The sequence below is a fragment of the Wolbachia endosymbiont (group A) of Udea olivalis genome, from assembly GCF_964028365.1.
In the GTDB taxonomy this organism is placed as follows: Bacteria; Pseudomonadota; Alphaproteobacteria; order Rickettsiales; family Anaplasmataceae; genus Wolbachia; species Wolbachia pipientis.
In genome coordinates this window covers 1-57,671 of sequence record NZ_OZ034773.1, presented here as the reverse complement: position 1 = coordinate 57,671, position 57,671 = coordinate 1, and the positions used below count along the sequence as shown (strand labels likewise).

The window sequence follows — 57,671 nt, the reverse complement described above, 5'->3', positions numbered from 1 at the left end:
TTTATTTCTTTTCCTGCCCTGCTTGTTGCTTTAGGAACTGCGGAAAAAGTGCAGGTGAAAGATGTCAAATGTATTGGTAATGAGAGGGTAAGCAACCAGACAATAGGGTTCTATATAAAACTAAAATCTGGTGATTATATAAACGACGATGATATAGACTCAATTATAAAAGATCTATATAAAACAAAGTTATTTGCTAGTGTTAATGCTTACATAGATGATAAAAAAAATTTGGTAATAAAAATTCAAGAAAATCCACTAATTAACAAGATAATATTAAAGGGTAATAAGTTATTTAATAGCAAAGAGTTACTAAATAATGTGATTCAGTCAAAATCGCTAACTATTTTCACTGAAACAAAATTGCAAAACGATTTAATGAATTTAATCACTACTTATAGAAATAACGGTAAGGTTGGCGTTAAAATTGAATATGAGTTGGAGAAGCTCGATAGTAATAGGGTCAATCTAATTTTCAAAATAAAAGAAGGCAAAACCTCTAAAATTAAGGATATAAGATTTATAGGCAATAAAAACTTTTCTGAAAATGAGCTAGAGCAAGTTATTAAAAGACATAGTAATGACATATTTAGTAAGTTATTTAGAGCCATTTTTAAAGGCGAAAATCATTATTCACCGCAATATCTATTGATTAACACAGAATTGCTCGATCGTTTTTATTCGTCTAAGGGATATATTCAAAATAATATTCAACCAATTGTTGAGGTTGATAATAACAATCAAACAGAGTTAACTTTTTTGATTGACGAAGGACAGCAGTATTTGTTTGGAAATAATGAGGTTAATATTGAAACTGAAATTCAGGATTTGAGCCTAAAAGAAGAAATATTGGATTTTATAACAGAGGAAAACGATAAGATATTTAATAGAGTTAAAATTAATAATACAGTAGAAAAAATAAACAAATATTTAAATGAAAAAGGATATATATTTGCAAAAGTTAATCCAGAGTATGCACAACGTGACAACGTTGTAGATGTAACCTACAGAGTGCTGCCGGGTAAAAAGATTTATATAAATCAAATTACAATTGATGGTAACGATCGCACTTTAGATAAAGTGATCAGAAGTAAGCTAAGTGTAGCAGAAGGTGATGCGTACAATATATCTGAGATTCAAAAGTCACGTAAAAAACTAATGAGTAGTGATTTTTTTGAAACAGTGAAAGTAAATAGTTACGCAGTTAATGACAATACAGTAAATCTTGACTTAAATGTTAAAGAAAAAAACACTACTTCGTTGTATTTGGGAGGCGGTGTGTCTCTTCCTGGTGGAGCATTGATTAAAATTGACCTCAAAGACCGTAATTTATTTGGTACTGGAAAAGAGCTCTCTTTTGCTCTTGAAAAAAGTCAATACGTATTTTCTACTGATTTAGAGTTTGTTGAAAATAATTTTAATGATTCTGATACGTCACTAGGTGTAGACGTATTTTACGAAAAACAAGATAAGCCAAACACTACTTTTGATAGTTGCGATATGGGATTTTTTACAAAGTTATCATATAAAGTCACAGAGAACTTAACTAATTCCCTTCGCTATTCTTATAAGTATAATCATATACACATGGATAATAAGGGTGGACAAGACACCGATATCTCTGAAATAATACTGGACCGAAAAGGTGAACATCAGATTTCATCAGTGGGATACACGTTGGCACATAATAAACTGGATAACCTCTATACTCCAAAAGAAGGGTATTTACTGCGCTTAAGTCAGGATATTTCAGGATTGGGAGGAAACGTGAATTTCCTAAAATCTGAATTCTTATCTTTTTATACGCACCCTATATTAAGCAAAATTGACGATGATATAACTCTACGCTTTAAGATGGCGGCAGGTCATATTTTTTCTTATACTGATGAAAATCTAAACATTGGCCAGCACTTTTTTAAAGGGGGTAATGAGATTAGAGGGTTTGACCTTTCCGGTATTGGACCAAGAGCAGAAGACAAAAATAAAAGCTCATTAGGAGGCAAAACTTATTTTAATCTAACACAGCAAGTGGATTTTCCTCTACCAAAACTATATGACTATGCTGGTATCAAAGGCTCACTATTTGTTGACTATGCGACACTTTTTGGCTTAGATGATAAAAATAAGAAGTATGAAGGGAAATACTATGATAGCAAGCTTGTGAGAGTGTCACCAGGTTTTGGCTTTTCAATGCTTTCTCCTTTTGGTAGACTTAGATTGGATTTCGGGTTTCCTTTAGTAAAGGAATCTTATGATATAATACCATCACCAAATGTTAAATTTTCTATTGAAGCGGGGATTTGAATGAAATATATACAGTTATTTATATCAGTTATTGCCTTAATTATTTCCTTATTTGTGGGGTATAAGTTTGTAGGATATCAACCTCAGAACACAAAGGCTGCCATTATTGATAGTGATAAAGTTATCAATGAATCTCTTGCTCTGCAAAACATACAACAACAAATAAAGGAGCAGAATTCTAGATTACAACAAGAATTTGAAAGTGAGTTAGAAAAACTTAAGCCATCAAAAGAAGAATTTGAACTTTTGTCAGAAGAAGCAAAAAAAGAAAAGACAGAACAGTTTAATAAGCACACTGTAAATACTAGAGATAATTACGCTAAAAAAATGTTACATTTAGAAGAAAGCTATAGAGACGCAGTAGAGAGTGTTTTTAACAAGATAAAAGAAGTCGCTAAAAAAACGGCAGAAAAAAACAACATAGATTTGGTACTATTTATTTCAAAAAAGAACCAAGTTTTATACTCCATGGATGAAGTTGATTTATCAGATGTGGTATTAAACAATATAAACAAGAAAATACCTGAATTTGCTTTGAAAGGCATTGAGTAGGCTTATGCAATTTAATATCAGTGATATTATAAAAATATTACCACATTCTTATCCGTTTCTCTTAGTAGATAGAGTTATAGAGTGTGATCCTGGTAAAAGTATAAAAGCAATCAAAAATGTGACTTTCAATGAGCCATTTTTTATTGGCCACTTCCCTGGTCATCCGATAATGCCAGGAGTCTTGATAATTGAATCTCTAGCTCAGGCATCTGCTATATGTGTTCTAGGTAAAGAAACAATAGAAAATAAAGTTGTTTACTTGAGATCCATTGAAAATGCAAAATTCAGAAAGCCAGTTACTCCAGGGGACACATTGATTCTTCAAGCTAACATTCAAAGTGTGTGTTTAGGTGTACACAAATTTAGGTGTATTGCATCTGTTAGCGAAGAAAAAGTTGCAGAAGCAACAATCTCAGCAGTATTGCAAAATAAATAAAATCTTCATCTGTAAGAAACAGCATGTACACTGTATAGTATAGCAATGAAGCTGAATTTCAAAATCTCATTTTCGAATCTATATACTCGCAATGGATTAATAAAATTAGATGAGACATTTTTGAATTATATCAAATCATGTGATGAGAGCTTGTTTTGTTCATTAATTGAAGCAAGAGAAAAAGCAGCTTCTTCTTCGATGTCATCCCAGTGTCACCTCCCATCATCCCAGTGTCACCCCCCGTCATCCCAGTGCTTGACACTGGGATCTAGAAAACAAGAAGGACGGTCAGCTACTTGGATGACAGATAGTCAGTTAATAGTAGACCTCTCATATTTACTTGATGAATTTATTGCAAAACTTTTCAATGTTGAAAAAGAAATAGAGGAGCTAAAGAAAAAGCACAACGACTTTGCTGTAATATATAAATGCAAAAGGTTATTTGTCCAACGCTATGCATTGAAGAAATACACTAATGTGGCGAATATAGATATTACTAACAAACTAAGTCATTTTCTCACTTTGCCAACAACAGAAAAAAATTTTGCTGAGCAGGTGATGCATTGGTTTGAAGATAAAGAAAATCACAAAGAAGAAATAGAACTTGCAGCACAATATGCAGTGTGGAGAGTAAAAAATAAACAGAGTATATTATTCAGTATTCATAAAAAAATCGACCACGAAAACCTCATACCATTTTCTAAAAAAGAAGTGGACAAAGTTGAAGTGCTGTATTCAAATGAAGTAAAAAGACGATACGGTTTTGATCTAACAAGCAAAAAGGTGAGTTTGAATAAAGCACTAGATAATGCTCACTACTGCATATTTTGTCATAAGCAAAGTAAGGACAGCTGCTCAAAGGGGCTAATTAATAACGACAATACTTTTAAACAATCTCCACTAAAAGTTGAACTGCACGGCTGCCCACTAGAGCAGAAAATATCAGAAATGAATCTGGTGAAAAGCGAAGGGTACAGCATAGCAAGTCTTGCAATTGTGATGATAGATAACCCATTATGCGCAGCCACTGGGCACAGAATATGCAATGACTGCATGAATTCGTGCATATATCAAAAACAAGAACCCGTAAATGTGCCAGCAATTGAAACAAGGATTCTGGATGATGTGCTCAGTTTACCGTACGGATTTGAAATATATTCTCTGCTCAGCCGTTGGAATCCTTTAAATTTTCAGCGTTCATTGCCAAGAGGAAACACTGGAAAAAACGTTCTAGTTGTAGGCCTTGGTCCTGCTGGTTTTAATTTAGCTCATCATTTGTTGAATGATGGGCATAACGTTATTGCCATTGATGGACTAAAAATTGAGCCTTTGATCGATAATTTCCAGCTAATTAAAGATTTCAAACACGAAAAATTGAGTGAACGCATGGCAGGAGGGTTTGGTGGGGTGGCAGAATATGGTATTACTTCTCGGTGGGATAAGAATTACTTAAAGATTATTAGATTACTGCTGGAAAGACGTGAGAATTTCGTACTTTATGGAGGCATTCGTTTTGGTGGCACGATTAATGCTGATGACGCGTTCAACTTGGGTTTTGATCACATCGCCCTAGCACTTGGCTCTGGTAAGCCACGAATGATCAAAATAAAAAACATACTAGCTCGTGGAGTACGCATGGCATCTGATTTTCTGATGTCGTTACAACTGACTGGCGCTCTTAAATTCGATTCTATAGCAAATCTGCAAGTTCGTATGCCGATAGTTGTCATAGGTGCGGGGCTTACTGCGATTGACACTGCCACTGAAGCTTTAGCGTATTATCCAATTCAAGTAGAAAAATTTCTTCTTCGTTATGAGATATTAGTTGATAAGTATGGAAAGGACTGTGTTGAAAAAGATTGGACAGAAGAAGAGCGCGAAATTGCGAATGAGTTTATATCGCACGCACAATTGATCCGAGAAAAGCAAAAGTTAGCAAAAAAAGAGAATAGAGAAATAAAAATATTAGAGTTAATGCAGAGCCTCGGGGGAGTGAAAGTTATATATAGAAAAGAGCTAAAAGATTCACCAAGTTATCGATTAAATAGCGAAGAGGTGCAAAACGCATTATCAGAAGGGATTTACTTTATTGAAAACTTAGAGCCAGTTGAAGTTGTGACGGATAAATATAACCATGCTGAATTAATAAAACTGATAGACACAAAATCCGGCGAAATCAAACGTATAAAAGCACGTTCTATTTTTATAGCAGCAGGTACTGAGCCAAATACAGTTATTGCAACAGAAGATAAAAAGCATTTTAAATTAAGTAATGGGTATTTTACTCAATTGAATTCATTGGGAAAAGAAATAGATCCAATATTTTCTCCAAAAATGCAAAATAAAGATAGAATATTAGTGTATAAGCAAGGCAATAAAACAACCAGCTTTTTTGGTGATCTTCATCCTTCGTATAGCGGCAGCGTTGTGAAAGCTATGGCAAGTGCTAAGAACGGCTACCCTATTATTTCCCAGCTTTTGAATAGAGTTAATAGCTTCGTTTCTGTCATTCCAGTGTGTGATGTTGTGGGCCAGAAAAAAAATGCGTGGCCAAGTGTTGAAGACCTGGCTAATAAAGAATTATTTAATAGAATCAAAGAGCAATTCACTGCAAAGGTTATAAAAGTTCAATATTTAACAGACAAAGTTGTGGAAATAGTGATCAAAGCACCACTTGCGGCAAAGAATTTTAAGCCTGGGCAATTCTTTAGATTGCAAAATTTTGAAACCAATGGCAGAAAAGCCAATAATACAAACCTTGCTATGGAAGGTATAGCCGTAACCGGCACTGAAGTAGACAAAAAAAAAGGAATTATTTCCACTATTGTGCTGGAAATCGGCGGCTCCACTAATTTATGCAGACACTTAAGAGAAGGCGAGCAAATAATTCTTATGGGCCCAACTGGCAGACCTACTGAGGTTTACTAAGTCTCAATATTAAAGTGATGTCAAATTTTATTTCAAAAAGTAAATAATTTACTAACGCTCGTGCACAAATTAAAAATAAATTATGCACGAGTGTAGCGTTATGAATTAGGAGTGCTATATTAAAGCTTACCTCACTATTAAAGCTATCGGTCAGATTAGATTAAAAACCTAATCTGACCGGTTTCTCTATAACCCTCTAAACTCTGATATAATTATATGATAATTAGTTTAATTAGTGGTTAATATGCAAATTGATTTTATTCATATATTGAGATAGCATAAACCATATTGGTTTTAATTATTGTGCAACTTTATAAATCGTCACTGTTACTTCTACTGACTGTATTAATAGTTATAGTCCTAAAATTACCTGAAAATTTGAGCATTGCAGTAAATTGGTCTCTCCCAATTCTAGATTTTGATTTATCTTTTCGTACCATACTAATATCTTTTTTATCAGTTGCATTTTTAGCTGTTCTACCAGCACAAAATTTGACTTTTTCAGAGATGCTATCTTTTGCTGCTTACACTATTAGTTCACTTTATGCAGTTTTATCTGAACATATGATATTGGTTATAATATTCTGTGAATTAATGACCATCAGTGCATTTTTTATTATCGCAGCTAGCTGTAGAGATAGTGGACCTGCAATAAGGTACGCTTGTGTACACTTTTTCGTTGGAGTTATATTAATAGCAGGATTGGCACTTCAAAGCACTAACCTGATAATTTTGGGTTTATTGATAAACTGCGCTTGTTTTCCTTTTTCATTTTGGGTTGTTGATGCATATCCTGCTGCATCGCTACATGGCACCACATATCTCTCTTTATTTACCACTAAAGTCTCTTTTTTAGTGATGCTTTTACACACTTATAACCTATGGCAAGATTGTACTGAAATATTAGCGCTTGTAGGCACCATCACTGCAATTTACAGCATTATATTTGCTTCTCTCGAGCAAAATATTCGTAGATTTTTATGCTATAACGTTGTAGGACAAATGGGCTTGCTGATTATTGCAGGAGGTTTACTCAGCCCTTCGGAAAAGGCAATACCAATTTTGATACTGCATATAATCTTCTCTCTTGTTTATCAATCATTATTGTTTGTAGTCAGCAATTCGATTATTTCACGAACAAAAACAATTAGTTTTAATGGAGTAGGCAAACTGATGTCAGTGGAAGGCATGTGTGCTATAATCGCAATACTTACAATGGCTGCATTTCCTGGAACCGCTGGATTTATTAGCAAATCATACATTACAGCCGAGATTGAAGCAAGTGGTGCTAATTTAGAAGTGTATAAAAACTTATACAAGATTCTAAATTTACTGCTTTATTTAAGCGTGGGGCTCAAGTTTCTTTACTACATATTTATTGCAAAAAGTAAGTCAAAACCTTTAGCAGAGAGGGGAGGCAAAATGACTATGATTATTTTAGCATTTATATGCGTAATTGCTGGCAACCCTTACTTACCTATTTACAATAAACCTTCGATTTTCGATTTTGTGTACAACACAAAAAATATTTTGTCGCAATTTAATTTGTTATTATGTACCACTTTATTGTTCATTCTTTTACGCAAGTTATTTTACCCGAGAATAAATTTTAAAATGGATGTTGATTGGATTTTTAGAGCTTTCATACCCTATATTATCTTGCTGTTCAATCAATTGGTCTTTAAAGTGAGAGAAATGTCTGCCAACGTACTGCAAAACTTGACTAATTCACTTACTAGTTTATACTTTGATAATATTACTAAACTTAAGGAAGTGCTGGGTTATAACTCAGTGAGTTTTGTTTCAGCTTCTTCTCTCTTTTTAATGAGTATTCTACTAATGCTATTATGTTTAAGTCGTTAACCGAAAGTTTAAATTCTGTATTTAGTAAACTAAGAGGAAAGTCGATCATTTCTGAAGATGATTTTAATCTTGCCATGCGTGAAATACGCATAGCCTTAATTGAAGCTGACGTTTCACTTGAAGTTGCAAAAAAATTCATCAATGACATTAAAGATAAAGTGATTGGGGAAAAAGTCATAAAAAGTGTTTCTCCAGCACAAATGATAATTAAAATTGTGCAGGATAATTTAGTTGCAGTTCTCGGATCAGAGAAAAGTGACTTAAATCTAGCAGTTAAACCCCCTGCTGTGATTATGATGGTGGGCTTACAAGGTGCAGGTAAAACAACCACCTCAGGAAAGCTTGCTTTAAAGCTAAAAAAGCAAAAGAAAAAAGTGATGCTTGCCTCTTTAGACATTTATAGGCCGGCTGCCCAAAAACAACTTGAAGTGCTAGGTAAACAAATAGATGTGCAAACTTTACCTGTAGTAATAGACGAGAAGCCCATTACAATTACAAAAAGGGCACTAGCAACAGCAAAGAACGATAATTGTGATGTATTAATACTAGATACCGCAGGCAGGCTTCATATTGACAATAATATGATGAATGAGTTGAAAGCCGTAAAGGAAATAGCTTCACCTGCAGAAGTTATTTTAGTAGCCGACGCAATGATAGGCCAGGATGCGGTCAACATTGCCAAATCATTCAATGAGGTAATAGGTGTAACCGGCATTATTCTTACCCGTGTTGATGGTGATGCACGTGGTGGTGCTGCTCTTTCTATGAAAATGATCGCCGATTGTCCAATTAAATTTATTGCTTGTGGTGAAAAATTAAGTGACCTCGATGATTTTTATCCAGATAGAATTGCAAAAAGAATACTTAGCATGGGTGATGTTGTCTCATTGGTTGAAAAAGCTGCTGAGATTGTTGGTCAGGAAGAAATTGATAAGTTACAAAAGAAAGTGAAAAAAGGTAAATTCGACCTAAACGACCTACTGGGAATGTTAAAAACTCTGAGTAAAATGGATGGCATTAGCAACATAATGAAATTCATTCCTAGTTCATTTACAAAAAAGCTAAGTAGCAGTGTGCCAGATGACAATAAAGTGAAAAAATATATAGCCATCATAAACTCAATGACTGAAAAAGAAAGGCAAAATCCAGATATTTTAAATGGCAAAAGAAGACTTAGAATTTCTAAGGGGTCCGGAACAACTGTAACTGACATTAATCTTCTAATTAAGCAGTATAATCAAATGAGCTCTATGGTAAATAAGTTCAGTAAAGTTGACCATAGTAAACTCAAAGAATCTGATTTGATGGATATGCTAAGCAGAAAGTAAGTCAGCAGGTAGTGGAATGAGACAAATCATCAGTAAACCTTTAGCTATATCAAAAGCGGCTTAGGTCTCGCAAAAAAATTTACAGCTTCTTGCTAGCCAAGAAATTTATTATTAATTTTAAGAAATACTATAGCTGACCCAAGCAACACGTCATACCGCGATTCATTTCATAACTGTACGAACATTGTAGTGTGGGCCACCAGTGGGGTGTCATCCGAGTAGCTTGACTACTTGGATCCAGAAAAAAGAATGGTGTCATGAAAGTAGCCTCCTTCTCCTGTCATCCCAGCGCCCAGAGGTGTCATCCTTTTTTTTGGATTCCAGACTGGAATGACAGCAGTCCTACGTCATGCCACCGCGAACCGTCATACCGCGATTCATTCGCGGTATCTCTAGATCCCGCTAACAAGTAGCGGGATGACGAGGTCAGGGTGTCATGAAAGTAGCTGACACTGGTTTCCATCCAAGACAGCAGTAGCCCCTTCGGTGTCATTCCAGTGCCCAGACACTGGGATCCAGGAAAGTTTGCTTGTGGGCAAGCAAACTAGCACAGAAAGTGGTTACAACATTTTCGATGAGATTGCAGAAAGGCTGGATTCCAGTGCCAAGCACTGGAATGACAGCAGTCCTACGTCATACCGCGATTCATTCGCGGTATCTCTAGATCCCGCTAACAAGCAGCGGGATGACGAGCTTATCGTCACGCCGCCACGAACCGTCATACCGCCGCGGCGCTAACAAGAGATCCCGCTAACAAGCAGCGGGATGACGGTTGTCGTTTAGCTACAAACATTAAGAAATTTACCAAATGAAAAAAAAGGCAAAAGAAGCCCCGTAGTGCGAGTTTTGACTCTCTATTACTGTAAGTGGCGCTGTAATAATGTGCTAACGCTTAAAATAAGCGCGATTTGGCTGAATGTAGAAAAATTTTAAAAGACATGCAGCCGCTATAATTTTATGTAATCCGCCAAAAAATACCCTGAGTTTTTACTGAATTTTGTCATTGAGCCTGCAGGTCAAAAACAAGTTTTGAGTCATAAATACCCTTAACACTATAATAAGGGGGCTGGCGGAGTTTGTCAAGCAAGTTTTTTCGTTTCTATTGTAATGACAGTTATGGCCTGTGCAAGAAATCTATTGATTTACAGCAGGTTCTTTGTTACAGTTCGTAGTTATGCAAAGAAACTTAAAGCCTCATGAGTTTATTTACAGCCAGTGGTTTACATAATTTGGAGCTGTATAGCTGAGTATTGTATATGATAATATTAATAACAAACGATGATGGTTTTGGAAGTGAAGGAATAAAATTACTCAAAGAGATTGCACGGAATTTTGCGTCAGAAATATGGATAGTGGCACCAGATACTGATAGAAGCGGGGCTGCAAGATCTCTTGATTATCCAGTGAAACAATCTATTGGAATAAACCAACATAGTGAAAGGGAATTTAGTGTGTCTGGTACTCCTGCAGATTGTGTCATTATTGCGCTAAATAAAGTTATGAATAAAAAACCAGACTTAATATTGTCCGGAGTAAATATTGGATCAAATGTTGGGGACGATATTTGTTATTCAGGAACAATTGGTGCTGTAATGGAAGGTGCTGCAAGGTCTATACCTTCTATTGCACTGAGCCAAGTTTATCATGATAAAATAGACTGGCACAATACAAAGGTTTTTGCACCAAAGGTTATTGCCAAGCTAGTTAAGGTTGGTTGGCCTAAAAACATAGTGATGAGTGTAAATTTTCCTGCTACGGAAAAAGTAAAAGGAGTAGAATTTGCTGAACAAGGTGAATATAACATTGATGGGGATTTAATTTTTACTGAAAATTCGAATGGCTCTTTTAGCTTAAATTGGTCTCGAGAGCACTCAGGCAGTGGTAGTATAAATAAAATAAAAGAAGGATTTATTACTATCACACCAGTAAAATTAGATTTTACAGATTATGATACATTGAATGCTATGAAAAATTCTTGTGCAGACGAATTTTCTTCTATAGCTGACTGAGAAAAACATTTGCATTGCTCCTAATTAGATGTTTTCTATTGTGTTATCGCGAGCAATTATTTTTTCTTCACCTGTATCCATATTTTTTACTTTAACAGTATTGTTGTTTAACTCATCATTCCCAAAGATCAATACAATTTTAGCATTTGCTTGACTTGCTTTCTTCATGCGATTTTTAACTGTTCCACTGTGTTCGTAACTTACATATAAACTATTTCTGCGCAATTCATTTGCAAGTGTTAAAGCATGTTTTTCAGCCTCTCTACCGATTGGAATTAGGTAAATAGGTCGCTCTTCTTTCGGAGAATAATTGATTAACTCCATTATGCGCTCAATACCCCCTGCAAATCCTATTGCTGGAGTGTGTTTTCCACCTACTGAAGATACTAAATTATCGTATCTTCCACCGGCAAAAACTGCCCCTTGTGCACCTAAATCCTCTGTAACAAACTCAAACACTGTGTGGCAATAATAATCCAAACCTCGAACTAGTTTATTGTTTACGGTATAAGGTATATCAAGAATTGTTAATCCATTTAGTATTTGTTCAAAGAAATCTGAGGACTCTTTCGTATAATAATTGCTGATTTTAGGCGCATCAGAGATTATTAATCTATCTTTCTCATCCTTAGAATCTAGTATTCTGAGTGGATTTTTGATCAACCTATTTTTGCTATCTTCTGATAGATCATTTTGATACTTTGTAAAGTATAAGATCAAAGCTTCTCTATACTTAGTTATTGTCTCACCATCACCTAAAGAGTTGATTTCCAGCTTTACATTTTTATTGATGCCAAATTCAGTTAGTAAGTGCTGAGCGAGTGATATCAATTCAACATCGGCTTTTGGATCTTCTATGCCAAAAACCTCAAAATTTATCTGATGAAATTGCCTTTGTCTTCCCTTTTGCGGTCTTTCATAGCGAAATGCAGGCCCTGTTGAAAATAATTTTATCGGCGTTTGCAGTTTTTTTTCAATTAATAGCCTGACAATCGCTGCAGTGAACTCAGGACGTAAAGTTATGCTCTTTCCCCCTTTATCATTGAAGCTATACATCTCTTTAGTGATGATATCTGAGCTATCACCTAAAGTTTTTGTAAAAACCTCCGTGTACTCAAATATTGGAGTTTGGGCGGGCAAAAAGCCGTATAGACTTGAGATTCTATTTGCTGTTTGCTGAATGTATTTAAACTTATACCACTCATCAAATAGAAGGTCTTTCGTTCCTCTAACTGTTTGATTAGTCATAGTGTGGTCTCTATACCTGCAACCTCTGGTATGTGGTAGCTCAGCATATTCTGCACTCCTTGCTTTAAAGTAATTGCAGCACTTGGGCATCCAGAGCAAGCTCCTTGTAATTCAACATAAACTATTCCATCTTTATAGCCACGAAATTTGATATCGCCACCATCTTGAGCAACTGCAGGTTTGATATAACTTTCCATCAATTCTTTTATTCTATTTACAATTTCTATATCACTTTCATCAAAAAATTCCTCATTTGGTATGTTATTATCATTCACTCCTTCTTTATTTAGCGCTTTTCCACCTGAAGTAAAGTGATCCATGATTGTAGTTAAAATTTCTACTTTTAATGTATCCCAATTAATTTCACCCAATTTTGTTACTGAAATAAAATCATGACCAAAAAACACTCTTACCACATGTTCTATTTGAAAAAGATTTGCTGCTAGTTTAGAATTTTTTATCTCATTTGCATTTGAAAAATCAGCCGTTTCTCCTTCGTTTAGAATTGCAAATCCAGGGAGAAATTTCAGTGTGTTTGGATTAGGTGTTTCTTCAATCTGAATGAACATGTTATTTACCATGACGATTATAATTGTTACTATTTAATCATAAAATGATAAAAAAATATACATGTCATTCATCTTTTTCCTTTTTTTGATATTCATAGTAGTTACATTTGTCTTGCCTAGCGTTGTTATATTTTTTCTTTTCCTGACAAAAAAAAATAATATGAGTTTCATGATGAACTCTATATTGAGTAAGTTTTTGAACGAATTTAGTAGCAGTAGAAGTTATACTGAAAATTACACTGGTGATAACATGTCCAAGGATGAAGCATTAAAGATACTGGGGCTGAATCCTGAGGCAAGTCAAAATGAAATCAATAAAGCATATCAAAATTTAATGAAATTAGTTCACCCAGATAAGGGAGGCTCGGAATATTTTGCGCAAAAGCTAAATGCGGCACGTGATAAATTGTTAAAAAAGTGATCTTAAAAAAAGTTTTCGTTTAACGAATTTCTTCCTTTGCTTTTTCTAAATACTCCAATATTGCTTCATGTAGTGCAGTCCATGTTATCTGTTCTTCCAGGGAAGGTATAAATTCTTGTCTCCAAGCATTCTTAAACTCCTGAAACCACTGTTTTTCAAAACCCTGAAATTCTAAAGAAATATCTACTTTAAAGCTATCAATTAAACTGGAAACTTCTGCAGCTTTAGAGCTATCTAGTGATTTTAAAGATAACACTCCACTCTTTAAAATCTCTAACTCTTCCAATACATTAAGCTTAAATGGTTTATAGAGTGAAGACCATATGCGATATCTTAAATAAGAATCATAGTATAACTTAATTTTGTACATTAAAGTGGTAGATGCATCAGGAGAAATGTTATTCTCATATTGTGCAAGAGAAGATAATAAATTCTCATAATCTACTTTGCTTAAACATGGTTGTAGAGTCGATTTAATTTTTTCACTAAAGGTTAGATAACTAGAAGAAATGCCATGACTATATTCACTAAAGAATTCAGGAAATATATCTGCTTGTTCTAGTTTAAGAGGTAGATCTTTTCTAATTTCTCTTGGTAAATTATGTATTGAAAACTGATAAATAACCCATACAAAATTCTCATCAAACTCATCTGAGTAATCAGCATTATTATCAGGAAAAATTACATTACCTTTCTTATCATTCCAAGGTTCTATCTTATAGAAAAATCTGTTCAGCCTTTGTTTTAATTTCAAAATACCTTCATTTCTATCACCTGCTTTATACAATGTTTTGCCCATTTTGTGTTTAGCATCTTTAGGGTTTATTCTGTCACTTATGTGCAATCCAATTTCATTTTTCTCTAATAACTCCCAATCAAACAATTTGTGTGGATCTGGTTTACGCATTGTATAGCCAAGCTCTGGATCATACACTATAGTTCCTATTTCAGAATGACTAAATATCATATCCCTTTTAATTTTAAAACGCTCCATAAGGTATAAAATCAGCTCTTTAACAGATCTCATTTGCTCTTCCGGAAAAGGCTCAAGTCCTGTGTTTACAATTTCAATACCTACAGAATAGTTGTTAAGCTTCCGTAACTCTTCAAGCTTACTATCTACCTTAACTCTTGCATAACTAATACCAGCATGCCATGCTTCTTTCTCTAATGGAACCATTAAGGTGATGCTGCCATCCCTATCGACAATAAAATGAACTGACAATCCTCTAGCATTCAGCGTATCTTTTGTACCTTTTAGTGTTGATGTTTCAGTATGGTGAACTATAACCATTAACACTTTTTTACCTGCCCTATCACCATAATTTAAAGCTGAAGCTGGATCTAAAAATAACAAATCCTGATCTTTCAATAATGGTAATTTTTCTTGTAAATCTTGAAAATCATTCTCGATATTGCTTGAACTGGATACTTGCCCAGATATGAGAAATGCTGAGACAGTAATCAGTAAAACTAATAAATATTTGTTGACTTTAGATAGTTGGATTTTCATACCATCTTCATAAACACTTTGTAGATAATTTTTCATTATATAGTTAGAATAGGGTTGTTGAATAAATTTACAAGACAAAATCATACTAGTCTGGTAGTAGTAACATGTTCAGAGATGGAGCATTTAAAGTGCTAGGAATAGATTCTGGAGCGAACCAAAATGAAATCAATAAAGCAATCAAAATTTAATGAAATTAGTTCACCCAGATAAAGGAGGCTCGGAATATTTTGCACAAAAATTAAACGCAGCACGTGACAGGTTGCTGAAGAGGTAATTAATATTGCTTTAAAGTTTTTATTTGTGCGTAAAGGATAAGTTGCTACAATAAAAAAATAAGATAAAAGTAGCAATGGACATGTGTTCAGAAAGGTTTAAGTTATGCAGGAAGATAACAAAAAAGAAACAATAAAAGAAGAAAAAGGCATATTAGGATGGATAGAATATAGATTGCCTATATTTTCTTTTCTAAGACACACTGCTTCTTACCAAGTGCCAAAAAACTTAAATTATGCTTGGAACTTTGGCTCTTTGGCTGGTATAGCGCTGATTTTACAAATAATAACAGGTATATTTCTTGCTATGCACTACACTCCGCATGTTGATTATGCGTTTAATAGTGTAGAGCGCATAATGCGGGATGTGAATTACGGGTGGTTAATACGCTACACTCACGCTGTTGGAGCATCGCTCTTCTTTATGGTAGTCTATGTTCATATAATGCGTGGATTATATTACGGATCTTATAAAAGACCGAGAGAGATGGTGTGGTTTATTGGAATATTTATATTTTTTGCAATGATGGCAACTGCCTTTATGGGATATGTATTGCCTTGGGGACAAATGAGTTTCTGGGGTGCAACAGTTATAACCAACTTATTTTCTGCTATACCTTTAATTGGCAATAAAATAGTTATATGGTTATGGGGTGGTTTTTCAGTGGATAACCCAACACTTAACCGTTTTTTCGCTCTGCATTATCTTCTGCCTTTTGTTATTATTGCTTTAGCTATGCTTCATGTGATAGCTCTGCATAGGTTTGGCTCTGGTAACCCAAGTGGAGTGGAGGTAAAATCAGATAAGGATACCATCCCTCTCTATCCTTATTATATAGTCAAGGATTGCATAACTTTTGGTCTGTTTTTTGTAGTTTTGTTCGCATTTGTTTTCTATGCTCCCAATTATCTTGGGCATCCAGACAATTATATAGAAGCTGATTCTATGGTCACTCCGGTACATATAGTGCCAGAGTGGTATTTTTTACCTTTTTATGCAATGCTACGTTCAATTCCAGATAAACTTACTGGTGTGCTTACCATGTTTGCGTCTATTTTAGTGTGGTTTTTGTTACCTTGGCTTGATAAATCAAAAGTTAAAAGTGGTGCTTATCGCCCGGTGTTTAAGAAATTTTTTTGGGTTTTTGCAATAAATTTTGTACTTCTTGCCTGGCTTGGAGGACAAGAGGTAAAAGAGCCTTACATCACTATGAGTAGGCTATCTACTCTTTATTACTTTGCATACTTTGTGATAGTTTTACCACTGCTTAGTAAGTATGAAAAGCCAAAAGAACCACCAAAAACCTTAAGTGATTCTGTGCCGGAGATGAGGTGATGTCAATTCAAAGCAGATCTCTTACAAAATTCTCTGTCATCCCAGAGCTCTCTTCTGTCATCCCAGAGCCCTCTTTTGTCATCCCAGTACTTGACACTGGGATCCAGAAAAAAAATAAATGGATTCCAGCATCATGTACACAATTGTATGAACGTTGTATACAACACACAGTGTCATTCCACTATCTTCCGTTGTCATCCCAGTGCTTGACACTGGGATCCAGGTATAAAAATACTTACAAATCATGCAATGGACAACAGATTCTAGGAGTGCATGATAACCATAATGTCAGTGATGAAATAAGCTGGATTCCAGTGTCAGCTACTTGCATGACATCAATTCGAAATTTACTAAAACAGTGGTTATGCATGGGATCTAATGTATTTGCAATCTTCTGCATGTTATTTCTATCTAGTCTTATATCTGCAGAAGAATTTAAATCATCACCAAATAAGAAAATAGACTGGAAATTTGATGGAATTGTCGGATCTTTCGATAGAGAGTCAATTCAGCGTGGCTATAAAGTGTATAAAGAAGTCTGTGCTGCTTGTCATTCAATGAATAGGGTAGCATTTCGTAATTTGCAAGATGTCGGTTTTTCTGAAGAAGATGTAAAACAAATAGCAGCTTCTTATCAAGTTAAAGATGGTCCGAATGATTTGGGTGAAATGTTTGACAGACCTGGAGTACCTTCGGATTATTTTATTGCGCCTTTTGATACAAAAGAAGCAGCTGCAGCAAGCAACAATGGTGCAGTCCCACCAGACTTATCATTAATTATTAAAGCAAGGCATGATGGTGCAAATTATGTCTATTCATTGTTAACAGGCTATCAAAACGGCGAACACGATGAAAATGATTTATATTTTAATTCGTATTTTCCAACAGGCAGATTAGCTATGGCGCCACCACTTTCTGAAGGAATGGTGGAATATGATGGTGCAAGGCAAGCCACAGTTGAAAATATGGCGTATGATGTGATAAATTTTTTACAATGGGCAGCAGAGCCAGAATTAGAGCGCCGGCATAAACTTGGATTAAAAGTAGTGGCGTATTTTATAATTTTAACAGTGTTTTTTGTATTAACTAACAACAAAGTTTGGAGCAAGCTCTATAAAAAGAAGTGATAGTCAATTTTGCCTCAAGCACAATGGTTGTCATCCAAGTAGCTAACACTGGTTCCTTTATGACGGTGTCATCCGAGTAGCTGACACTGGGATGGCTTTGTCGCATCGTACCTTATACGGTAATAATTTACGATAAATTCATGTAGCCATTTCGAATTTAGCCATACCAATGTCAGTAAATTTATTAAGCAAATAGCACTTAATGAGCAGTTCTTTTTCACGATTTATAGCTCTTTTCATAGAAGTCCGGATGTGATAAGGATAGATAATGATAAGGAGGTTGAATGCCAGCAGCATATAGTTATGATTTAAGAAAAAAAGCAATGGAGGCGCTAGACGAAGGAGAAAGCAGAGAAGCAGTGGCAGCAAGATTTAAGATTGGACGAACTACTTTATGGGAGTGGCAGCACTGTAGGCTTGACCATAAATTATGTTAAGATAGAAAATGACTATTTTAGATAGAGCTTGATGTAATGCAGTGCGATACAAAATAACGGTAGAATATAATGGTAGTAGTTTCTCTGGTTGGCAAAAACAGCAACACTCTGCTAACTCAATCCAGGAGAAGATAGAAAATGCTATATTTAATTTTAGTGGTGAGAAAATTGCCTTGTACTGTGGTGGAAGGACCGATGCTGGGGTTCATGCTTTAGGACAAGTTGCTCATTTTGATATGGAAAAGGAATGTGAGCTTTATAGAATAAGAAACGCAATAAATTATCATTTAAAATCAATTCCTATAGTTGTGCTTAATGCAGAAGTTGTAGATGATGCGTTTCACGCACGGTTTTCAGCAAAAAAAAGATATTACGAATACAGAATAGTTAATCGCTATGCTCCTGCCGCTCTGGAGACGGGTTATGTATGGCAAGTGTTTAACCCACTTGATGTAAATATTATGCGTGAAGCTGCTAAACATCTACTTGGAAAACATGACCTTTCAAGTTTTCGTTCAAAAGATTGTCACGCCGCAAATCCGATAAGAACAATTGATGATATCGATATAGTACAAAACGGGAATCATATACACATCAAAATATCTGCTATTTCCTTTTTACATAACCAAGTGAGGATTATTGCGGGTACTTTAGTTGAATTTGGAAAAAATAGAACCAATCCGCAAGAAATGCTACATATATTAAGCCAATGCAAAAGAAGTGCTGCTGGGGTTACCGCGCCGCCTTTTGGCTTGTATTTGGTAAAGATAGATTACTAATTTAATAAAAAGTAACGTTCTTAGTGAAATAAGTGTCATACCGCCGCAGTATCTCCAGATCTCGCTAACAAGCAGCGAGATGACGAGTTTAAGTTCTCATTGGCATCACTACATATAATACATTTGAATCATCTTCATCAGTGATAATTGTAGCACTATTACCATCGGCTAAGCTAAACTTACATTTATTTTTTATGCAAGATAGAACATCAAGCAAATAACGCGAGTTGAACCCTATTTCTATAGGGGCTTCATTGTAGTCCACTTCTATGGATTCAGTTGCATCACTGCACTCTTGGGAGTTTGAATGCAGAGTTAGCAGCTTTTCTTGTAGTGAGAATTTAATGGATTTTACTTTATCAGATACAACAACGGAAACTCGATCTATAACATCTGAAAGTTTTTTACTTTCAATAATCATATGCTTATCTTGAGATGCTGGAATAACTGCTTTATAATTTGGAAAAGTTCCATCTATTAATTTTGATATTAGAATATATTCACCGCATGTAAACTTGATTTTTCTGTCTGAGAGTTTTACTTTAATTTCATTACAATCGTCCAATATTTTTAACAACTCCATAACAGTTTTACGTGGAATGATCACACCGAATTCGCCATTGATATTTCCAGGCTTTGGCCTCTTTATACACGATAAACGATGGCCATCAGTTGCAACACAGTACAGAAACTGCTCATCTGTATGTAGATATATTCCATTTAAATTATACCTTGTATCATCTAGTGATACAGCAAATTTTGTTTTGGTTAATAAGTCTATCAGGTCCGTATTGAGTAGAGTAAAATCATATTTATAATTGTCTTCTTCAAGAGCAGGAAAACTGCTTGAAACTACATTCGGTAAAGAAAAGTTTGCATTTCCGCAAGACATCAATAATTTTCCTTGGTTGTTTACTTCAAAATTGACATCCAAATCAGCGGGTAACTTCTTCACTATGTCATGTAAAGTATGCGCTGAAATTTTTACTTCTCCTTCTGTTAATACGGTTGCAGCAAGTGAGGCAAACATTGAAATGTCAAGATCAGTTGCCATTAATTTTATGCTGCCATGTTGTGCTTTGATATTTATACATGCCAAAACATCTATTGCATTACGCCTTTCGACCACTCCACTTACTCTGGATAATGTATTTAAAAGACTTGTGCGGCTCACGCTAAAACGCATCTGCTCGCACACAGAATTTTGCTTTTTGATTTCTGTGTCTACACCTGCAACCTCTGACATTACTAACTCTCAAAAATATATTTTAAATGATATCCGCATTCCATATAAAGTAAAGTGCTATTCATTGAAAGAGTAGTCTATTTTATACTATAGCTGGGTATTCTGTTACAATAATTTACTTTGTATGGCATGAATCATGCATTTTTTGATACGCTTTTTGAAACCCAAGTAGGGAATAAGTATCATCAATGGTCACTGTTTTTGTTTTCCCATTCACTACCATTGATAATCCCTGCTTCATTTTTAGAATGAGATCTTGATCTATTTTTGTATGCTCTGCCCACGCAAAACTTCCCTGTATTATAGGCAGTGTATATTTAATTTTTTTGTCGATATTGAGAGCTACAGGCTCCTTATCATACTGAAAACCAGAGGTAACGCTTACCTCATCTGCTTTTTTATCAACATAACTAACCATTACATATGGCTTTCGGTTGGTTGTATAATGTTCGCTTTTTTTTTTAGGATAGGATACAATATAACATACCTTCTCTCCATCTTCCAATGCAGTATACACGAGCCAATCTTTATATTTTTCCTTCAATTGCACATCACTAACTGATGCAAAAGCGCCTATTGAAAAAAATATTAGAAATATAAAAAAACTACGCATGCAAACCAAATTTCAAACTTTCTGATTGTATATATTGTTTTACCTTAGCCATCGCCTGCTCAGCCAACTGCCTTATTCTTTCTCTTGAAACACAATATTTTTTACTAAGTTCATCCAGAGTTTGAGTGTTTTCAGACAAATATCTACTGATAAAAATGTCTCTCGCCCTTTCGTTGAGACTTGCTAGTGCATTGTTTAAAATTGTTTCTTTTAATTCTTTCTCTTCATGATTTTGGTAAGTTACTTCTTGACTGACCAAGTTACATGGGATCATATCTTGTAGCTCCCTTTTAGAGTCATCACCTATTTTTATGCAATCGTTTAGCGACTGATCCTTACAAGCCAAACGGTAATTCATCTGTATAATGTCTCCTTCGGATACAGAAAGCTCATTAGATATTGCTTTTATTTCTTCATTATTTAAAGTTTCTCTGTTTGTATACTGTAAAATTCTTTTTTTTATTTTACGTAAACTAAAAAATAATCTTCTTTGTGCTTGCGTTGTGCCTATTTTCACAAATGACCAAGATTTCAATATAAAGTCTTTTATTGAAGCTTCAATCCACCACACTGCATAAGTTGAAAAACGAAACCCTAAATCAGGATTAAACTTTTTTACTGCATGCATTAAACCCATATTCCCTTCCATGACCAGGTCCATCAACAATAGTCCATAATTTTTGAATTTCATTGCAATTTTCACTACCAAATTCAAATGGCTGGTAATCAATTTATGAGCAGAAGAAATATCCTTGTATTGGTTCCAATTTTTTGCTAGTTGTACTTCTTCCTCTTGAGACAGCATGGGAAATTTTCGCACCCTAGCAATATATTGCATGAGATTGGTTCTGCTATCGACACATAAGCTTGCCATTGGGGTCAACATAACAACTTAAATTAAAACTTCATGCATATAATATATTGATTTTCCAGCAAAAATTCAAGCTTTGATTTGAAAAAAGTACAAATTTTCCATCTAATTTCTTGGAGACAGTAGGCCGCAGTGTTAGCTAATTGGATAACATTATGTAACTTTAGATGATATTCTACCAGTACAATGGTAAACGTTATAGCTTAAACACATAGCAAATAGTGTTATTCCAGTGCCTTGACACTGGAATCCACATTTCTTTTTTCTAGATCCCAGTGTCATGCTACTTGGATGACAAGAAAAAACCCACTGGGATAACAAGACTGAGATAGACTAGAAATTAAACGCTACTCCAGCTTCTGCACCAACAGTGCTGTAAAGAACTTTGAGTTCCCCCTTGTCTTTGCTTGCTGCAGCAGTATCTTTATCAAAATGAGCACCAAAAGAACCGAAATAACGAGCTCCAGCGTAGAGTTTGATTTCTGGAGTTATGTCATAGCTGACACCAGCTCTTGCTTGACCAGCAAAAGCAAATTTACCATTTTGACTACTCACAGCGGTTGCCAAAGGTGTGCTAATATACGCTGCACCAACACCAACACCAACATATGGAGTGATAGGCATATCTTCAATTGCTATATCGTAATAAACGTTAACTAATCCTGAAAATGCTGTTAAACTGTCTGCAATTGCTGGAGTAGGAGCTACATCAAGTGTATCCTTGCTTAGCTGCGAATAAAGCCCTTCAACATCAACTCTGATGTCGTCCATTTTGTAACCAAATGCACCACCACCAGCCATAAAAGAAGCTTTATAAAGGTCAGTAGTTGTATCAGTATCCGCAGTCTTCTTTTTAGCACCTGTAGCACCATCAACTTTTGTGAAAAGAGGTAAAATTTCACCGTTGTATTGCAAACGAACGTAGTAGCTAGTTTCTTCATCACTTATTGGACCAACAGGATCTGAAAAAGCAGAGTTTGATAAACTTAGCAACGTTGCTAAAGCGGCTGCTGAAAAAAACTTTTTATAATGCATAATTGTCCTCGTAAAAAAAATTAAAATTCCACTTTAGCAGTCTAAGTAACAACTAAAGTTAAGTCAAGTGCTAACTTAATAACACAAAATATTCTACATTTTAACTAATTTTTAGGAGAAGACAAAGATTTTATTAATGAATAAATACGACTTTTGATTTTTTGGTATAGCTAACACAGGTAAGATTTACTATCGAAAGGCCTCGTCATCTCGCTGCTTGTTAGCGGATGAGAAATCCACAACTGTACGAACATTGCAATTTGGGCCTACCAGGAGGGCAATGCCTCTTATCCAAGTACCCTCTTCTTGTCATCCAAGTAGCATGACACTGGGATGGCTTTGTTGCATCACACTTTATGAGATGGTGATTTATGGTAAATTCATGTAACTATCTCAAATTTAGCCATACCAATATCAGTGAATTTATTAAGCAAATAGCATTTGATTAGCAGTTCTTTTTCTCGATTTATCTCAGATTTATTCCTCAAACTAAATCCGAATATTTGCTTTAATCTTGAGAAAAACCCTTCAATATAAGATCTTTTCCCATAATTTACTTCTTTTTTCCATTCTTTCATGCCATCTTCACCGTATAATTTTATTAACCTAATAGCAGCATTCCTGTCAGACATATAATCTATTTCTGGATGTTCTGCCGCATTGTTTATTGGTGGAATTTTTGTCTTTATATCATATTCGTTACACAACTTATAAAACTTGTGCCTATCACATGCTCTATCTGCATATAGTGCTTTTATGGCATGCTGAAAATCAACTTCTTTTAGCAAATCACAAGCTCCATAGTGATCAGAGTAGACACCGTTACTGTATTTTACAGCTATGGCTTTTTTGTTGTTTATATTCAACATTACGTGCAATTTTCTCGTTTGCTCATAGCCACGATATTTTCTGTCAGTGCTATTTTCCTTGCTGTGACCAGGAGTGTTGTTGTATATACTAATTCCTGTACTGTCTATAGCAATTTCGATATCTTCCATATTATTTTCTGCAATCATTTATCTTAATATTAAGTTTCTTAAACCTTCTTGATGCTTGTGAATAGCTGATAACTGCCAAATCTCTTCCTATTTGTTGCAAATACCCTTTTATAAACCCGACTGTTTGTCTTAAACCAATTCTAAAGAAACTGACGATTATATGCACCAAAATCACAACTTTATCACTATAAATATAGTTGCCGCCCTGCATTTTTGGACAATTCTCGTACCAATTTTCTATGGCGTCATTGATATAACAAAAAATGCTTCCTCTTTCTTGGAGAAATTTGTTATATTCATGGCAGTTACTGACTCTCATTTTTTGTGGCATATTTTTTCTTCAACAGTTAAATGGCTATTTATAATGAATTTTGTCAGTAACTGCCAGTTCTTTTCACTTGAGCGATGCAACAAAGCCCACTGGGATCAGGAATTTTATTAAGTTGGTAAGCATAAAAGTAGCCGTTTTATGTTAAAACACAACGTTCTTGATGAGATTACGGCAAGGCTGGATTCCAGACTGGAATGACATCGTTTACTATGTGCCATATTGCAATGTTCGTACAGTTGTGGAATGAATTGCGGTATGACATAGGGCTGTGCTAGCTATAGGCGCATTATATAAAGAAGTCTAGTATTAGAAAAAAATACTTACACTAAAAGAAACTTCAGTAGTAAATTCAAAAAGGAAGTTTAAATCCAGGTGGTAAACCCATCATACCTGCGAGATCAGAAGTTGCATTTGCCATATCTTCTTCTGCTTTTTTAACGGCATCATTAAACGCTGCTGTTACTAAATCCTCTACTATATCTTTTTCCTCATTTCTCATAAGTTCTAAGTCTATGTTCACCTTTTTAGCTTTATAGCTACCTATTTTTATGACTTCCACTAATACAGAAACTTTGCCACCACCAGAAATACCTTGAAACTCTTTTCCAATATATTTTTCTTGAGCTTCTGCAAGCTTTTTTTGCATCTCTTGCGCTTGTTTCATTATTTGACTAAAATCCACAACTTACTCCTTATTTTCTATATTAACTACTTTTGCACCTTTAAACATGTCAAGTATATCCTTGACTGCAGGTGCATAATTTAAATTACTCACTTCCCTGTTTATATAACCCGTATCAACTGTAATAACCCACTCCTGCTGAGTTGCCTGGTTTAAGTAATTTTTTAAATCATTGCAAAAATTACTGTCCAACTTAGATACAGCTTTTAATTTTAAATACCCAGGTTTACAATCTATTAATTGTAGATTATTACACAGTTGTTTGTAAAGATAAATTTGGTTACTCCGCCTTAATAGTTGCAAAATCTTATCAAAATCGTAATTTTGTTGTTTATTTTCCACATGGATCCCAGTGTCACGCACTGGGATGACAGAGTGGGGTTGTTGTTTACTTTCCACATATTTTTTTGGATCTGAGTAGTCAGCTACTTGGATGACAGAGGGGGAAGGTGCAACAGGTCTGCCCTGTCTATTTCCTTGCTCTACATTTTGTGAAAGAACTTTTTTGATCACCTGTTCTGGAGAAGGTAGATCAGAGAGATAGCAAAGACTAATTAGCATCATTTCAGCAGCAACATCGTTGCATGTTGAAGTTTTTATATCTTGAATACCTTTAAGCAACACCTTCCACAATCTTGAAAAAAATATTAAAGATCTCTTTATACTTAAATCTTTTATCCTATTCTTTTCATACTCTGTAACTGCACTATCAATCTCTTTCGTAATTAAAAAACGGCATACTAACTGAATTGTTTGCAATAGACCTTCAAAAATACTAAGTGGGTTTGCTGTTTTTATCGCCTTGTCAAACACTGATAGAGCTTTCTGTAAATCACCTTCTAATATTGCCCCTAATAGATCAAATATAATATCTTTATCCACTAGGCCAAGTATGTCTGTCACATTTTTAGTGGATATTGCACCATCTTTGCTATATAGCACTGCTTGATTCATCAAAAACAAGGCGTTACGCATTGAATTTCCAGAGTGTCGTGCAATTAATTCTAATGCTCCCTTTTCAATAGAATAACTCTCTTTTTGTGCAACATCATTTAAACGTTCCACTATTTTAGCTACAGGAATGTTGTGTAAATCAAATCTTTGACAACGTGCAATAATAGTTATCGGTATCTTTTTTATTTCCGTAGTTGCTAAAATGAATTTTACACTAGATGGTGGCTCTTCTAGGGTTTTAAGTAATGCGTTAAATGCACTGCTGGATAACATATGTACTTCATCTATAATGTAGACTTTGAATTTAGAGCTTATAGGTGAATAGCAAATATCTCCCAGGATTACTTTAATATCGTCAATGCTAGTGTGACTTGCTGCATCGATTTCAATCACATCTGGATGGCTTGAATTTTTTATTGCTAGACAATTTTCACATGATCCGCAAGGTTCAAAAATTGGCCCCAGGGAACAATTCAAACATAAAGCTATTATCCTTGCAGTGGTGGTTTTACCAACTCCACTACTACCAGAGAGCAGTATAGATTGTGGGATTTTGTTTAAAATAAAAGCATTTTCTAATACACGCACTAATATATCTTGACCTACTAGATCTTTAAAGCTACTAGGACGATGTTTTAATGCTATATTCACAGCTTCGGATAAAACAAATAATGAAGTAGGTATGCAACCCAAAAAGGTTCTGATATGGCTGCTTCATTTCTGATCTGACCAAATTACAGAGTTTTTGCCTGCATACCTTATAAAATATTATACTTTTTTTTTTATTTAGCAAGGTATATCCTATATTAGTCTTATAATTTATATGTTAGACCTCTTGCAACATTACTTTGGAGTAAACAACTGTTACCTAAAATACTCTTCTCTTGTCATCCCAACTTGGATCCAGAGAAAAAAGATGTGGATTTCAGTGTCACACACTGGAATAACAACCTATAGGTACTGGGATAACAAAAGAGGAATATTATGATTTTATATCATTTTCCTCTTTGTCCATTTTCACGAAAAGTTAGAGCCCTTCTCAAAGAAAAAAAGTTGGGCTGTGATCTAGTGTATGAAAATCCGTGGGAAAAACGGAATGAATTTATGGAGATCAATCCAACCGGGCAAGTACCAGTATTAATAGATAATAACTTTGTAATAGCGGATAGTAATGCCATTTGTGAATATATAGAAGAAACTTACAATAGCGACGTCAAATTATTTGGTTCATCCACTATTATTAAGTCTAAAATACGCGCTCTAATCAATTGGTTCGATAACAAATTTTACAATGAAGTTACTAAGTATATTATGAATGAAAAAGTAATTACTAACCGCAGCCCTGATTCTAGGTTTATCTATGCAGCTCAGCATAATCTGCTTTGCCATATAGAATATGTTGAACACTTAATTAACAAGAACATTTGGCTTGCAACCGATAAGTTCACTTTGGCTGATATTACTTTAGCATCGCATATTTCTGTAATAGACTATGTAAGTAGTTTTCCATGGGAAAAAAGTAAAATTTTAAAAGAATGGTACTCCATTGTTAAATCAAAGCCTTGTTTTCGTGAGATATTATTAGAGAGGATTTCTGGTTTAATCCCTCCTAAACATTATGCTGACCTTGATTTTTAACTTATGTTAGCTTTAAAGCTACAGTCATTCCTTCATCAGTTGGAATCAATATAGAGAAATATTTTTTTTCATCTGATAATCTATTATTAAACTCCCTCATAGCATGCCATGATTTTTCTGATACTTCTTTTGGAGGCGATTCTAAAAATACTGTGTTAAACAATAGAGTGTTATCTGCAACGATTAGCCCATCTTGTTTAATGTATGACTCTGCCCAATCTAAATATTTAGGATAACCACCTTTATCAGCATCGATAAATATCATGTCAAATGGTGCTTTTGCTGATAATTCATTAAGTTTTTCCAATGCATTGCCTTCTATTAGAGTAATTTTATCACTCAGATTAAAAGCACTAAAATTTTTTTTTGCTATTCTTGAGTATTGAGGGTTATTTTCTATTGTATATATGTGACCATCTTCCAGTAGAGCTTTTGCCATGCAAATCGACGAATAACCGTATAACGTGCCAATCTCAACAATACTTTTGATTTTATGGATTTTTATAAATAAACTTAATAGCTTTCCTTCTTCATGGCCGATCTGAATATGTTGCTTTTTTTCAAGAATACAATATTCTTCTATTGTTTTAAATTCTTTTGCAAATAGATTTCTTATGTATGACAATTTTATACTAAAATTATTACGCATAGATTATAAATTAGGGAAGCTTAATTCATACACAATTTATAAATATAATAATATAGTTTGAAATAATAAAAACATTTATTTTAAGTTATTATTTCATAGTATAAAATTTTAAGTGACAAGAATTATTATATATTGTACTATAGTTAACTAGTATAATAAGCAGTCGATTATTGTGCTGGAATTAAAGAGATTGTTTATGCGCATTTCTCTTTATTAAAATATAATTTTTATAATCAATTAGAGGGGGTTATATGTCTTATACTATTGCTAGCGAAGTTGAAACGTTAAACAAAAAATCTAACAAGAATGAAGGGGTTATGTTACTAAATAATCCAGCTTATCGTGAAAAGTATAAAGAACGTTTTGATGAAGCTCAGAGAAAAGTTATGGATATGGTTCAGTTTTATGATGGAACAATAGTATTAATAGAGAATAAAATTGCTATGTATTACTACGCTTGGCACAGTAAAAAAAGAGAATTTGAGCGTAAAAAACAACAAACAGTCGTAAAAAACAATGACTCAGCATAGAGTCTTTTATATGGTAAGCTACAGTGGTATTACTTCACTATAGCTTTTCCATATAATTTATCTATTACATCAGTGAGGTATTTCAGCTCTTTATACCCTTCATGTTTAACTTTATTATGCTCTATATATGACTTACCATCGTTAAGCTTGATGAAAAATATTGGGGTAGCTGTGATACCAAGTTTATTAATTGCCAGTGATTTATCATTTATGATTTTATCCATAATTTTCTTATCATTAATGCATTGGTTAAATGCATCTTGCTTTAAGTTGCTTAGTGCAGCAATTCTTTGTAGTAAAGTCAAATCACTTAAATTGTAGTAATTCCACGAATCTATTGAGTTAAAAACAGCTTTGTTAAAATTAAAGTAGTCTTCTTGTTTTTCGTAGCAATGACTTAGCATTGCAGCCTTTAGCCCTCTGTAATCCAAAGGAAAATGACGAAATATATATAACATCTTACCTGTGTCTATATATTTCTCTTTTATTTTAGGAAAAACATTCTTATGAAAAAGAGAGCAGTGATAGCAAGTTAATGAAGCATATTCTATCATTAGAATTGGTGCTTTTGGATCTCCTAATAATTTATCATCGGGTAATAGTGATAGTAACTCCTTTGATGTTATTTCATTAGTTTCTTTTTGAATATGTTGGTTAACAACTGCATAAGAATTAACACTTATAAAAATTGATAAAAGCAATAGTCTAAAAATCATTACGATATAAATACTTAACTTACTAAAAAAATTATATATTTATATAAATAGTGTCAAGGTAACTTTTGTTTAGCAAGGCTTTCAGCCCTGTCTTTAAATGCAGCAATTATTTTACTTTGTGTATATTTATATACTGAGTTTAATAGGGTTGAAAATGAGTTGGACTTAAACTTAAACTCTATATAAAACTTTACCATAGTTTTATTTTCATCTATGGGAATGAATTGCCATTTATTGCATAGATGTTTAAATATTCCATTTGATGATACAGCTTTTATCCAACCTTCGTTTGTTCTACTTGGAGAAAGAAAGGTTACCTCTGATGTATATCTTCCTTTAATTCCATGAAAAGCTGCTAGAAGGTCCACAACCATTTGATTGTCAATTTTTTCTTTTATATAAACGGCTTTGCACCAAGGAACAAAATCAGGATACCTTTCAACATCAATTACAATTTGGAATACTTCATTAGGCGAACATAGGAAGGTACCTTGTTCTCTGTATTGATGAAGCATAAATTTAGTACCAATCAAAAAAGGATCCGTATCTACCGTCAGCCTTAGTAGATTCCTGAGACCTGAAGTTAAGGTGGGCATCGCATATTAGTTTCAACGAAACCAGCAGAGGCAATTCCCTTCTCTAGAAATTATCGCTCGGGAAATTTAACTTAACTCATAACGCATAGCACAGACCCCTACTTGAATTATAGATGATTTACACAGGGCATGTCTATAGGTATATTAAAGTCAGTAATTGTTATTTAATCTTTATTAAACTTTGCATTTTAAGTATATCTTATGAATATTACTAAAGTTTTAATCATTATTGTTTTTATTGTAATTTCTTCAAGTGCTTACACTAATTGTACAGATCACAAAATTTTTGTGCATACTATGAAACAACAAGTAGACAGCATATCTACAAAAGGAAATAGAAAAAACCTAGAGCATGTACACGAAAAGCTTCAGGAGGTCATTCAGAATAATGTTAACCTCAAAGAAATATCTCGATTTGTCATGGGAAAATATTGGGTTTTGACTACCCGGAAGGAAAGGGAAGATTTCTTAAGAGAGTATGAAGTGTATCTTACACGTTTGTGCGTTAAAATTTTATCTAAATACATGAGTAATAGTGAAATGATCATAATGAGTACAAAAGCAGTTGACGATGAAACTTGCTTAATTGGCACAAGGTTCTCTTACGGTGATGAAGAATTTACAAATATTGATTTTAAAGTTACTAAAAATCACAGTTCTTTCTTGATAAGTGATGTTGTAATGAGTGGAATAAGTATTGCTATTAATCAACGTTCTCAATTTAGTGAGAAGATTGACACGCATGGCATAGCAAGTGTGATAGGTGAATTAAAATGTAACAATAATCTATGATATATATGCCTCATTGGCCTAAGCCACTTGGTAGCAGGCCGAATGATTTTTCTCTTGATCGCATAAAAAGCTTTCTTAGTAAACTAGATAATCCCGAGAAAAAAGTGCCTCCCGTAATTCATATAGCTGGAACTAATGGGAAAGGCTCAACACTAGCATTTATAAGATATATAATGCAAGCAGCAGGGTATAAGGTACACGCATACACTTCTCCACATTTGGTGAATTTTAATGAAAGAATAGTTATTGCAGGCAGTTATATCGACGATAATGAATTATATAGCTTGTTAGAAGAATGCCGTGCCGTAATTGCAGAACAACCTATCACTCTGTTTGAAGCTGCAACTATTGCAGCTTTTTTAGCTTTTTCTCGTCACAAAGCCGATATAACTTTAATTGAAGTGGGTATGGGTGGAAGACTTGATACAACAAATGTTATAGATAGTCCGATTTTAACAATAATTACTTCCATTGCACTTGATCATACGGAATATCTTGGCCCTACTATAGAAATTATAGCAGGTGAAAAGGCTGGAATAATGAAACCTAATGTTCCTTGCGTGATAGCACCACAAGAAAAATCTATAATGAACACGCTAGAATACCACGCAATAAATAAGAAATCTCCCTTATATAGAGGAGGTTTTGAATGGAATTGCAAAAAAAAGAACAACAAAATGGTTTTCCAATCAGCTATTCAATCAATAGAATTTCCTTTGCCGTCTTTAAAGGGTGATCACCAAATAATCAATGCAGGCAATGCTATTGCAGCATGTAGCATTTTGAGTGGAAAATATGGATTTGATATTGGAGAAGAGGATATCACTTCAGGTTTACAGTGCACTTATTGGCCTGCACGACTGGAGCGTATAAAAGAGGGCAATTTAATTTCTTTACTACCAAAAGATTGGCAATTATTTTTAGATGGTGCGCACAATAATGATGGTGCTAGAGTACTATTTCAGTGGGTAAAAGATAATTTTGCTGAAGGTATCTATATAATTTTTGGTGTTACTCGTAACAGAAATGTGGAAGAGTTCTTAGAGCACTTAAAGCCATATATCAAGCTACTATGTGCGGTTTGTGTTAAGTCTGAGCCCAAAGCAACAAATACAAACTTGATTAGGGAAAAAGCCAATAACATAGGAATAAAAGCAATTGAGTGTGAGTCAATTGGCGATGCAATATCAAATCACATATTAAAAGCCTCTATCCAAAACGTCAAAACCATACTAATCTGTGGCTCATTGTTCCTAGCTAGAGACTTCGCTATGGAGAATAGCTAACTTTGATGATATTAACTGACCGATGGGGAAATAACTTTGATTGCTCATAGTACTGCTTGGCTTTTCGTTATCGACTTCTATAAACTGATCATCACCTTTAAATTGCTCCTCAATTGAATTTATAGCTGTCTTTTTGAGAATATAATTACTTGCAGCATTTAAAATAGGTGAAGTAACAATTAAAAGCGTGAATGGTAATGAAAGTAATAAGCCGGATAACATCATAGAGTTAGTTATACCAAAGCCGTTGGCAACTAAATCTAATCCCACACCGAAAAACATTAAAGATGTACAGATTGTGTTGCTCAAAATAACTGAATTTTTTAGCCACTTTAATTTAGTCCTATCACTCTTTGAAAAATTTTCGCATTCTTGGTCAAAGTTAAACAATAATAAAATATTAGTCTGATGATTAAACTCTTTCCCATTTCTAGTATAAATGCTCTTAACAGCTAGACTCAAAATAGATCCTGCTAACAAGGGAGCAAGAAAACCTACTGCTATTGGTACATTAGAAGAAATACCATTAATTATTAAAAATGCAATTGATGTGAAGGATACTAAAAGAACTCCTAAGAAATTTGAATAAGAAGAATATTTTACATAAGCAGTTACATTATTGTTAATTGACTGCTGCTTATTATAGAGTTTATTTCTGCACTTATCATCTAAGTATTTTTGCAATTCTTCATAACTGCGACTCCACAACTTACCGCGTAATTCTTTTATTAAATTATTTCTTTTATTGAGACCTTTCTCCAATGGCTCTATTATAAATTCTTCAAAAAATGGCTTATTTAATGCAATAACCTTAAATTTCTCCTCCGCTTCTTTATTGTTTGGGTTTTTATCTGAGTGATATTTTAACGATAATTTACGGTATTGTTGACTAAGCTTTTTCTTAATATTCTTAATGTCAGAATTTACCACATCCTCCTTTTGAATATTAAATGTTAAAAACAACTGCTTTAAAGCGTGGTACTCATTTTCATTCAAAACATTTCTAGCCACATTACACCTACAAATTAACTAACTATTAATGTTCTATAATATACATATTTCCAAACTATGTCAATTATTTCATAAATATCTTTGGTAAAAATTATTTCTGTTATGACTAGCATGATAAGTGTATGAAGCGACTAAAATTGTCATTACAGCGCTTAGTGTACGACAGTGCTCCAACATTTAGGGTTGCAGTTTTCATGGCAGATCTGAGTAGCTGACCCATCTAAGAGGTGTCATTCAAGTAGCTGACACTGGAATGGCTTTGTTGCATCGCACCTTATACGGTAGTAATTTACAATAAATTCATGTAGCCATTTCGAATTTAGTCATTTCAGTGTTGGCTACTTGGATGACACCACCTGCTATGCTGCAAATTGCAACGTTCGTACACTAAAGTATAGTGTGTTACTAACGAAGGCAAACAAATATCTGCTTTATGAAAACGTTAATATTTTTCATTGAAATAATACATAAATACTAGAAAAACCTTGGCAGGTTATTCGCGTTTGATTATCATAGAGAATTATATAAATTAATAAATGATCTATGGCAAGTAACCCAGAAGAAAGAAATAGTGATAAACAAAAAGCGCTAGATAACGCAATAAGCCAGATTGAAAAAGCATTCGGTAAAGGTGCAATAATGAAGTTGAAGCAAAACCCTGTAGAAAAAATAGACACAATATCCACAGGATCAATTGCGCTTGATTCGGCTCTAGGTGTTGGAGGTCTGCCAAAAGGGCGTATAATTGAAATATTTGGCCCCGAGAGTTCTGGTAAAACCACTCTTGCCTTGCACGTGATTGCTGAAGCACAAAAAAAAGGAGGATCATGCGCATTTATCGATGCAGAACATGCATTGGATGTCTTATATGCTCGTAAACTTGGGGTAAGCACTGATGATTTAGTGATTTCACAACCAGACACTGGAGAGCAGGCGTTGCATATTGTTGAGTATTTAGTGTGTTCTGGTGCGGTTGATGTGATAGTTATTGACTCTGTCGCAGCATTAACTCCAAGAGCTGAAATTGAAGGTGATATGGGTGATCAACATATGGGGCTGCAAGCAAGGCTTCTAAGTCATGGGCTACGGAAACTAACCTCTGCCGTTTCAAAAGCGAACTGTATATTGATATTTATTAATCAAATTCGTATGAAAATAGGAGTAGTGTATGGAAATCCTGAAACTACCACGGGTGGAAATGCATTAAAATTCTATACTTCTGTAAGGCTTGATATAAGAAAAGTTGGTGTAATAAAAGACAAAGAAAATATTACAGGTAATGAAACAAGAGTTAAAGTTGTAAAAAATAAAGTTGCTCCTCCATTTAGAGAAGCGAAATTTGATATAATGTACAATGAAGGTATATCAAAACTCGGAGAAATAATAGATATGGGAGCAAAGCTTGGTGTGCTTGAAAAAGCAGGCGCTTACTATTCATATAACAACACACGTCTTGGGCAAGGAAGAGAGAATGTAAAAACTTACCTAAAAACAAACAAAGAAGTCGCAAATGAAATAGAAACGAAAATCAGAGATTTACTCAGAAATCATGATAATTCTATCATAATAGACGAGGATAGTGAGCAACTTTTAGAAGAATCAGTTTTCTGATCTAAACTTAGGCATTAGATTTTGTGTTGGACGGGTTGTTACAGTATGACGGTAATTCTATGTGCTAATATAACAATCTGTAATGTTACCTTGTATCAAAAAGACTTTGCTGAAGCAGTTAAAAAAAGCTTTTCATGAGAAATTATAAATGATAAATTGTTAACAATAGGTTATTGTTAATAAGATTATGTGTTTTGGTTTACCTAATATAAACAGGGAAGGTTATTCATTTATAGTAGTTTCCTTTATAGTAACGTGTATAGCATTCTCTATATCTTGGGGGTTTGGCGTTACGTGCTTGTTTCCAACATTATTGTGTACTTATTTCTTTCGTGATCCAGCAAGAGCTGTGCCAAACAATAAGAATCTTATATTAAGTCCTGCTGATGGTGTGATTTCAAAAATTGAAGAAGTTAATTATCCTTTATCAGCAGAAAACGGAGAGGAGAAGAAGTTTACGCTTGTTAGCATATTTTTAAGTGTTTTGAACGTCCATGTGAACCGTATACCAATATCTGGTACGATAAAGGAAATGAGTTATAAAAAAGGCAAGTTTGTATCCGCAATGAGCAATAGGTCTAGTAATGAAAATGAAAAGCAGGTTATTGTAATTGAATACGAAAAGGGGAAAGAAATTATTGTGGAGCAAATAGCTGGATTAATTGCACGTCGTATCGTTTGTAATTTAGGAATATCCCAGAACGTAAAAGCAGGTGAAAGGTTTGGAATTATAAGGTTTGGCAGTAGAGTGAATATCTATGTTCCTGCTGATACAGAAGTCAGAGTTTCAGAAGGGCAAACTGTTATTGGTGGTGAAACAATTATAGCAAACTTAAATAAGGAAAACGTTCAAGAGAAGCTTACTTTTGACGTTATATGAATAACGATGGAAGTAACAGTAGATTCTTACCTATTACTAAATTATTCCCAAACTTTATAACTTTATTGGGTTTATGTTCTGGTCTCACTTCACTTAAATTTACATTTAATGAACAATGGGAATTCTCAGTAATTTTTATCATCATTGCAGCAATAATAGATGGAATGGATGGCAGAATAGCTAGAATTCTAAAATCAACTAGCGATTTTGGAGCCCAGCTTGATTCTTTTGCAGATTTTCTAAATTTTGGTGCAGCGCCTGCATTTCTTTTGTATTTTTGGAAGCTAAACGAAATCAAAGTCATAGGTTGGATTTTAGTAATGATATACGTAATCTGCATATCAATAAGACTTGCAAGATTTAATGTTTCGCTACACTCAGAACAACCATACTGGGAAAAATTTTTCTTTTCTGGTGTTCCAGCTCCAGTGTGTGCTTTACTTTCTTTGTTACCAATAATTATTACCTTTCAATCTCATGAGAGTGAATACTTACTTCTCATAGAGCGATTTTTTAACACAAGAAACGTAGCTTGTTACTTTCTGGCCATTTCATTTTTTTCGATAAGTCACATTCCAACTTTCTCTGCAAAATATATTTATATTCCCAAAAGCCTATCCTATATATTTGTGTCATTTTTTGGAGTACTTATTGTATTTTTCATCAGTAAGCCCTGGATGACTCTACCAATTTTAGGTATAGTGTATACACTTACTATTCCAATAAGCATCGGGTTTTACATATATTTTACATATAAAACTCGTTAGCTAACAAAAAATAGAAAACTGCATGATTTTGAAGATAAGTGAACTATTAAATTCATTTCTGTATATAAAGATATTCAACATTCCATTTATAATTATTTGGGTAATTGCAACTGGAATCTTTTGTACTGCCCAGTTCAAATTCATTAACTTTAGGTTACTTAAATATGGAATACAGACGCTATTCAATCTAAAGTGTAATAACAGCAACAATGGCATAATCACTCATATTCAAGCGTTTGCAACAGTAATTTCAGGAACAGTTGGTCTTGGAACAATATCAGGAGTTGCAATAGCTATCACAATAGGGGGCCCAAGTGCAGTTTTTTGGATGGTAATTACCGGAATACTTGGTATGTCGATAAAGTTTGCCGAGGTGGTGCTTGCATTTACTTATCGCTCTGAAAATACAACTGGCGGGGCTTTTTATTACATGAAGTACGGGCTTGCAAAAATTGGATTTGCAAAAACTGGTAGATTTCTTGCCTTCACTTATGCGATTATGCTACTTATTGCAATGATTTTGGGCGGTATACCATTTCAAGCAAATCAAATAGCAGCACTATCAAATAACCTCCTAGAATACAACGCATCCATTATTATATCCCTGCTTGTCTTTATTGTAATATTGGGAGGAATAAAGCGCATTGCTTTCGTTTCAACGAGCTTAGCACCAATTATGATAGTGCTATATGTGGGTATGTGTATATATTTAATTTATGTAAACGGAAGTAATTTGCTGAATGCTCTATCCATAATATTCCAAGATATCTTCAATAAATCAGCTATAGGAAGCGGAGTATTGAGCGGATTAATAGCCGGAGTGAGAAGATCAGTGTTTGCTAACGAAGCAGGTACCGGAACAGCAGCTATAGCACATTCAGCTGTAAAAGAAGAAGATCCAATTAAAGTTGGGTGCGTTGCAATGATTGCACCACTTATAGACACAATATTAATCTCATTTTTGACTGGTATTGTGATAATTATCACTGGTATGCATAGCACTGATAACGTGGGTGATATTACACTAATTAGTTCGATATTTTCAACAGCTTTGCCCTTGTTCAGCAAGTTAGTTTTTCCGCTAATGATGTTTTCCTTTGCATTTTCCACAATAATAGCTTATTGTTACTACTGTGAAGTTGCTTTGCTGTATTTATTTGGTAGTAAAAAAATACTGATACCGTTCCAAATTCTTATAGTGGTTTCAGTGTATATCAGTTGTATGTCAAAGAATATAGAATTTATATCTTATCTAGGTGACAGTTTGTTTATGTGCCTTATGATTCCAAATGCTGTTGCAATATATCTACTGAGAAGGGAAGTCTTGAGTACAATAGATTCCTATTACAATTCTAAAAGGTATTAAACATGACTTATAGATTACTTTGTATGGTGTTATTTTGTCTATTGTTTAATGATGCGCATGCTGCTTCAGGTTTTTACGAAAGTTATGACGCTGTGTTGAATGGAATAAATAACTTCATGAATGAAGTGCTGTTTTTCAAGATCCTTTACGTGCCATTTATAATCCTTCTACTAGTTTTTGGTTATGTGTTTCTAACATTACGTTTTGGATTTCTCAACATAAGAATGTTTAAGCATGCATTTGCTATTTTATGTGGAAAATATGACACGAATCACCATGATGGTCATATTACGCATTTTCAGGCATTTATGACTGCACTTTCAAGCACAGTAGGCCTTGGAACTGTTGCTGGAGTCGCAATTGCAGTTTCAATGGGAGGGCCAGGAGCGGTGCCTTGGATGATGATTACAGGTTTTTTTGGTATGTCAGCAAAATTTGCTGAGGTAACGTTGGCGTTTAGACATAGAACAGAAGATCAGGACCAATTGTTTAGTGGTCCCTTTCAGTATATAAGGAATGGTCTGGAGGAATTTGGATTTAAAAAACTTGGTATTGTGCTGGCTGCCATGTATGCAGTATTCTTTGTATTATCAGGTCTTGGTGGAAGTGTAGCGTTTCAAACCAACCAAATGGTTTCCATATTATCTGGCTATTCAAGTTGGGTAGATGGTCACTCTTGGTTTCTTTCTTCCATAATCTCTGCGCTGCTTGCTCTAGTGATTATTGGTGGAATTAAAAGGATAGCTAGAGTATCTTCTGCACTAGTGCCTATTATGTCACTTATATATATCTTTAGTTGTATTATTATTATTGCATTTAATATTCATAACCTTGGTTATACGTTGAAAATATTATTTTCCACTATGATAGATTTCAATGCTGTTGGCGGAGGGATGGTAGGAGCATTTGTTGCTGGAATTCAAAGGGCAATCTTTGCCAGCGAAGCGGGTGTTGGTTCTGCTTCAATTACTCATGCAACAACTAAAGATGAAGAACCAGTAAGAACAGGGCTTGTTGCAATGATAGAGCCGTGTTTTGATACAATGCTCATTTGCTGTTTAACTGGAATAACGATAGTAATAACAGGTGCATACCAAACAGGTGTTGGTGAGGGAATATTAATTACTCAAAAGGCATTTGAGACAGTTTCTCCATGGTTTCCTATCCTTCTAACAGTAGCTGCTCCTTTGTTTGCATTTTCTTCGGTAATTTCATTTGTATATTGTTGTGAAATGGGGTGGCTATATTTATTCGGTGCAAAAAGTATAGTGATATACCGCATAGCGGTAATAATTGTGGCGTTTTTCTCTGGCCTTTCTAAAGATATAATGGCTATTGCCAATATCGGTGGAACTTTGTTCTCTTGTTTAGCTTTGATCAACATGACAGCGCTTATACTGTTTAGCAATCAGATTAACGATGAAGTTCAGTGCTACCTAAAAAGGCTGAGGAATAATAAAATTAATTAAATTTTGGCATATGAAGGTACAACAACAGATGTCATTTCAGTACCATCTTCTTGTTACCTCAGAACTCTCTCTTGTCATCCCAGTGCGTGACACTGGGATCCAGTCTATTTCATCATGGACATTATTTTTAAGATATGCTCCTAGAATCCGTTGTCAACTGCATAATTTGCGAATACTTTTATATCTGGATTCCAGTGTCAAGCACTGGAATGACACCCTTCTGGTACTCAGATGATACGAAAAGAAACGCTGGAACGACGTCGTTCAAGGCAACAAATTGCCTTCAAATTACAACAACTGTGGATATGATGGAGAGGTACGTAATCCTTATACTATCCTACATACTCGGTTCAATACCGTTTAGCTTAATCATTACAAGAATAAAAGGGATAAACTTAAGAGAAATAGGTTCAGGTAATATTGGTGCTACAAACGTTGCAAGAACAGGAAATAAATTTCTTGCTGCTTTGGCATTACTTCTGGATTCCTTTAAGGGATTTATTGCCGTTTATATAGCACAACAATTTTTTGATGATAATCTTTGTATATACATATCTGCAATTTTAGCAGTTTTAGGACACATGTTTCCTGTATGGCTAAAATTCAGTGGAGGAAAGGGCGTTGCAACCACTCTAGGGATACTGATAGCATTTAACATTGATATTACTTTAGTATTCGTAATAATTTGGATAATAGTCTTTCTTGCCTTTAGATACTCTTCCCTTGCTTCACTCAGTGCTACTTCAACGGCTGTAGCATGGTCCTTTTTTTTTCAGAGGAATTTGTTCTTAACATTACTAATTATAGGAGCACTAGTTTTCTTAAAGCACCACAGAAATATTGTGAATCTTCTGCAAGGTAAGGAAAATAAATTTTTATAAGCATGCTGAATCTGCTGCTATATTACTAACAGATACTTCATGCGAGAAACGACTTGAGACTACTTCCTCTACTTCTTTTATCATTTCTTCCATGCTTTTTCCACTTTTCTTACATGCATCATCAAGTGCTAATTTTAGCTTACGTATATCATTCTCTTCTAGCATCTTATTCATTTCTTTTTTCGTTATCTCTAATTTTTTTAGTAAGATGTTCTCCATTATCTCTCTTTCATCACCTTTATACTGGCTACTTAGTCTGCTATACGCAATGCAACACTTCTTTTCTCGTGGCAAGGCTGACAGATTTTGCAATGTAGCATCTACTTGAACTTCTATAGGGTTAACTTTCCTAGCCTTTTCAACAGCTTCTGACCTAAATTTCTCGACTTCTCCTATTATTATTTTGCTAGCTATTCTTTTAGCTTCATCCACAGATGAATCCTTGAGAGAAAAATCTGTCTTGAGTAAATTTTGGTTTAAAAGCTCTAGAAAAACTTTTTCTTTTATATCAGCACAACATCTTGTGTTTGTTTCTTGTGCAATATAAAAAGATAAGCGCTCATCCAAGAATTCTACTAACTTTATAGAACTAATATCTTTCATTAACATCAGCACAATTTGTTCACTATATTGAGAAGTGAAACTCAATAATTTTCTCATTAAAGGAATACTTACTTCTGAAATAAAATTATCAACTATCTTCTGACTTTCATCGTTAGGGTCATTCTGAGCTTTGTACCAAGCCTTAAGAATTTCTTTACTGTTTTTTTTGTTTTTTAACCTGTCTAACATGAACTTACGTGCTTCATTTTTTGCCTCTGAAATTGATATTTGCTGCGGAGCAGTAAATCTAATTTCTGGATCAGGATGAATACCCTCTAGTGTGCTTAACATTCTGTAGACAATACCGGTAAAACAGGTGTTAGGGATTCGCTCTTTTCTAGAGAAAGTTTGGCTATCAAGCAAATTTGTAATTAACGCGTCTTTTTTATTTTTTACAGCTTCTCTGTCTCCATCATTGCAGGCTTTCAGAACTAAAAGTAAAATCTGTCCACCTGTAAAGCCGGAGCTATGCTTTTGATCATCTTTGCAAAAGTCATTTAAAAATGTAATTACTCTTCCTTTATCCTAATCACTAAATTGACGATAATTAAGTTCATTTAAATCATTTATATATTCAATAAATTGCTTAAATTCTCTATCATTAATAACGTCTTCGGATACTTTTTCACCATACTTATCTTTTAATTTATCAATATTTTTAATGATATCATCATTTAATTGATGGGGCAGTAAATGTTCAAGCTTAACATCAAAACTATTAACCATACCACGTAAATTCTCTTTTATACCCTCCAAAAAGAAATTTATAGAAGCTTTAAGCAGCGTAAATGGGTTAAAATCTTTTGGTCTCAGTTCACTCTGCAATAAAACCAATAGCATTGTAAGTGGTATAGTTCCCAGTAACGAAATAAGCAAAAAAGTGGTAGTGAAAGTTAGATATGTTATAAAAGCAGAAAACAAGAGGAAGGCTGCTACCTTGATTGTATTGTTCTTAAAAAATATTTCCCAATATTCCCTTTTGCTCATCTTTTGCTGTTTTGCCGTTTTTATTTCTTTGTAGATATAAAGAGTTTTAATTTCAGACCTGAAGAATATAGTACCAAGAGAAAAAAGAACATTAACGGGATTAGTGATAATGCTTAAAGAAACAAAAGTTGCAAAATAACTAACAAACTTTAGCCTGCTAGATTCCTTTGAAGGAAATTGTATTTGAGAAATACCTATCATAGCTTACCTTCAACATCATTACACTTTAGTAATAGCATAATAATTTAAAACGTCAATGTTTAAGTATCTTATTATCCGCACATTCATCATACTCGATTTCAACTGTAGAGTGTGCTATTTCGAACTTATCTAGCAATATTTTTTTTATTTCATATAAAACATTGGTGTGCTGCACATTTTGCTTTATTTTAGCATGCATGGTAATTATAAAATAATTATCAGACAGCGACCATGTATGTATGTGGTGCACATCTATCACTTCAGGTAATTCTGATGTGATCTTACTTTTTATCTCTTCAGCAGATATACCCTCAGGTGTACCTTCAAGGAGTATATGGCAAGAATTCTTTAGAATTTTGTAGCCACTATTTAGAATTATCACACTAACAAATACTGATAAGATTGGATCTACTATTTGCCATCCAGTAAGCATGATAATTATGGATGCAAGTATAGCAGCTACAGAACCTAAGATATCTCCTATAACGTGTAGTACAGCACTTTTTATGTTTATATTGCTCTCGCATTTACTATGTAATATAAAAAAGACTATGATATTAGAGATCAGGCCAAGTGTAGCAATTATTAACATTACTTTCCACTCAACATTGACTGGAAAAATAAACCTTTTTATTGACTCAATTATAATGATTACTGCAATGAGGAATAGAGTTAAACCATTAACAAATGCTGCAATTATCTGCAACCGATGATACCCGTATGATCTCTGCAAATCGGATTTCTTAGCTGAAAACCTATGTGCTAACCAGCTTAAAACCAAGGCAAAGAGGTCAGTGAGCATATGCCCTGCATCTGATAATAGAGCAAGCGAATGTGAAATTATTCCACCTACTATTTCCATAAACATTGTTATCGCAACTATTATTATGGAATAGATTAAGCGCTTGGACTGCGCTGCTGAGTGTTTACCGTTATGCACTGCTGTCATATAAAATCTTTTCATGAACAAAAACGTGGGTAACACTGGGTTCGAACCAGCGACCGCTTGCACGTCAAGCAAGTGCTCTACCAACTGAGCTAATTACCCATCGTGGTTTTAGTATAGTGCTTTGGTGGAATGAAAGTCAATAAACCACTTTGCTTTTGTCCTTGTCCAATGTGATTCCGAAATATAGCTGTATAGAATTTCAGCCATATTCTAAATTTTACATATTAAGTTAACTATCTATACTTTATTTATTAAGATATAAATTATATTAATACAGGAATTTACGTTTTTTTTAGGGAAATTACTTTATGCTTGATATTTGAAGAGTTAATAAATTATAGGTTAGAATCATGGCAATCAATCAACAAGTAAATAAAAATATAACTAAAGAAGAATACTTCAACAATAACGGCAAAGGGTTTAATTCGCCACATGTTATAGAAGTTGAAGATTTAAATATTAAAGTAGAGGTTTATTCTCACAATTTAAGAGCAAGTAAAGTTGCTAACATTGAAAGTGAGATAAGAGAAACAGCTACTAGTTTTAAAGATACATTCAAGTTAGAACGCGGCAGTTCAGAACAAACATTTAAAATTTACATGTTTGATGACAAGGATGATTACACTCACCTTGGTGGAAGCGAGCGTTTCGGTTCTTACCTTGGAGACGAAGGTGGTAAATGTTACTACAAAGGGAAAGCTGATGTTTTTGCTGAAATGTACGTCTACCAGCAAGGTGGCGTTCATAATCTTCAGCATGAATTTGCACATGGTTTAACTTACTTGGCTACAGGAGGCAAATCTTTACCTACAGTATTAATGGAAGGAATTGCAGATTACTTTGAGCATCATTCAGATCATAAATTCAATTCTCAAGGATCAAGTATTGACAAGACCGAAGCTGCAAATTTGGATTTAGATAAAATTTTAAGTTTAGAATACTCAAAGGACAGCGAAGCAAATAGCCTAGTTTATAAAACAGGTCATGCGTTGATAATGTACTTACAGGAAAAAGATCCTAGTTTATTAAGAGACTACCTAGATGCTTTACGTCAAGGTAACTCAGATGAGTCAAAAAGTTTCTTGAAAGACATAAAAGGACACGATACTGACTTCAAAAGTTGGCTTGCTGAGAATGATACAGAAACTGCAATGGAACATCTCAACGCTTTGCAAGTTACAAAAGGAGATTTCATAGCAACTGGTCAAGAAATAGTGGGTGGAGAAATTAAAAACGTATCCTACTATAAAGCAAATATAGAAAAAATGGATGGAGAAAACGTTGGAAGTTTTTCTCCTGTAGAACACGTTGCATTTTATGATGTTGCTCGTGCTATAAATAGGGCAACAAATGATACACTTGATATATCAAAGGAATATCATTTCCTCAAGGTAGTAAAAACTTCCGATGGACAAGATAAACTAACTTACTCTGACCAACAAGGTAATGAGTACCGAAACAGTCTAGAGTATAAAAATCAGGCTTTTAGAATGCTATCAAAGTATGATGAAAATTTAAAGAAAGCTTATGATGATGCATTAAAAAATCTGGATGAGCAGAGGCAAATGGAATATCCCAAGATAAATAAAGAATATAGCGAAGGGAAGATTTCTTACGAAGAGTATTCAGACAAATATTATTCAATTCCCTCCAAATATGAGGAATTAAAAAGTACCTTACTTGATGAAACCATAAACACTGGCTTAGAACAAGTAAAAGCGACTAAGAACATCGATGTAGAAAAGATGTTAGAAGAGATGATCAATATCGATTCAAACTTGATAAGAGGTACAAATCATATTGATCTACAAGAAGGTAAGATTTTTTCTATGCAAGCTCATGGTCAAGGAGATATGGGTGCACTGTCTATATATGACGGAAATACAAAGCTTGGAGAATTATTGAGCGAATCAGGATTTTTTAAGCAAGTTGAAGGCCAAACTAAAGAAACTTTCGTTTTTGAGGATATATTACACAACTTAAATGTTTCATACGAAGGCGGTGCTTACATGGCAGTTACAAAAGAAAATGGTCATTATAAAGCTTCCCTAATAGATGGCAGAACAGTTGAACGCGATGAATACTTTGATGAAGCGCATTTACATGAAAATGAATTGTTGCATCCTAGCACTGGACACATCCAAAAAGATTTAGATTCTCTGCTTCTTAGAGGTACCAAAATTTTGAATCATCAGGATTCAGAACATGCACAATATTCTGATGAGCAAAAGGCAAATGGAGTAATCGTGGAAAAAGGAAAATTACTGGATAATAAGGGAACAGATAGGACAGACGATGATGTATATGAAGCTGTCGTAAAGCAAGGAGACGAGCGCTTACATGAATTTAAAAATATGGGCTTTTATATTACCGAGAAAGGTGATCTATTTATTCATGACCATGGAGCAAATGTAAGGTTTCAACTACCACAAAGTATTACTCATCTAAAATTAGTGGAAAAAGACGGAGCATATAAGCTTGTTCCGGTGACAAAAGATGGTAATGAACATCCAATAGGTATGCCAAATATATCAGATGAATATAGATACATAGATCCAATATTTGCACATGAATATGAAAAGAGAGATTATTCCCATAAACATGTAAATGTGGGCCTTATAAACTTAGAGAAATATGGCTCTGGCAAACTTTTTGCTATAAAGTACGACCCAAATGATTACCACATACAAAGAAACTCTAGCGGTGAAATAGTTAGAATAAAAGATCAAACATATTTCACTAAAGTAAAATTGTTTGATGGCGACGAAGAAATTGGAATGTTATCTAATAACTTCCATAACTTCAAAGGTAAAATATTCTTTTCTGCTGACTACAACTACAGTTATAACGATTTCCTAGCATCTGTTTCTCCTCAAGTTGAAATTGAGGATATGGGAAATGGAAGTAAAAAAATAACTTTCGATCAAGGTAGTGGTGATATCGGTGATACTAATAGAGGCTACACGGACTATCAGAGAATATATACAAAAACCGAAAGTCCAAAAGGGCAAGTAAGTGAAACTAAGACAGAAGTTCATAGTACTACTAATGTTGTTGCACAAGCTGCTGAAGAGAAAACTGCATCAAACGACAATAGTGAAATGCAGTCTGACCAGCCACAAATTCCAACAAGGGCAAAAAGGTCAGCTTCAGTGGAGGAGAAAGAGCAAGAACAGGTAGTATTAAAAGACACAATTCTCAAAATAGAAAAGAGCTACGAGCAGGACTCAGAAGGGAAGCATAAGGCAAATGTAACGATAGATTATAATGATGTAAAAGCCTTATATGATAGAGCGGAAGGAGCAGAAAAGCAATCTGTGTTAGATTTTTGGAACAAACTGCACACATCAGAATACAAGGTTGGTGCTTTGCCGGAAGACAAATACTATTTTGAAAAAGGCAAATTCGTAATCCACGATAGTGATACGAAAAAGCTTATAGTGTTACCTGAAGATAAGGTGTCCATCAAGATAATGAAGGATGGTGATAGTTATAGTTTAGCTATATCAAGTGGTAATGGCAAAGTAATAAGCAGCATTAGTAAAATAGATAATCCAAATTACGAATTGCTGTCAGATTCAAGTCATTTCAATTCAGAGGAGCAAGATAATATTGTATTATCAGATCAACATCACGAATATAATCTTTATCTAGAGAATGGTTTTGTGAAAATGTTCGATTGCGCAAGCGATCACATTTATCACGACCACAACTCGGCCTATATCTAATACATACAAGGAGGGCAGTGCCCTCTTCTTGTCATTCCAGTGTCAAGCACTGCCGTCTTGGATGGAAACCAGCGTCACGCCCTGGAATGACAGGGTTTGTCATCCGAGTAGCCCCTTCGGTGTCATCCCAGTGCCCAGACACTGGGATGGCTTTGTTGCATCGCTACTTATGAAAGGCTAACTATAGTTAGGATTATAAGCAACCTATTGAAAATCTTGTTTTTTTGCAATCAATCTGATCAAATTTAAGAATAGTAATTTGTTATTTATATTAATAAATTTAATTCTATTGAAAATAGCTAAAGCATTGAAATTCTTGAATTTTAGCCAGATTAGTGAGTGGTAGTAAAATTTCTTTTACTCAAATTTAGGTATTCACTGACCGTTCTTGTTATAAATACCAGAATAATAAGCTACTGATATTCGCTATCTTTTTTATCTTTAATCCATCATAGCTAGCGATGCAACAAAGCCCACTGGGATCCAGAAAACTTAACTTTAAATAAGTGGCTGCATAATAAAGGCTGGATTCCAGACTGGAATGACATCATCTGCTACACACTTGAATGACAAGAGAAGAATTCTGAAACAACAAGTTTCAAGGAAATCTTATGTAAAATCTAACATTAACGAAAATTATACTATTTTCATGCATGCTATGGTTTTTGTAATTAATGGAGGGTGATATGGCGTTGAGTGAAAAATTGAGTACAATAGATACAATAGAAAACCTTGCAACTAACAAAAATTTTTTAGGAAAATTGATAGTGGAACTCAATAAAGGTGCTAATGATAAAGGTATATATACTAAAAAAGGTGTGGATGATGAGTTGAGAAAGAAAGCTAATACTGCAGATGTTTACACTAAAAGAAATGTAAATGATGAGTTGGCAAAAAAAGCTGACAAGAATTACGTCCATGCTGAGCTAGGAGAGAAAGCTGGTGCAGCTGATCTAGCCAACAAAGCTAATACTGCAGATGTTTACACTAAAACTGATGCAGATACTGCTTTTGTCAAAGCTACAGAGCTTAAAACAAAAGCTGCAGCAAAAGATGTCGTGGATGCTATAATTGCTTCTACTGATTTTACCGATAAAGTATACACTAAAAATGATGCAGATACTGCGTTTGTTAAAACTGCAGATCTTGCAACAAAAGTTGCAAAAAAAGCTGTTGTGGATGCTTTAATACCAGAATTAGCAAAAGGTGCTGATGATAAAGGTATCTATACCAAAAAAGGTGTTGATGATGCATTTGTTAAAACTTTAGGACTTACAGATACGCTAAAAACAGAAGTAGTAAAACAGCCTGTTGTGGATGCTATAACTGCTTCTCCTGATTTTACAAATAAGGTATATATTAAAGCTGCTCCAGCCGATGAAGTTTACACTAAAACTGCTGCAGAGACTGCTTTTGTTAAAGCTACAGAGCTTAAAACAAAAGCTGCAGCGAAAGATGTCGTGAATGCTATATTTGATGCAAAAGACGGCGACAAATCAATTTTAGTGGATAAATTAGGAGGATTTCTTGATGCTACTGACACAGCGTATGGTGACAAAAATGATCAAACAGCAAAGGTGTTCTTAGGAGGTAAAGGGCTAAAAGGGGAGACAGGAGCCACTGGTCCTAAAGGAGCAGATGGTAAAGATGGAGCTCAAGGCCCACAAGGGGAGACAGGAGCAGATGGTAAAAGTCCAACAGCTGCTGAAATAGCTTCTGAGAAAGCCTTACAAGAGCATGTAACAAAGATAAGCATACAAAGTCCAGAATTTAAAAGAGCTGTGCAAGAGGAAATGTCACAACCGTATTTTGAGCCTCCAACAAGTGATGATGCTGCACTTAATTGGACTTGGTAATACAGCTTAGATCCAAGTAGTCACGCTACTTGGATGACGTCATATGGTCCTCTGATGACGGAAAAAGGACTCGGATAACACCCTACAATGTCATTCCAGCGCGTGACGCTGGAATCCAGCCTTTTCATAATCATTAAAATGTTGTATTTTAACATAAAACGGCTACTTTTATGCTTACCAACTTAATAAAATTCCTGGATCCCAGTGTCTGGGCACTGGGATGACACCCTACTAGCAGAAGTTACTCTCAAATGTTTGTTCATGTTAGCTACAAACATTAAGAAATTTACCAAACGAAAAAAGGCAAAAGAAGCCCTAGTCATTGTCTATTTTCAGTATTGGCGTTTTTTAAGTCTTAAACACTGCAATTTAGCTGCTTTTAAATGCAACTCATCTTAGTTTAAATGTTTAAGAAATTTACTAAGCAGAAAAAAAGGCAAAAGAAATCCCGTATTAGCTAGTTGTCACTCTCTAATCCTGCAAATTGGCGTGCTATACTGTCTTAAACGCTTTATAAGCGCGTTTCAGCTTATATAGGTAAAAACCCAGAAATGTTGTGAAGACGTAGGGTGCGCATAGTGCAAAAAATTAAAAATAAGACGCCAATTACGTAATACTGTTGTCGTTTAATCTGCACAGATTGAAGATAAATGAATACCTTCAGTTTCATGATAAGAGGGCTGGCGAAGGGTGTCAAGTAAGTTTTTTCGTTTCTACCAGCTACTTGGATGACACCACATAAATTAATAAATAGGAAAATTACTACAAATCCTTTCAACTTTAGCTTTTACTGCTTTTTCGACACTTGAGCTATTTCCGCTGATTAATCCTTGAATTACTTCATTTATTAGACCAGCTATCTCTTTAAAATTTTCTGCCTCAAGTCCGCGTGTTGTCTCAGCAGCGGTGCCAAAACGGAGCCCTGAAGTGATGGTCGGCTTTGCTGTATCAAATGGTACAGAGTTTTTATTACAGGTAATACCGGCTCTCTCAAGGCTATCTACAACGTCTTTTCCAGTTAATTTCTGCGATCTTAAGTCAACTAGCACTATATGAGAGTCAGTGCCACCGGTTATAATGTCAAGTCCATGCTTTTGCAATTCTTGAGCCAGCACTTTCGCATTTTCCACGACTTTCTTGCTATAAGTCTTAAACTCTGGTGCTAATGCTTCTTTAAATGCAACAGCTTTTGCAGCTATCACATGCATAAGTGGCCCGCCCTGCAATCCTGGAAAAACTGCAGATTGAATTTTTTTGTGTAATGCTTCATCATTGGTCATCACTATTCCACCACGAGGACCACGCAAAGTTTTGTGAGTTGTGGAAGTCATAACATGTGCATATTCAGCAGGGGATGGATATTCGCCCGCTGCAATAAGCCCTGCATAGTGAGCAATGTCTGCAAGCAAATAAGCACCAACTTTATCTGCAATTTCGCGAAAGCGTTTGAAGTCCATTTTTCTCGGATAAGCAGAAGCACCAGCTATGATCAATTTCGGTTTATGCTCCAGCGCCAGCTTTTCTATCTCATCCATATCCAGCAAGTAAGTGTCTTTATTCACTGTATATTGAACTGACTTAAACCATTTACCAGAAAGGCTTGGTGCCGCACCATGAGTTAGATGCCCACCGCAATTCAGTGACAATCCAAGTATCGTATCACCTGGAGCAAGTAGTGAAGCAAACACTGCTTGATTCGCCTGAGAACCAGAGTGAGGTTGAACGTTTGCAAATTTTACACCAAACAACTTACAAAGTCTCTCTATAGCCAGACTTTCAATTTTGTCCACATGCTCACAACCACAGTAATATCTTTTACCTGGATAACCTTCTGCGTATTTATTAGTCAGAAAAGAGCCTTGTGCCTCCATTACCGCTTTGCTTGCAAAATTTTCTGATGCAATTAATTGCAATTGTGATTTTTGGCGTTGTAATTCTTTTTCTATAGACTGATAAACCTCGTTATCAAAAGACTTTAAACTATTTTTAGAGCCACAGATTTTTTTTAAAACACTCATCATAGATCAAACCTCGCTTTAATTTTAAGATGCACAAGCAATTTTAAGACTGCTTATCCTGCTTTTTTAACCATAAGAGCCCAAAAACAGCTATCAGCAAACATACAGGAATAATAGATGTTGCTTTTATCAGCAATTCAGCACTATACACAGGATTTCCTTGTATCACTGTCCTATCCCAACACAAATCTATTATTTTTGCGATCCCAGTGTGAAAAAAATAGCCAAAAACCATGACTATCATATTTGACACAGCTGTAGTTAATCCTATTAAGTTATTATTTACATAACTTAATGCTTTGTACAGTGTTACTATTTGATATCCAGAAGCGAAACCTATAACAAGAAGTGCAGGCAATACAATATACAATCCGCCAGCCTGTGTAAAAAGTAAAAGGAAACTAGCAATCATTGCAAAGGAACAGACAATAATAACTTCATAATGTCTATTTGGATATTTTTCTAATATGTGAGCAAAAGAGAGCAATCCAGCTGCAAATCCTACATATATAACAGAAGAAATTGAAGACGCTAGATCACCGGCCATTTGATATACCTCACATAAAAAAGCTTTTGTCCAAGCATCAGCAAAACCTTCTAGTGGACCTACCATTAAGCCACCAAAAAAACTAATTAGAATGATATATTTATTGAAAAGCACAGTTTTTAGATCCTTCATGCTAATTTTTTCTTTTCGAAAGTTGTAAGCATTGTAAGGAATAACTAAAAATAAAGATAAAGCGAGTAAGAAACCAAACCCTGAAAGAATATAAATTACATAATTCCAACCAAACTCATCAAGCAAAAGTTCTATTGGTAGACCACCATATATTGCCCCTAATAGCCCTATAATAACAGATATGCTTGCCATTTTTGCTGATTTTTCTCGCGAAAAATACATACTGGCAACTTTAAATACTCCTATTACTGACGCAGACGAGCCAATCCCAACAATTATTCTACCTAATACTGAATAATACCACTCATCAAAGCACACAAGAGGTAATGTTCCAATAGACACCAAGACAGCACAAATAGGTAAAACAATTTTTGGACCGAATCTATCAAAACAAAGACCAACAGGGATATGAACTAGTGTAAATCCCACATAGTAGAGACCATTAAATTGCCCTAAATCTGCAATGCTTATATTAAATTTTGTTATTAATACAGGCGCAATTATGTTTGGCATGACACGTAACACATACTGGTATGCATAGAAAAGAGATACTATCAACCATACAAAAAAATTACTTTTCGACATACCTACCACCTAATAAAACCCAATTACAATTAAAACAAAAATATCAAAGTAAAATAAAGTATTATATTTCATAATAACAAGAGCCTTAAATTAGTACATCTAACGATTTTATCATACGAGCCTTCGATAAATTATCTACTTATTACAATCAACTTCTCTAAAATCTTTATTTTTTAACCATAAGAGCCCAAAAACAGCCACCAGCAAACATACAGGAATAACTGATGTTGCTTTTATCAGCAATTCAGCACCATACACAGGATTTCCTTGTATTATTGTTCTATCCCAACACAAATCTACTATTTTTGCGATCCCAGTGTGAAAAAAATAGCCAAAAACCATAACTATCATGTTTGACACAGCTGTAGCCAGGCCTACTAAGTTATTATTTACATAACTTATCGCTTTGTAAATGGTAACCACCTGATATCCAGATGTGAAGCCAATAATAAAAAGCGTAGGTAATACAACATACAAGCCACCAATCTGAGTAAAAAGCAAAAGAAAACTAGCGATCATTGCAAATGAGCATGCAATTATTACTTCATAATGCTTATTTTTATATTTTTCCAATAAATAAGCCAAAGAGAATGATCCTATTAACATTCCTATCAATATTACGGAAGAGAGAGAAGATGCCAAGTCTTCATTCATTTTATATACTTCAAAAAAGAATGCTTTCACCCAACCATCGGCAAAACCTTGCATTGGACCGACCATGAGTCCACCAAAAAAGCTAATTAGAATAATATGCTTGTTGAAAAGTATGTTTTTTAAGTCTCTAATGCTAACTTTTTCCTGTTGAGCATTGCTTTCAGGCGTTACTAAGAACAGCAACAGAGCAAGTAAACACCCAAATGCTGAGAATGTATAGATAACATAATTCCAGCCAAATTTATCGAGTAAGAAGTCTAAAGGTAACCCGCCACATATCCCTCCCAAAATTCCTATAATTATAGATAAGCTGGCCATTCTTGCTGATTTTTCTTGCGCAAAATACATGCTTGCAACTTTAAAAAGCCCAATTGCTGAAGCGGATGACCCAATTCCAACGACTATTCTGCCAAGTATTGAATAATACCACTCATCAAAGCATATAAGTGGTAATGTTCCGGTAAATGTTAAGATAATACAAATAGGCAAAACAAATTTTGGCCCGAATTTGTCAAGAGCAAGACCAATAGGTATGTGAGCCAGCGTATAGCCTACATAGTATAACCCACCAAACTGGCCAACATCTGTAATACTTATGTTAAATTTTGTTATCAATTCAGGCGCAATTATGTTTGGAATTACGCGTAATATATATTGGTATGCATAAAACAGTGACGCCAACAGCCAGACTAAAAAATTCCTCTGCAACATGAATCTCAGCTAAAGTTTAGGATTATAGATACTTTAGTTATAAAAAACAATACTATATTAATCATCTAAATCTGCTTAGCTCTTTTTACAGCTTATAACTTTAAGTAGCCAAAAGCCTATCATACCTATTAGTAAACATATAGGTATTATTAACATAGATTTAACCATTACATCGGCTCCATAAAGCGGTTTTTCATCAACGATCTTACCATCCCAATAAAAATTCATTATATTTGCAATAACGGTATGAAAAAAATAGCCAAAACTCATAACTATAGCATTACTTACAGATCCTGCACTTGCTACCGCATCATCCTTCACAAGATTTACAACTTTGGCAGTCAAAACAATTTGGTACGCAGAAGCAAAACCAACTATAAATAGTAATATGGATGCTAAAAGTGAATTAATGTTACATATAAAAAGTAATAAAAACACAATTATCATAGCCATAGCACAAGAAATTATTATCTCATAGTGTTTGGTTGGTTTTTTTTCTAGTAAGTAAGAAAGTGATAAATATCCAAAACCAAAGCCTATCAGTATCCATTTTGAAATATTGTATGCAACCTGTCTATCTATAGCATACATCTCATGCAAGAATGTTGCAGACCATACATCTGTAAACCCTTCCAATGGTCCAACCATAAAGCCACCAAATAAACTTATTAATAGAACATTTTTATTGAATATAACTTCACTTAAACTTTTAATATTTAATCTTTCTTCTGAAGTATCAATTTTGGGTATAAACATAAAGGAAACAAGAGCAAGCAACAATCCCAGTGTTATAAATGTAACAAACACATAGTCCCACCCAAACTTATTAAATAAGATATGTAACGGTTTAGTGGCAAATACACCACCTGAGATGCCAATAATAGCTGATATACTAAACATCATGGCAAATTTTTCTCTACGGTAATAAATACTTATTATTTTAAAGAGTCCAAGTACTGAAGCAGAGGATCCAATACCAGTAATTATCCTTCCAATAATAGAATAACTCCAATCATTAGAACTGACTAAAGGTAAAGCACCTAAAGATGTTAATGCAATACAAATCGGTATAACAATTTTAGAACCAAATCTATCTAAAAGAATACCTACAGGAATATGTGCTAACACATAACCTACATAATACAGTCCACAAAATTGTCCTATTTCTGTTGTTCCTATATTAAACCTTACTACCAATTCAGGAATTATAATATTTGGAATTACGCGTAATATATATTGGTATGCATAAAACAGTGACGCCAACAACCAGATTAAAAAATTCCTCTGCAATACTTTACCCCAAAGCTAGTATTATAGATACTCTGTTTATAGAAAACAATATTTTTATGAATACTTATTTTAATTTACCGGAATTTTATACAGTTGAACTCATAGCCAACATAAGTAGTTTATGCATTAACTAAATTTTCCAGGTTCAAGTTTGGATGATGGAAAAAGTTCACTTTTTCTATTTTTAAAAGAGACCTTTTATTTTACTTATAATTTTTTCTACCATATCTACAACTGGCTCATGAATAAGGTATATAAAAAAAATTACACCACAAATGATAAGTATATTTATGATTTTACCCTTATTCATCTTTATCTTGAGCTTCACTTTTGTTACAAGATCCATTTTATTTATGTTTTTATTTCATGCTGACAATTATATCTTAAATACCATAATTTTCAGTAAAATTTGACTTCAGAAGTATTCTATTAATTCAATATTAACCTTTTTATGTGTAAAATAGTTAATATAATATTAAAGCAGGCTGATGAATATAAGCACGATAGATAATACGCTGCAAAATTACATAACAAAATACATTGAACAAACATTCGCTACACACGTGCTAGGCAATAGATACGACAAATTGTATAGGAAACTTCTAAGTGGTATAGAAGAGATAATAAAGCTTGCTGTAAATGAAGCAAAACACTACGATGAAAATTTAGAAGATCTATATAACGATTCAAGATTTAATAAGAAATTTATTCAAGCTGTTGCTAAACATCAGGTGTTGGAATTTTTAAATACTTATCCGAAAAGAAAAGAAATTGTTGCAGAATTTTACAATGAACATCACATTAACGAAAGTGATTTAAAGACTCTGGAAAAGGGGAAAGATTTAGTAAATAAAATAAATAACATTAACTTACTGCAACAAAATGAAAAAAATGAGGAATTCAATATTAGAAAGACACTTGCTCAATCAATAAAAATGCCTTCCATAGAAAAACACAAATTAGAGCATTCAAGATAACCTTAGTGAATATTTTTGACGCGGTGAAATGGGTAATTAATGGATAGTCTATTTCATTTTAACTCCTGGCACGCTTTAGTAATACTATCACATCCAATTTCTAATTGTTCCTGAGAGGTTGCATAAGAAATTCTGATAAAATTTTCTAGACCAAATGCAATTCCTGGAACCACAGCAACCAAATGATCTCCCAGTAAGTATTCAGTAAAATCTAAATCATTATTTATTATCTTACCACTTTTTGTGCTTTTACTGAGCAATCCTTCACATGAGACAAATAAATAAAACGCACCTTGTGGAACAGACGCTGATAATCCCGGGACAGAATTTAGCTCTTTCACCATAAAATCTCTACGACTCTTAAAAATCCTTGTTCTTTCTTTCAAAAAACTATGATCACCGTTTAATGCTGCTGCTGCTGCTGCTTGTGCTATCGAATTTGGATTAGAAGTGCTTTGAGACTGCAGCGTAGAGATAGCTTTTACCACATCACTTCTACCTGCAATATACCCTATTCTCCAGCCTGTCATTGCATAGGCTTTTGATACTCCATTGACTACAAAAACTCTATCATAAAGCTTCGGCTCAACCTGAGCGATAGTAAAAAACTTTTCGTCGTATATTATATGCTCATAAATATCATCTGTAACGACATTCATATGTGGATATTCAAGCAATATTTGTGCTATGTCTTTCAATTCATCACATGTGTACACAGCTCCTGCAGGGTTGTTCGGTGAGTTAAGAATTAACCATTTAGTTTTTTTAGTTATCCTGCTTTTCAATAATTCCGCTGTCAGTTTAAAATTTTGTTTGCATTCTACTACAACTGGCAAGCCGCCAAAAAGACTTACCATATCAACATATGAAACCCAATAAGGAGCTGGAATAATAACTTCATCTCCAGAGTTAATTGTTGCCATGAACAAATTGAATAACACCTGCTTAGCACCTGTACCAACACAGATTTGGTTAAGCGTGTACTCGAGGTTATTATCCTTTCTTAACTTATTAATTATTGCTTCTTTCAGCTCACGCGTTCCATCAACAGCAGTATATTTAGTCTTACCTTCACTTATTGCTTGAATAGCTGCTTTTTTTATATGATCTGGAGTATCAAAATCCGGTTCTCCTGCAGCTAAAACACAGATCTTTTTTCCTTCATTTTTCAACTTATTTGCCTTATCAGTTACAGCAATCGTAGGTGATGGTTTTATTAGGAACATTCTTTTTGCAAGGTCTGACATATTTTACTGAAGCTAAATTTAAATGATAAACCCCGTACAACAAAAAAGCTAGGAATTTTGTGTATTGTATTAGTAGCTTTTTACCAGGTTTACCAACGCAGCAATATTTTCAACTGGAGTATCAGGGAGTATTCCATGTCCGAGATTAAATATGAAGGGTAAATCTCTAAAGCAATCTATTATACGTTTTGCTTCTTTGATTGCTTCCGTTTTATTATAGGCTAAAAGATTAGGATCAAGGTTTCCTTGTAGAGGGATGTTTAGATTCGCTTTCGCCCATTTTATTGGAACATTATAATCTATACTTACTGCAGATACACCTGTTTGTTCGCAGTAATCTTTATAAAGATTTCCAGCAGACCTTGGAAAACCTATTATTGGAAAATCAGAAAATCTATCCTTTATTGCCAAGATAATTCTCTTTGTTGGTTCGATAACATATTCTTTAAACAATGGTTCCGATAACGCACCAGCATTACTGTCAAATAGCTGAATAACATCTGCTCCAAATTCTATCTGTTTAATTAGATAAATAATCGTTACTTCCGTTATTCGTTCAATTATTTCCTTCAAACACGAAGGATAAAAATTTAATACTTTGGAAAAAGTTTTGCTGCTCCCACCTTCTATGATGTATGAGGCTATTGTCCATGGTCCACCAGCAAATCCTATGAGAGATTTTTCTTTTGGTAATTGGCTTCTGACTTTTTTTATAGCGTTTAGAATTGGTAAGGTTTTAGTTTCAATTTCTTGTGGACCCTTCAATTCCTTAGGACTTTCCACGGGTTTTATTATTGGACCTACACCGCGTACGAAATTCACGTCACAACCCAAAACATCAGCTATTATTAAAATGTCTGAAAAAATTATCGCCGCATCCATGTCAAATCTTGTCACCGGCTGTAACGTCAATTCTGTCACTAAATCTGTGTTGTAGCATATCTCCATAAAATTATTCATATTTTCTACTGCTTTGCGGTACTCAGGAAGAGACCTGCCAGCCTGACGCATTAGCCAGATAGGCACTCTTCCACCCGGCTCATTTCTCTTAATAATTTTCGCTATTGTTGTTTTGCCGCTTTCCAATCTATTCTGTTTATTCTTTTGTATATTAAAGTATAGCAATAATAATAGTTCTATCA

Annotated in this window: 46 protein-coding genes, 1 tRNA gene, 2 other RNA genes and 2 pseudogenes (1 of these 51 running past the window's edge); 25 read left to right on the top strand and 26 right to left on the bottom strand. The window is 34.3% G+C overall.

Annotation, left to right across the window (positions count from 1 at the left end; genetic code table 11):
• The 7 genes from bamA to surE all read left to right on the top strand — a co-directional run.
• Positions 1 to 2,304, top strand: partial view of an outer membrane protein assembly factor BamA gene (gene bamA / locus ABWU32_RS00260; protein WP_015589374.1) — the 3' portion only. 33 nt of this gene lie to the left of the window's left edge; 2,304 of the gene's 2,337 nt are visible here — the last part of the coding sequence; the start codon falls outside the window, past its left edge; its stop codon occupies positions 2,302 to 2,304.
• Positions 2,305 to 2,856 (top strand): OmpH family outer membrane protein, encoded by a 552-nt coding sequence (locus ABWU32_RS00255; protein WP_077188197.1) that lies wholly within the window; start codon positions 2,305 to 2,307, stop codon positions 2,854 to 2,856.
• Between the two features lie 4 nt (positions 2,857 to 2,860).
• Positions 2,861 to 3,292, top strand: a complete 432-nt coding sequence (gene fabZ / locus ABWU32_RS00250; protein ID WP_006279640.1) for a 3-hydroxyacyl-ACP dehydratase FabZ — start codon at positions 2,861 to 2,863, stop codon at positions 3,290 to 3,292.
• Positions 3,293 to 3,337: 45 nt separating this feature from the next.
• Positions 3,338 to 6,220 carry an FAD-dependent oxidoreductase gene (locus ABWU32_RS00245; RefSeq protein WP_353278672.1) on the top strand — a complete coding sequence of 961 codons (2,883 nt, stop codon included), beginning with the start codon at positions 3,338 to 3,340 and terminating at the stop codon, positions 6,218 to 6,220.
• Positions 6,221 to 6,523: 303 nt separating this feature from the next.
• Positions 6,524 to 8,083, top strand: a complete 1,560-nt coding sequence (locus tag ABWU32_RS00240; RefSeq protein WP_015589371.1) for a proton-conducting transporter membrane subunit — start codon at positions 6,524 to 6,526, stop codon at positions 8,081 to 8,083.
• A complete protein-coding gene (gene ffh, locus ABWU32_RS00235) occupies positions 8,068 to 9,411 on the top strand; it encodes a signal recognition particle protein (protein WP_353278670.1) in 1,344 nt (447 codons plus the stop codon). Before ABWU32_RS00240 ends, ffh begins: the two co-directional genes overlap by 16 nt.
• Before the next feature lie 1,256 nt (positions 9,412 to 10,667).
• Positions 10,668 to 11,420, top strand: a complete 753-nt coding sequence (gene surE / locus ABWU32_RS00230) for a 5'/3'-nucleotidase SurE (protein ID WP_015589369.1) — start codon at positions 10,668 to 10,670, stop codon at positions 11,418 to 11,420.
• A 24-nt stretch (positions 11,421 to 11,444) separates the two neighbouring features.
• On the opposite strand, the gene hisS is transcribed toward surE, so the two are convergent.
• Positions 11,445 to 12,668, bottom strand: coding sequence for a histidine--tRNA ligase (hisS, locus tag ABWU32_RS00225; protein ID WP_015589368.1), 1,224 nt, complete (start codon positions 12,666 to 12,668; stop codon positions 11,445 to 11,447).
• Positions 12,665 to 13,237: a NifU family protein gene (locus ABWU32_RS00220; RefSeq protein WP_015589367.1), complete on the bottom strand. Its 573-nt coding sequence runs from the start codon at positions 13,235 to 13,237 to the stop codon at positions 12,665 to 12,667. Before ABWU32_RS00220 ends, hisS begins: the two co-directional genes overlap by 4 nt.
• 172 nt (positions 13,238 to 13,409) lie before the next feature.
• On the opposite strand from ABWU32_RS00220, the gene ABWU32_RS00215 reads away from it, so the two are divergent.
• Complete coding sequence (locus tag ABWU32_RS00215; RefSeq protein ID WP_022626406.1) at positions 13,410 to 13,658, top strand: J domain-containing protein; 249 nt, start codon at positions 13,410 to 13,412, stop codon at positions 13,656 to 13,658.
• A 19-nt stretch (positions 13,659 to 13,677) separates the two neighbouring features.
• Here ABWU32_RS00215 and ABWU32_RS00210 read toward each other — a convergent pair whose 3' ends face one another.
• Positions 13,678 to 15,171, bottom strand: a complete 1,494-nt coding sequence (locus ABWU32_RS00210) for an N-acetylmuramoyl-L-alanine amidase (RefSeq protein ID WP_070357063.1) — start codon at positions 15,169 to 15,171, stop codon at positions 13,678 to 13,680.
• Positions 15,172 to 15,549: 378 nt separating this feature from the next.
• Between ABWU32_RS00210 and ABWU32_RS00205 the strand changes: the two genes are divergently transcribed.
• From ABWU32_RS00205 to truA, 4 genes and pseudogenes are all read left to right on the top strand, one after another.
• Complete coding sequence (locus tag ABWU32_RS00205; RefSeq protein WP_006280242.1) at positions 15,550 to 16,779, top strand: cytochrome b; 1,230 nt, start codon at positions 15,550 to 15,552, stop codon at positions 16,777 to 16,779.
• A gap of 368 nt (positions 16,780 to 17,147) precedes the next feature.
• A complete protein-coding gene (locus tag ABWU32_RS00200; RefSeq protein ID WP_010963022.1) occupies positions 17,148 to 17,906 on the top strand; it encodes a cytochrome c1 in 759 nt (252 codons plus the stop codon).
• A 284-nt stretch (positions 17,907 to 18,190) separates the two neighbouring features.
• A pseudogene (locus tag ABWU32_RS00195) lies at positions 18,191 to 18,313 on the top strand (IS630 transposase-related protein); the annotation flags it as partial.
• A 71-nt stretch (positions 18,314 to 18,384) separates the two neighbouring features.
• Positions 18,385 to 19,122 carry a tRNA pseudouridine(38-40) synthase TruA gene (gene truA, locus ABWU32_RS00190; RefSeq protein ID WP_015589365.1) on the top strand — a complete coding sequence of 246 codons (738 nt, stop codon included), beginning with the start codon at positions 18,385 to 18,387 and terminating at the stop codon, positions 19,120 to 19,122.
• Positions 19,123 to 19,210: 88 nt separating this feature from the next.
• Here the strand turns inward: truA and dnaN are convergent, their stop codons facing one another.
• The 9 genes from dnaN to ffs all read right to left on the bottom strand — a co-directional run bounded on the left by dnaN (position 19,211) and on the right by ffs (position 26,614).
• The gene (gene dnaN, locus ABWU32_RS00185; RefSeq protein ID WP_041573541.1) at positions 19,211 to 20,368 is read right to left on the bottom strand and encodes a DNA polymerase III subunit beta; all 1,158 of its coding nucleotides are present in this window, start codon (positions 20,366 to 20,368) and stop codon (positions 19,211 to 19,213) included.
• 115 nt (positions 20,369 to 20,483) lie between these two features.
• Positions 20,484 to 20,981, bottom strand: coding sequence for an invasion associated locus B family protein (locus ABWU32_RS00180; protein WP_015589363.1), 498 nt, complete (start codon positions 20,979 to 20,981; stop codon positions 20,484 to 20,486).
• A complete protein-coding gene (locus ABWU32_RS00175) occupies positions 20,974 to 21,867 on the bottom strand; it encodes an RNA polymerase factor sigma-32 (protein WP_015589362.1) in 894 nt (297 codons plus the stop codon). Before ABWU32_RS00175 ends, ABWU32_RS00180 begins: the two co-directional genes overlap by 8 nt.
• Positions 21,868 to 22,185: 318 nt before the next feature.
• Positions 22,186 to 22,887 (bottom strand): P44/Msp2 family outer membrane protein, encoded by a 702-nt coding sequence (locus ABWU32_RS00170; RefSeq protein ID WP_141457284.1) that lies wholly within the window; start codon positions 22,885 to 22,887, stop codon positions 22,186 to 22,188.
• 380 nt (positions 22,888 to 23,267) lie between these two features.
• The gene (locus ABWU32_RS00165) at positions 23,268 to 23,903 is read right to left on the bottom strand and encodes a transposase (RefSeq protein WP_265027790.1); all 636 of its coding nucleotides are present in this window, start codon (positions 23,901 to 23,903) and stop codon (positions 23,268 to 23,270) included.
• Entirely contained in the window at positions 23,887 to 24,216 is a 330-nt protein-coding gene (locus ABWU32_RS00160; protein WP_141456678.1) for a transposase, read from the bottom strand. The genes ABWU32_RS00165 and ABWU32_RS00160 overlap by 17 nt, the downstream gene beginning before the upstream one ends.
• Positions 24,217 to 24,565: 349 nt before the next feature.
• Positions 24,566 to 24,880, bottom strand: a complete 315-nt coding sequence (locus ABWU32_RS00155) for a YbaB/EbfC family nucleoid-associated protein (RefSeq protein ID WP_041573540.1) — start codon at positions 24,878 to 24,880, stop codon at positions 24,566 to 24,568.
• Between the two features lie 21 nt (positions 24,881 to 24,901).
• Positions 24,902 to 26,503: a DNA polymerase III subunit gamma/tau gene (gene dnaX / locus ABWU32_RS00150; RefSeq protein WP_141457288.1), complete on the bottom strand. Its 1,602-nt coding sequence runs from the start codon at positions 26,501 to 26,503 to the stop codon at positions 24,902 to 24,904.
• Positions 26,504 to 26,524: 21 nt separating this feature from the next.
• Positions 26,525 to 26,614: signal recognition particle sRNA small type (gene ffs, locus ABWU32_RS00145), an RNA gene on the bottom strand.
• A 222-nt stretch (positions 26,615 to 26,836) separates the two neighbouring features.
• On the opposite strand from ffs, the gene ABWU32_RS00140 reads away from it, so the two are divergent.
• Positions 26,837 to 27,490 carry a glutathione S-transferase family protein gene (locus tag ABWU32_RS00140; RefSeq protein WP_141457290.1) on the top strand — a complete coding sequence of 218 codons (654 nt, stop codon included), beginning with the start codon at positions 26,837 to 26,839 and terminating at the stop codon, positions 27,488 to 27,490.
• A gap of 1 nt (position 27,491) precedes the next feature.
• On the opposite strand, the gene ABWU32_RS00135 is transcribed toward ABWU32_RS00140, so the two are convergent.
• Positions 27,492 to 28,139, bottom strand: a complete 648-nt coding sequence (locus ABWU32_RS00135; protein WP_015589357.1) for an O-methyltransferase — start codon at positions 28,137 to 28,139, stop codon at positions 27,492 to 27,494.
• Positions 28,140 to 28,390: 251 nt separating this feature from the next.
• Here ABWU32_RS00135 and ABWU32_RS00130 point away from each other — a divergent pair, with 251 nt between their 5' ends.
• Positions 28,391 to 28,669 carry a DUF2671 domain-containing protein gene (locus tag ABWU32_RS00130; RefSeq protein ID WP_007551133.1) on the top strand — a complete coding sequence of 93 codons (279 nt, stop codon included), beginning with the start codon at positions 28,391 to 28,393 and terminating at the stop codon, positions 28,667 to 28,669.
• Positions 28,670 to 28,698: 29 nt separating this feature from the next.
• Here ABWU32_RS00130 and ABWU32_RS00125 read toward each other — a convergent pair whose 3' ends face one another.
• The 3 genes from ABWU32_RS00125 to ssrS form a co-directional block, all read right to left on the bottom strand.
• Positions 28,699 to 29,385: a DsbA family protein gene (locus ABWU32_RS00125; protein ID WP_015589356.1), complete on the bottom strand. Its 687-nt coding sequence runs from the start codon at positions 29,383 to 29,385 to the stop codon at positions 28,699 to 28,701.
• 53 nt (positions 29,386 to 29,438) lie between these two features.
• Complete coding sequence (locus tag ABWU32_RS00120) at positions 29,439 to 29,918, bottom strand: type II toxin-antitoxin system RatA family toxin (RefSeq protein ID WP_244262410.1); 480 nt, start codon at positions 29,916 to 29,918, stop codon at positions 29,439 to 29,441.
• 1 nt (position 29,919) lies between these two features.
• A non-coding RNA gene (ssrS, locus tag ABWU32_RS00115) (6S RNA) lies at positions 29,920 to 30,081 on the bottom strand.
• Between the two features lie 101 nt (positions 30,082 to 30,182).
• Here ssrS and ABWU32_RS00110 point away from each other — a divergent pair.
• A complete protein-coding gene (locus tag ABWU32_RS00110) occupies positions 30,183 to 30,773 on the top strand; it encodes a phospholipid-binding protein MlaC (RefSeq protein WP_015589354.1) in 591 nt (196 codons plus the stop codon).
• Positions 30,770 to 32,059 carry a bifunctional folylpolyglutamate synthase/dihydrofolate synthase gene (locus ABWU32_RS00105; protein ID WP_264953985.1) on the top strand — a complete coding sequence of 430 codons (1,290 nt, stop codon included), beginning with the start codon at positions 30,770 to 30,772 and terminating at the stop codon, positions 32,057 to 32,059. Before ABWU32_RS00110 ends, ABWU32_RS00105 begins: the two co-directional genes overlap by 4 nt.
• Here ABWU32_RS00105 and ABWU32_RS00100 read toward each other — a convergent pair.
• Positions 32,027 to 32,989 (bottom strand): J domain-containing protein, encoded by a 963-nt coding sequence (locus tag ABWU32_RS00100; protein ID WP_265028068.1) that lies wholly within the window; start codon positions 32,987 to 32,989, stop codon positions 32,027 to 32,029. The two genes, ABWU32_RS00105 and ABWU32_RS00100, sit on opposite strands and share 33 nt — an antisense overlap.
• Positions 32,990 to 33,613: 624 nt before the next feature.
• Between ABWU32_RS00100 and recA the strand changes: the two genes are divergently transcribed.
• From recA to plsY, 6 genes are all read left to right on the top strand, one after another.
• Positions 33,614 to 34,681: a recombinase RecA gene (gene recA / locus ABWU32_RS00095; RefSeq protein WP_010963008.1), complete on the top strand. Its 1,068-nt coding sequence runs from the start codon at positions 33,614 to 33,616 to the stop codon at positions 34,679 to 34,681.
• Positions 34,682 to 34,868: 187 nt separating this feature from the next.
• Positions 34,869 to 35,561, top strand: coding sequence for a phosphatidylserine decarboxylase (locus tag ABWU32_RS00090; RefSeq protein WP_007548750.1), 693 nt, complete (start codon positions 34,869 to 34,871; stop codon positions 35,559 to 35,561).
• Positions 35,558 to 36,328, top strand: coding sequence for a CDP-alcohol phosphatidyltransferase family protein (locus ABWU32_RS00085; protein WP_015589351.1), 771 nt, complete (start codon positions 35,558 to 35,560; stop codon positions 36,326 to 36,328). The genes ABWU32_RS00090 and ABWU32_RS00085 overlap by 4 nt, the downstream gene beginning before the upstream one ends.
• Positions 36,329 to 36,350: 22 nt before the next feature.
• The gene (locus ABWU32_RS00080; protein WP_015589350.1) at positions 36,351 to 37,694 is read left to right on the top strand and encodes an alanine/glycine:cation symporter family protein; all 1,344 of its coding nucleotides are present in this window, start codon (positions 36,351 to 36,353) and stop codon (positions 37,692 to 37,694) included.
• A 2-nt stretch (positions 37,695 to 37,696) separates the two neighbouring features.
• Positions 37,697 to 39,163, top strand: a complete 1,467-nt coding sequence (locus ABWU32_RS00075) for an alanine/glycine:cation symporter family protein (protein WP_015589349.1) — start codon at positions 37,697 to 37,699, stop codon at positions 39,161 to 39,163.
• Positions 39,164 to 39,471: 308 nt separating this feature from the next.
• Positions 39,472 to 40,044 carry a glycerol-3-phosphate 1-O-acyltransferase PlsY gene (gene plsY, locus ABWU32_RS00070; protein WP_015589348.1) on the top strand — a complete coding sequence of 191 codons (573 nt, stop codon included), beginning with the start codon at positions 39,472 to 39,474 and terminating at the stop codon, positions 40,042 to 40,044.
• Here plsY and ABWU32_RS07920 read toward each other — a convergent pair.
• The 3 genes and pseudogenes from ABWU32_RS07920 to ABWU32_RS00050 all read right to left on the bottom strand — a co-directional run bounded on the left by ABWU32_RS07920 (position 40,039) and on the right by ABWU32_RS00050 (position 42,883).
• A pseudogene (locus ABWU32_RS07920) lies at positions 40,039 to 41,835 on the bottom strand (hypothetical protein). The gene plsY and the pseudogene ABWU32_RS07920 sit on opposite strands and share 6 nt — an antisense overlap.
• Before the next feature lie 52 nt (positions 41,836 to 41,887).
• Complete coding sequence (locus ABWU32_RS00055; RefSeq protein ID WP_015589346.1) at positions 41,888 to 42,784, bottom strand: cation diffusion facilitator family transporter; 897 nt, start codon at positions 42,782 to 42,784, stop codon at positions 41,888 to 41,890.
• A 26-nt stretch (positions 42,785 to 42,810) separates the two neighbouring features.
• Positions 42,811 to 42,883 (bottom strand) — tRNA-Val (locus ABWU32_RS00050).
• Positions 42,884 to 43,134: 251 nt separating this feature from the next.
• Between ABWU32_RS00050 and ABWU32_RS00045 the strand changes: the two genes are divergently transcribed.
• Entirely contained in the window at positions 43,135 to 46,512 is a 3,378-nt protein-coding gene (locus ABWU32_RS00045) for a peptidase M2 (RefSeq protein WP_174516957.1), read from the top strand.
• A 686-nt stretch (positions 46,513 to 47,198) separates the two neighbouring features.
• The gene (locus tag ABWU32_RS00040; protein WP_353278663.1) at positions 47,199 to 48,368 is read left to right on the top strand and encodes a collagen-like protein; all 1,170 of its coding nucleotides are present in this window, start codon (positions 47,199 to 47,201) and stop codon (positions 48,366 to 48,368) included.
• Between the two features lie 743 nt (positions 48,369 to 49,111).
• On the opposite strand, the gene glyA is transcribed toward ABWU32_RS00040, so the two are convergent.
• The 4 genes from glyA to ABWU32_RS00020 form a co-directional block, all read right to left on the bottom strand.
• Complete coding sequence (glyA, locus tag ABWU32_RS00035) at positions 49,112 to 50,389, bottom strand: serine hydroxymethyltransferase (protein WP_015589344.1); 1,278 nt, start codon at positions 50,387 to 50,389, stop codon at positions 49,112 to 49,114.
• Between the two features lie 40 nt (positions 50,390 to 50,429).
• Complete coding sequence (locus ABWU32_RS00030; RefSeq protein WP_141457298.1) at positions 50,430 to 51,650, bottom strand: MFS transporter; 1,221 nt, start codon at positions 51,648 to 51,650, stop codon at positions 50,430 to 50,432.
• Between the two features lie 135 nt (positions 51,651 to 51,785).
• Positions 51,786 to 53,015, bottom strand: a complete 1,230-nt coding sequence (locus ABWU32_RS00025; protein WP_179949600.1) for an MFS transporter — start codon at positions 53,013 to 53,015, stop codon at positions 51,786 to 51,788.
• A gap of 75 nt (positions 53,016 to 53,090) precedes the next feature.
• Positions 53,091 to 54,305, bottom strand: coding sequence for an MFS transporter (locus tag ABWU32_RS00020; protein ID WP_015589342.1), 1,215 nt, complete (start codon positions 54,303 to 54,305; stop codon positions 53,091 to 53,093).
• A 488-nt stretch (positions 54,306 to 54,793) separates the two neighbouring features.
• Here ABWU32_RS00020 and ABWU32_RS00015 point away from each other — a divergent pair, with 488 nt between their 5' ends.
• Complete coding sequence (locus tag ABWU32_RS00015; protein ID WP_015589341.1) at positions 54,794 to 55,282, top strand: hypothetical protein; 489 nt, start codon at positions 54,794 to 54,796, stop codon at positions 55,280 to 55,282.
• A 53-nt stretch (positions 55,283 to 55,335) separates the two neighbouring features.
• Here the strand turns inward: ABWU32_RS00015 and ABWU32_RS00010 are convergent, their stop codons facing one another.
• Together ABWU32_RS00010 and hemE are read right to left on the bottom strand one after the other, a co-directional pair.
• A complete protein-coding gene (locus ABWU32_RS00010) occupies positions 55,336 to 56,529 on the bottom strand; it encodes a pyridoxal phosphate-dependent aminotransferase (protein ID WP_015589340.1) in 1,194 nt (397 codons plus the stop codon).
• Between the two features lie 69 nt (positions 56,530 to 56,598).
• The gene (hemE, locus tag ABWU32_RS00005; RefSeq protein WP_353278969.1) at positions 56,599 to 57,615 is read right to left on the bottom strand and encodes a uroporphyrinogen decarboxylase; all 1,017 of its coding nucleotides are present in this window, start codon (positions 57,613 to 57,615) and stop codon (positions 56,599 to 56,601) included.
• Positions 57,616 to 57,671: the final 56 nt, after the last annotated feature.

Bases quoted from the DNA above. Each gene is read 5' to 3' on its own strand.
- ABWU32_RS00255 (WP_077188197.1), top strand. From the start codon at position 2,305: ATGAAATATATACAGTTATTTATATCAGTTATTGCCTTAATTATTTCC.
- fabZ (WP_006279640.1), top strand. From the start codon at position 2,861: ATGCAATTTAATATCAGTGATATTATAAAAATATTACCACATTCTTAT.
- ABWU32_RS00245 (WP_353278672.1), top strand. From the start codon at position 3,338: ATGAAGCTGAATTTCAAAATCTCATTTTCGAATCTATATACTCGCAAT.
- ffh (WP_353278670.1), top strand. From the start codon at position 8,068: ATGTTTAAGTCGTTAACCGAAAGTTTAAATTCTGTATTTAGTAAACTA.
- surE (WP_015589369.1), top strand. From the start codon at position 10,668: ATGATAATATTAATAACAAACGATGATGGTTTTGGAAGTGAAGGAATA.
- hisS (WP_015589368.1), bottom strand. From the start codon at position 12,668: ATGACTAATCAAACAGTTAGAGGAACGAAAGACCTTCTATTTGATGAG.
- ABWU32_RS00220 (WP_015589367.1), bottom strand. From the start codon at position 13,237: ATGTTCATTCAGATTGAAGAAACACCTAATCCAAACACACTGAAATTT.
- ABWU32_RS00215 (WP_022626406.1), top strand. From the start codon at position 13,410: ATGAACTCTATATTGAGTAAGTTTTTGAACGAATTTAGTAGCAGTAGA.
- ABWU32_RS00210 (WP_070357063.1), bottom strand. From the start codon at position 15,171: ATGAAAATCCAACTATCTAAAGTCAACAAATATTTATTAGTTTTACTG.
- ABWU32_RS00205 (WP_006280242.1), top strand. From the start codon at position 15,550: ATGCAGGAAGATAACAAAAAAGAAACAATAAAAGAAGAAAAAGGCATA.
- ABWU32_RS00200 (WP_010963022.1), top strand. From the start codon at position 17,148: ATGGGATCTAATGTATTTGCAATCTTCTGCATGTTATTTCTATCTAGT.
- dnaN (WP_041573541.1), bottom strand. From the start codon at position 20,368: ATGTCAGAGGTTGCAGGTGTAGACACAGAAATCAAAAAGCAAAATTCT.
- ABWU32_RS00180 (WP_015589363.1), bottom strand. From the start codon at position 20,981: ATGCGTAGTTTTTTTATATTTCTAATATTTTTTTCAATAGGCGCTTTT.
- ABWU32_RS00175 (WP_015589362.1), bottom strand. From the start codon at position 21,867: ATGTTGACCCCAATGGCAAGCTTATGTGTCGATAGCAGAACCAATCTC.
- ABWU32_RS00170 (WP_141457284.1), bottom strand. From the start codon at position 22,887: ATGCATTATAAAAAGTTTTTTTCAGCAGCCGCTTTAGCAACGTTGCTA.
- ABWU32_RS00165 (WP_265027790.1), bottom strand. From the start codon at position 23,903: ATGATTGCAGAAAATAATATGGAAGATATCGAAATTGCTATAGACAGT.
- ABWU32_RS00160 (WP_141456678.1), bottom strand. From the start codon at position 24,216: ATGCCACAAAAAATGAGAGTCAGTAACTGCCATGAATATAACAAATTT.
- ABWU32_RS00155 (WP_041573540.1), bottom strand. From the start codon at position 24,880: ATGAAACAAGCGCAAGAGATGCAAAAAAAGCTTGCAGAAGCTCAAGAA.
- ABWU32_RS00140 (WP_141457290.1), top strand. From the start codon at position 26,837: ATGATTTTATATCATTTTCCTCTTTGTCCATTTTCACGAAAAGTTAGA.
- ABWU32_RS00135 (WP_015589357.1), bottom strand. From the start codon at position 28,139: ATGCGTAATAATTTTAGTATAAAATTGTCATACATAAGAAATCTATTT.
- ABWU32_RS00130 (WP_007551133.1), top strand. From the start codon at position 28,391: ATGTCTTATACTATTGCTAGCGAAGTTGAAACGTTAAACAAAAAATCT.
- ABWU32_RS00125 (WP_015589356.1), bottom strand. From the start codon at position 29,385: ATGATTTTTAGACTATTGCTTTTATCAATTTTTATAAGTGTTAATTCT.
- ABWU32_RS00110 (WP_015589354.1), top strand. From the start codon at position 30,183: ATGAATATTACTAAAGTTTTAATCATTATTGTTTTTATTGTAATTTCT.
- ABWU32_RS00105 (WP_264953985.1), top strand. From the start codon at position 30,770: ATGATATATATGCCTCATTGGCCTAAGCCACTTGGTAGCAGGCCGAAT.
- recA (WP_010963008.1), top strand. From the start codon at position 33,614: ATGGCAAGTAACCCAGAAGAAAGAAATAGTGATAAACAAAAAGCGCTA.
- ABWU32_RS00090 (WP_007548750.1), top strand. From the start codon at position 34,869: ATGTGTTTTGGTTTACCTAATATAAACAGGGAAGGTTATTCATTTATA.
- ABWU32_RS00085 (WP_015589351.1), top strand. From the start codon at position 35,558: ATGAATAACGATGGAAGTAACAGTAGATTCTTACCTATTACTAAATTA.
- ABWU32_RS00080 (WP_015589350.1), top strand. From the start codon at position 36,351: ATGATTTTGAAGATAAGTGAACTATTAAATTCATTTCTGTATATAAAG.
- ABWU32_RS00075 (WP_015589349.1), top strand. From the start codon at position 37,697: ATGACTTATAGATTACTTTGTATGGTGTTATTTTGTCTATTGTTTAAT.
- plsY (WP_015589348.1), top strand. From the start codon at position 39,472: ATGGAGAGGTACGTAATCCTTATACTATCCTACATACTCGGTTCAATA.
- ABWU32_RS00055 (WP_015589346.1), bottom strand. From the start codon at position 42,784: ATGACAGCAGTGCATAACGGTAAACACTCAGCAGCGCAGTCCAAGCGC.
- ABWU32_RS00045 (WP_174516957.1), top strand. From the start codon at position 43,135: ATGGCAATCAATCAACAAGTAAATAAAAATATAACTAAAGAAGAATAC.
- ABWU32_RS00040 (WP_353278663.1), top strand. From the start codon at position 47,199: ATGGCGTTGAGTGAAAAATTGAGTACAATAGATACAATAGAAAACCTT.
- glyA (WP_015589344.1), bottom strand. From the start codon at position 50,389: ATGATGAGTGTTTTAAAAAAAATCTGTGGCTCTAAAAATAGTTTAAAG.
- ABWU32_RS00030 (WP_141457298.1), bottom strand. From the start codon at position 51,650: ATGTCGAAAAGTAATTTTTTTGTATGGTTGATAGTATCTCTTTTCTAT.
- ABWU32_RS00025 (WP_179949600.1), bottom strand. From the start codon at position 53,015: ATGTTGCAGAGGAATTTTTTAGTCTGGCTGTTGGCGTCACTGTTTTAT.
- ABWU32_RS00015 (WP_015589341.1), top strand. From the start codon at position 54,794: ATGAATATAAGCACGATAGATAATACGCTGCAAAATTACATAACAAAA.
- ABWU32_RS00010 (WP_015589340.1), bottom strand. From the start codon at position 56,529: ATGTCAGACCTTGCAAAAAGAATGTTCCTAATAAAACCATCACCTACG.